The sequence below is a fragment of the Micrococcus terreus genome, assembly GCF_900116905.1.
Taxonomy (GTDB): domain Bacteria; phylum Actinomycetota; class Actinomycetes; order Actinomycetales; family Micrococcaceae; genus Citricoccus; species Citricoccus terreus.
Map to the genome: position 1 here is coordinate 338,574 of NZ_FPCG01000001.1, position 57,037 is coordinate 395,610.

Annotated in this window: 52 protein-coding genes (2 of these 52 only partly in view); 32 read left to right on the top strand and 20 right to left on the bottom strand. The window is 69.5% G+C overall.

The genetic code is table 11. The annotated features are described in order from the left end of the window. On the top strand, positions 1–396 hold the final stretch of the coding sequence (locus tag BM355_RS01585) for a S1C family serine protease (RefSeq protein WP_245760518.1). The gene continues 714 nt to the left of window position 1, outside the view; 396 of the gene's 1,110 nt are visible here — the last part of the coding sequence; its start codon lies beyond the left edge, outside the window; it ends in the stop codon at positions 394–396. Here the strand turns inward: BM355_RS01585 and BM355_RS01590 are convergent. Both BM355_RS01590 and zupT read right to left on the bottom strand, forming a co-directional pair. Then, positions 389–1,639: an MFS transporter gene (locus tag BM355_RS01590; RefSeq protein ID WP_245760519.1), complete on the bottom strand. Its 1,251-nt coding sequence runs from the start codon at positions 1,637–1,639 to the stop codon at positions 389–391. The genes BM355_RS01585 and BM355_RS01590 overlap by 8 nt on opposite strands. A gap of 44 nt (positions 1,640–1,683) precedes the next feature. Next, positions 1,684–2,487 (bottom strand): zinc transporter ZupT, encoded by an 804-nt coding sequence (gene zupT, locus BM355_RS01595; RefSeq protein ID WP_091693910.1) that lies wholly within the window; start codon positions 2,485–2,487, stop codon positions 1,684–1,686. A 79-nt stretch (positions 2,488–2,566) separates the two neighbouring features. Here zupT and BM355_RS01600 point away from each other — a divergent pair, with 79 nt between their 5' ends. The 20 genes from BM355_RS01600 (at position 2,567) to BM355_RS01695 (ending at position 27,319) form a co-directional block, all read left to right on the top strand. Then, positions 2,567–3,676 (top strand): serine hydrolase domain-containing protein, encoded by a 1,110-nt coding sequence (locus BM355_RS01600; RefSeq protein WP_091693266.1) that lies wholly within the window; start codon positions 2,567–2,569, stop codon positions 3,674–3,676. Positions 3,677–3,806: 130 nt separating this feature from the next. Continuing rightward, on the top strand, positions 3,807–6,854 hold the full coding sequence (locus tag BM355_RS01605; RefSeq protein ID WP_091693268.1) for a DUF4040 family protein: 3,048 nt from the start codon (positions 3,807–3,809) through the stop codon (positions 6,852–6,854). Then, complete coding sequence (locus BM355_RS01610; RefSeq protein ID WP_091693912.1) at positions 6,854–7,186, top strand: sodium:proton antiporter; 333 nt, start codon at positions 6,854–6,856, stop codon at positions 7,184–7,186. Before BM355_RS01605 ends, BM355_RS01610 begins: the two co-directional genes overlap by 1 nt. Then, the gene (locus BM355_RS01615; protein WP_091693272.1) at positions 7,183–8,796 is read left to right on the top strand and encodes a proton-conducting transporter transmembrane domain-containing protein; all 1,614 of its coding nucleotides are present in this window, start codon (positions 7,183–7,185) and stop codon (positions 8,794–8,796) included. Before BM355_RS01610 ends, BM355_RS01615 begins: the two co-directional genes overlap by 4 nt. Further along, positions 8,793–9,209, top strand: coding sequence for a Na+/H+ antiporter subunit E (locus BM355_RS01620; RefSeq protein ID WP_091693275.1), 417 nt, complete (start codon positions 8,793–8,795; stop codon positions 9,207–9,209). Before BM355_RS01615 ends, BM355_RS01620 begins: the two co-directional genes overlap by 4 nt. Beyond that, a complete protein-coding gene (locus tag BM355_RS01625; protein WP_091693278.1) occupies positions 9,206–9,484 on the top strand; it encodes a monovalent cation/H+ antiporter complex subunit F in 279 nt (92 codons plus the stop codon). Before BM355_RS01620 ends, BM355_RS01625 begins: the two co-directional genes overlap by 4 nt. A gap of 5 nt (positions 9,485–9,489) precedes the next feature. Then, the gene (locus tag BM355_RS01630; RefSeq protein WP_091693914.1) at positions 9,490–9,825 is read left to right on the top strand and encodes a cation:proton antiporter; all 336 of its coding nucleotides are present in this window, start codon (positions 9,490–9,492) and stop codon (positions 9,823–9,825) included. Between the two features lie 125 nt (positions 9,826–9,950). Then, positions 9,951–11,441 (top strand): phytoene desaturase family protein, encoded by a 1,491-nt coding sequence (locus BM355_RS01635; RefSeq protein WP_091693917.1) that lies wholly within the window; start codon positions 9,951–9,953, stop codon positions 11,439–11,441. Positions 11,442–11,542: 101 nt separating this feature from the next. Continuing rightward, positions 11,543–12,142 carry a hypothetical protein gene (locus BM355_RS01640; protein ID WP_091693281.1) on the top strand — a complete coding sequence of 200 codons (600 nt, stop codon included), beginning with the start codon at positions 11,543–11,545 and terminating at the stop codon, positions 12,140–12,142. After that, positions 12,139–13,056: a hypothetical protein gene (locus BM355_RS01645; protein WP_245760520.1), complete on the top strand. Its 918-nt coding sequence runs from the start codon at positions 12,139–12,141 to the stop codon at positions 13,054–13,056. Before BM355_RS01640 ends, BM355_RS01645 begins: the two co-directional genes overlap by 4 nt. A 409-nt stretch (positions 13,057–13,465) precedes the next feature. After that, positions 13,466–15,346 carry an ABC transporter family substrate-binding protein gene (locus BM355_RS01650; RefSeq protein WP_091693284.1) on the top strand — a complete coding sequence of 627 codons (1,881 nt, stop codon included), beginning with the start codon at positions 13,466–13,468 and terminating at the stop codon, positions 15,344–15,346. A 230-nt stretch (positions 15,347–15,576) separates the two neighbouring features. Next, positions 15,577–17,094, top strand: coding sequence for an ABC transporter permease (locus BM355_RS01655; RefSeq protein ID WP_091693287.1), 1,518 nt, complete (start codon positions 15,577–15,579; stop codon positions 17,092–17,094). 227 nt (positions 17,095–17,321) lie between these two features. Beyond that, positions 17,322–18,443, top strand: coding sequence for an ABC transporter permease (locus BM355_RS01660; protein ID WP_091693923.1), 1,122 nt, complete (start codon positions 17,322–17,324; stop codon positions 18,441–18,443). A gap of 25 nt (positions 18,444–18,468) precedes the next feature. Then, positions 18,469–20,301, top strand: a complete 1,833-nt coding sequence (locus tag BM355_RS01665; protein WP_091693290.1) for an ABC transporter ATP-binding protein — start codon at positions 18,469–18,471, stop codon at positions 20,299–20,301. Positions 20,302–20,482: 181 nt separating this feature from the next. After that, positions 20,483–22,390 (top strand): translational GTPase TypA, encoded by a 1,908-nt coding sequence (typA, locus tag BM355_RS01670; RefSeq protein WP_091693293.1) that lies wholly within the window; start codon positions 20,483–20,485, stop codon positions 22,388–22,390. Beyond that, entirely contained in the window at positions 22,371–22,868 is a 498-nt protein-coding gene (locus BM355_RS01675) for a hypothetical protein (RefSeq protein WP_091693296.1), read from the top strand. The genes typA and BM355_RS01675 overlap by 20 nt, the downstream gene beginning before the upstream one ends. A 53-nt stretch (positions 22,869–22,921) precedes the next feature. Next, on the top strand, positions 22,922–23,248 hold the full coding sequence (fdxA, locus tag BM355_RS01680; RefSeq protein ID WP_091693298.1) for a ferredoxin: 327 nt from the start codon (positions 22,922–22,924) through the stop codon (positions 23,246–23,248). 13 nt (positions 23,249–23,261) lie between these two features. Continuing rightward, the gene (gene dapC, locus BM355_RS01685) at positions 23,262–24,407 is read left to right on the top strand and encodes a succinyldiaminopimelate transaminase (protein ID WP_091693301.1); all 1,146 of its coding nucleotides are present in this window, start codon (positions 23,262–23,264) and stop codon (positions 24,405–24,407) included. A gap of 54 nt (positions 24,408–24,461) precedes the next feature. Next, positions 24,462–25,904, top strand: coding sequence for an APC family permease (locus BM355_RS01690; protein WP_091693304.1), 1,443 nt, complete (start codon positions 24,462–24,464; stop codon positions 25,902–25,904). A gap of 128 nt (positions 25,905–26,032) precedes the next feature. Beyond that, a complete protein-coding gene (locus BM355_RS01695; RefSeq protein ID WP_091693307.1) occupies positions 26,033–27,319 on the top strand; it encodes a citrate synthase in 1,287 nt (428 codons plus the stop codon). 114 nt (positions 27,320–27,433) lie between these two features. On the opposite strand, the gene BM355_RS01700 is transcribed toward BM355_RS01695, so the two are convergent. Further along, positions 27,434–28,312, bottom strand: coding sequence for a hypothetical protein (locus tag BM355_RS01700; protein WP_091693310.1), 879 nt, complete (start codon positions 28,310–28,312; stop codon positions 27,434–27,436). A gap of 33 nt (positions 28,313–28,345) precedes the next feature. Then, positions 28,346–29,338 carry a 2,3,4,5-tetrahydropyridine-2,6-dicarboxylate N-succinyltransferase gene (gene dapD, locus BM355_RS01705; RefSeq protein ID WP_091693313.1) on the bottom strand — a complete coding sequence of 331 codons (993 nt, stop codon included), beginning with the start codon at positions 29,336–29,338 and terminating at the stop codon, positions 28,346–28,348. Between the two features lie 23 nt (positions 29,339–29,361). On the opposite strand from dapD, the gene dapE reads away from it, so the two are divergent. After that, positions 29,362–30,573, top strand: coding sequence for a succinyl-diaminopimelate desuccinylase (dapE, locus tag BM355_RS01710; RefSeq protein ID WP_091693315.1), 1,212 nt, complete (start codon positions 29,362–29,364; stop codon positions 30,571–30,573). Between the two features lie 25 nt (positions 30,574–30,598). On the opposite strand, the gene BM355_RS01715 is transcribed toward dapE, so the two are convergent. The 4 genes from BM355_RS01715 to BM355_RS01730 all read right to left on the bottom strand — a co-directional run bounded on the left by BM355_RS01715 (position 30,599) and on the right by BM355_RS01730 (position 33,987). Further along, positions 30,599–31,483, bottom strand: a complete 885-nt coding sequence (locus tag BM355_RS01715) for an amino acid ABC transporter permease (protein WP_091693318.1) — start codon at positions 31,481–31,483, stop codon at positions 30,599–30,601. Then, on the bottom strand, positions 31,480–32,154 hold the full coding sequence (locus BM355_RS01720; RefSeq protein ID WP_091693321.1) for an amino acid ABC transporter permease: 675 nt from the start codon (positions 32,152–32,154) through the stop codon (positions 31,480–31,482). The genes BM355_RS01715 and BM355_RS01720 overlap by 4 nt, the downstream gene beginning before the upstream one ends. Before the next feature lie 116 nt (positions 32,155–32,270). Beyond that, the gene (locus tag BM355_RS01725) at positions 32,271–33,134 is read right to left on the bottom strand and encodes a glutamate ABC transporter substrate-binding protein (protein ID WP_091693324.1); all 864 of its coding nucleotides are present in this window, start codon (positions 33,132–33,134) and stop codon (positions 32,271–32,273) included. 55 nt (positions 33,135–33,189) lie between these two features. Continuing rightward, complete coding sequence (locus BM355_RS01730) at positions 33,190–33,987, bottom strand: amino acid ABC transporter ATP-binding protein (RefSeq protein WP_091693327.1); 798 nt, start codon at positions 33,985–33,987, stop codon at positions 33,190–33,192. A 146-nt stretch (positions 33,988–34,133) separates the two neighbouring features. Between BM355_RS01730 and BM355_RS01735 the strand changes: the two genes are divergently transcribed. From BM355_RS01735 to BM355_RS01745, 3 genes are all read left to right on the top strand, one after another. After that, positions 34,134–34,979 (top strand): LOG family protein, encoded by an 846-nt coding sequence (locus BM355_RS01735; protein ID WP_091693331.1) that lies wholly within the window; start codon positions 34,134–34,136, stop codon positions 34,977–34,979. Beyond that, positions 34,976–35,299 carry a DivIVA domain-containing protein gene (locus tag BM355_RS01740; protein ID WP_091693336.1) on the top strand — a complete coding sequence of 108 codons (324 nt, stop codon included), beginning with the start codon at positions 34,976–34,978 and terminating at the stop codon, positions 35,297–35,299. The genes BM355_RS01735 and BM355_RS01740 overlap by 4 nt, the downstream gene beginning before the upstream one ends. Positions 35,300–35,409: 110 nt before the next feature. After that, the gene (locus tag BM355_RS01745) at positions 35,410–35,580 is read left to right on the top strand and encodes a DUF3117 domain-containing protein (RefSeq protein ID WP_091693339.1); all 171 of its coding nucleotides are present in this window, start codon (positions 35,410–35,412) and stop codon (positions 35,578–35,580) included. Between the two features lie 87 nt (positions 35,581–35,667). Here the strand turns inward: BM355_RS01745 and BM355_RS01750 are convergent, their stop codons facing one another. After that, positions 35,668–36,318 carry an O-methyltransferase gene (locus BM355_RS01750; protein ID WP_091693344.1) on the bottom strand — a complete coding sequence of 217 codons (651 nt, stop codon included), beginning with the start codon at positions 36,316–36,318 and terminating at the stop codon, positions 35,668–35,670. 242 nt (positions 36,319–36,560) lie between these two features. On the opposite strand from BM355_RS01750, the gene BM355_RS01755 reads away from it, so the two are divergent. After that, positions 36,561–37,586, top strand: a complete 1,026-nt coding sequence (locus tag BM355_RS01755) for a hypothetical protein (RefSeq protein ID WP_091693348.1) — start codon at positions 36,561–36,563, stop codon at positions 37,584–37,586. Positions 37,587–37,649: 63 nt separating this feature from the next. Then, positions 37,650–38,210: a Sec-independent protein translocase protein TatB gene (tatB, locus tag BM355_RS01760; RefSeq protein ID WP_091693353.1), complete on the top strand. Its 561-nt coding sequence runs from the start codon at positions 37,650–37,652 to the stop codon at positions 38,208–38,210. Positions 38,211–38,245: 35 nt separating this feature from the next. Here the strand turns inward: tatB and BM355_RS01765 are convergent, their stop codons facing one another. The 4 genes from BM355_RS01765 to BM355_RS01780 all read right to left on the bottom strand — a co-directional run bounded on the left by BM355_RS01765 (position 38,246) and on the right by BM355_RS01780 (position 43,371). Continuing rightward, the gene (locus BM355_RS01765; RefSeq protein ID WP_091693357.1) at positions 38,246–39,388 is read right to left on the bottom strand and encodes an Mrp/NBP35 family ATP-binding protein; all 1,143 of its coding nucleotides are present in this window, start codon (positions 39,386–39,388) and stop codon (positions 38,246–38,248) included. Then, a complete protein-coding gene (locus BM355_RS01770; protein WP_091693362.1) occupies positions 39,385–40,179 on the bottom strand; it encodes a DUF1003 domain-containing protein in 795 nt (264 codons plus the stop codon). The genes BM355_RS01765 and BM355_RS01770 overlap by 4 nt, the downstream gene beginning before the upstream one ends. Beyond that, a complete protein-coding gene (locus BM355_RS01775) occupies positions 40,176–41,462 on the bottom strand; it encodes a magnesium transporter MgtE N-terminal domain-containing protein (protein ID WP_091693366.1) in 1,287 nt (428 codons plus the stop codon). Before BM355_RS01775 ends, BM355_RS01770 begins: the two co-directional genes overlap by 4 nt. 64 nt (positions 41,463–41,526) lie before the next feature. Next, on the bottom strand, positions 41,527–43,371 hold the full coding sequence (locus BM355_RS01780; RefSeq protein WP_091693369.1) for a pyruvate kinase: 1,845 nt from the start codon (positions 43,369–43,371) through the stop codon (positions 41,527–41,529). Positions 43,372–43,523: 152 nt separating this feature from the next. On the opposite strand from BM355_RS01780, the gene BM355_RS01785 reads away from it, so the two are divergent. Next, positions 43,524–44,711, top strand: coding sequence for a YflT domain-containing protein (locus tag BM355_RS01785; RefSeq protein WP_091693374.1), 1,188 nt, complete (start codon positions 43,524–43,526; stop codon positions 44,709–44,711). 92 nt (positions 44,712–44,803) lie between these two features. Here the strand turns inward: BM355_RS01785 and BM355_RS01790 are convergent, their stop codons facing one another. Next, entirely contained in the window at positions 44,804–46,369 is a 1,566-nt protein-coding gene (locus BM355_RS01790) for an aminopeptidase P family protein (RefSeq protein ID WP_245760521.1), read from the bottom strand. Positions 46,370–46,455: 86 nt separating this feature from the next. On the opposite strand from BM355_RS01790, the gene BM355_RS01795 reads away from it, so the two are divergent. Further along, positions 46,456–47,304: a PHP domain-containing protein gene (locus tag BM355_RS01795; protein WP_091693384.1), complete on the top strand. Its 849-nt coding sequence runs from the start codon at positions 46,456–46,458 to the stop codon at positions 47,302–47,304. A 12-nt stretch (positions 47,305–47,316) separates the two neighbouring features. Here the strand turns inward: BM355_RS01795 and BM355_RS01800 are convergent, their stop codons facing one another. The 3 genes from BM355_RS01800 to BM355_RS01810 form a co-directional block, all read right to left on the bottom strand. After that, on the bottom strand, positions 47,317–48,174 hold the full coding sequence (locus BM355_RS01800) for a DNA-methyltransferase (protein ID WP_091693389.1): 858 nt from the start codon (positions 48,172–48,174) through the stop codon (positions 47,317–47,319). 19 nt (positions 48,175–48,193) lie between these two features. Further along, complete coding sequence (locus BM355_RS01805) at positions 48,194–50,011, bottom strand: DEAD/DEAH box helicase (protein ID WP_091693392.1); 1,818 nt, start codon at positions 50,009–50,011, stop codon at positions 48,194–48,196. A 379-nt stretch (positions 50,012–50,390) separates the two neighbouring features. Then, positions 50,391–51,914: an RNB domain-containing ribonuclease gene (locus tag BM355_RS01810; RefSeq protein WP_091693395.1), complete on the bottom strand. Its 1,524-nt coding sequence runs from the start codon at positions 51,912–51,914 to the stop codon at positions 50,391–50,393. 57 nt (positions 51,915–51,971) lie between these two features. On the opposite strand from BM355_RS01810, the gene BM355_RS01815 reads away from it, so the two are divergent. Next, a complete protein-coding gene (locus tag BM355_RS01815) occupies positions 51,972–52,700 on the top strand; it encodes a 4a-hydroxytetrahydrobiopterin dehydratase (RefSeq protein ID WP_177227794.1) in 729 nt (242 codons plus the stop codon). A gap of 37 nt (positions 52,701–52,737) precedes the next feature. Here the strand turns inward: BM355_RS01815 and BM355_RS01820 are convergent, their stop codons facing one another. From BM355_RS01820 to BM355_RS01830, 3 genes are all read right to left on the bottom strand, one after another. Continuing rightward, the gene (locus BM355_RS01820; RefSeq protein ID WP_091693401.1) at positions 52,738–52,965 is read right to left on the bottom strand and encodes a DUF3107 domain-containing protein; all 228 of its coding nucleotides are present in this window, start codon (positions 52,963–52,965) and stop codon (positions 52,738–52,740) included. A 136-nt stretch (positions 52,966–53,101) separates the two neighbouring features. Then, a complete protein-coding gene (locus BM355_RS01825; RefSeq protein ID WP_245760522.1) occupies positions 53,102–53,731 on the bottom strand; it encodes a TetR/AcrR family transcriptional regulator in 630 nt (209 codons plus the stop codon). A 131-nt stretch (positions 53,732–53,862) separates the two neighbouring features. Beyond that, a complete protein-coding gene (locus BM355_RS01830) occupies positions 53,863–55,230 on the bottom strand; it encodes a glutamyl-tRNA reductase (protein WP_091693409.1) in 1,368 nt (455 codons plus the stop codon). A 164-nt stretch (positions 55,231–55,394) separates the two neighbouring features. Here BM355_RS01830 and hemE point away from each other — a divergent pair, with 164 nt between their 5' ends. Both hemE and BM355_RS01840 read left to right on the top strand, forming a co-directional pair. Beyond that, positions 55,395–56,573 carry a uroporphyrinogen decarboxylase gene (gene hemE, locus BM355_RS01835; protein WP_091693411.1) on the top strand — a complete coding sequence of 393 codons (1,179 nt, stop codon included), beginning with the start codon at positions 55,395–55,397 and terminating at the stop codon, positions 56,571–56,573. Then, on the top strand, positions 56,570–57,037 hold the 5' end (the start) of the coding sequence (locus tag BM355_RS01840; RefSeq protein WP_245760523.1) for a protoporphyrinogen/coproporphyrinogen oxidase. 1,131 nt of this gene lie beyond the right edge of the window; only the first 468 of its 1,599 coding nucleotides appear in the window; the start codon lies at positions 56,570–56,572; the stop codon falls past the right edge of the window. The genes hemE and BM355_RS01840 overlap by 4 nt, the downstream gene beginning before the upstream one ends.

The window sequence follows — 57,037 nt, forward strand, 5'->3', positions numbered from 1 at the left end:
ACCACGGCCGCTTCGCGTGGGGAGACCGCGCGCGAGGTGGACGGCTACGCCATTCCGATCACCGTGGCGCTCGGGGTGGTGGACCAGGTGCTCTCCGGGGAGGAGACCGAGACCGTGAGCATCGGGGTGGATGGCGCCCTGGGGATCATGGTCTCCACCGTGGACGGCGCCGCCCGGATCGAAGAGGTCACCGAGGGCTCAGCGGCCGAGAAGCTGGGCCTGCGCGCTGGGGACACCGTGCTGCGCGTGGACGGTGAAGAGGTGGTCAGCTCCAAGGAGCTGGCCGACCTGGTCAATGACCGCAACGCCGGGGACACCGTCACCGTGGAGTGGCGGACCTCAGACGGGGAGCCTCGTCAGGGCCAGGCCGTGCTGCAGGAGGCCGTGGTCAACTGACGGTCAGCTCGTCGTCCACCACCACTCGACCGGCCACGCGCAGCCCGGCGGCAGTCATCACCACGCCGGAGCAGGCCATCATGATCAGCACAGCGGTCCAGGTCCCGGTGGCCGCGTGGATCAGACCCACCACGAACGGGCCGATCGCCGCCAGGATGTAACCCACCGGCTGGACGAACCCGGAGAGCCGAGCAGTGACGTGCGGGTCCCGACTGCGGGCCGGGATCAGAGCGATCGCGGTGGGGAAGGCGAAGCTGCCCAGCCCCAGGATGATCGCCCAGAGCAGCGCCAGGGAGACCGGCGCCAGCAGCAGTCCCACGTAGCCGATCAGTGTCAGGGTTCCGAAGCCCACCATCCACGGGGCCAGGGTGCGGGAGCGGTCGATCACCGTGGGCATGATCAGCCCACCGATGACCCCCAGCCCGGCGATCACGGCCAACAGCGTCCCTGCATGACCTGCAGAGAGGCCGGCGTCGCGGTAGATCTGCGGGATCCAGCCGAACTGGACGTAGGCGTTCATGGACTGCACGCCGAACAGCACCGTCAGCGCCACCGCGGCAGGTGAGTGAGTCAGGAGAGTGGCGGGTCCGTCGCCCGGAGGGGTCGGTGGGAAGTCATGGCCGGTGCGGCGGGCCACCACCAGCCACAGTCCCAACGGAATCACCGCGACCAGTCCCCACAGGGCCAAGGACCAGCGCCACCCGTCCGTCTGTCCCAGGGCATCGGCGACACCGGAGGCCAGCGGGGCAGACAGCAGGGCGCCCGCAGATCCGCCCACGGTGAGGAACGCGCTGTAGAGCGTCATCAGCAGCACGGTGCGGGGGCCGCCATGACGCTTGATCCAGGCCGGGGCCAGGACGTTGCCGATCCCCATGCCCGCCAGTGCCACCGCCGTCAGGCCCAGGAACAGCCAGGGGTTCGGCATCCACACCCGGGTGAGCAGACCCAGCACCGTCAGCCCCATGCCGAGGGCGATCGCCACCGACAGGCCGGCGCGCTGGCCCAGCCTGACCGAGACGAACCCGACCACGCCGAAGCACAGTCCGGGCAGCGCGGTCAGCATGCCGGCGCCGCTGCCATCCAGTCCCAGGGCAGCGGAGACCTCCTGCAGGACCGGACCCAGGGACGTGGCCCCGGGGCGGAGATTGACGGAGATCAGCAGGACCGCTGCCATGGCCAGCCCCAGCGGGACGGCAAGACCAGGACGGCGCGAGGGAGACGGGGACGGGGTCGAAGCGAGCACCCCACAGTTCTACACGGAGGCGACGCCCTGCAGGGACACCCGGATCAGACGGAGGCGAACAGCAGCAGGGAGACCGCCATGACCGCCATGCCCGCCACCAGCCCATAGATCGCCAGATGGTGCTTGCCGTACTCGTGGGCGGTGGGCAGCAGCTCATCCAGCGAGATGAACACCATGATCCCGGCGACCATCCCGAACGTCACCCCCAGGGTCATGCCGTTCAGGAAGGGCATCAGCAGCAGGAAGCCGACCAGGGCGCCGATCGGCTCGGCCAGTCCGGAGAGGAAGGACCAGCGCACGGCCTTGCGGCGTGATCCGGTGGCCTGCCGGATGGGCACCGCCACGGCCACGCCCTCGGGGATGTTGTGGATGGCGATGGCCAGGGCCACCGGGATGGCCACCGAGGGGTCCTTCAGGCCGGCGATGAACGTGGCGAAGCCCTCCGGGAAGTTGTGGATGGCGATCGCCGCGGCGGTCATGGTCCCGGCGCGCATCAGCCGGCGCCGGTCCAGTGAGGCCTCGGGGTCCAGCACGGAATGGGGCTCGTGCGGGTTGATGGCGCTGGGCACCAGCCGGTCGATCACCCCGATCACCAGCATTCCGCCGAAGAACGCCGCCACGGCCCACCAGCCCGCCGGTCCGGCCCCGACCTCCTCGCCGATCGACTCGACGGCCTTGGGCAGGATCTCCACCAGGGAGACGTAGAGCATCACGCCCGCGGAGAAGCCCAGTGAGACGGAGAGGAAGGTGGCGCTGGTGCGCCGGGAGACCACGGAGGCCAGTCCGCCGATCCCGGTGGCCAGTCCGGCGAAGACGGTCAGGCCGAAGGCGAACCAGAAGTTCTCCATCATCGCTCTGCGCCCCTGCCTGCCGGTGCCTGTGTGCGCAGCACCTGCGCGGATCCGCGCACCAGTCTAGGGTCGAGCCATGAGCTCCTCCCGCTCGGACTGGTCCGCTGCCCTCGACCTGGCCGCCAGCCGCGGTGCCGCCGTGCAGCTGACCGTCATCCATCGAGGCCACACGGTCCTGGACGACTCCGTGCGCTGCACTCCTGATGCCCTGGGCTGGCTGTTCTCGGCGGGCAAGCCCTTCACATCGTTGCTGATCCACCGTCTGGCGGCCACCGGTGCGCTGGACCTGGACGAGCCGATCGCCCACCACTGGCCCGCGTTCGGCACGGGTGGAGCCGGCACCAAGGCGGCGACCACGGTGCGTGATGTGCTCTGCCACCGCACCGGCGTCCCCACGGCCGGTCCGTACTTTCGTGCCGTGCTGAGCATGCAGGACCCTGCGGCCTCGGCACGGCGGGTCGCCTCGGCGCGGCGCCGCACCCGCCGCTACAGACACGCTGTGAACCACCTTCCCGACGACGCCCCCTCCTTCTCCGCGGTGGCCGCCTACCAGCCCCTGGACTTCGGGATCATCCTGGCTCAGGTCGTCCGGTCGGTCACCGGACGCCCGTGGGAGCAGGCCCTGCGTGAGCTGGTGCTGGAGCCCATGGGCCTGACGGATGTCCACCCTGGGGTCCCGGACGAGCATCTGCACCGGTGCCTGCCGGTGGACGGCTCGCTGTGTGCCCTGCCCGGGGGTCCGGTGGTGGCGCGGATCGTGAACCGCCGCTCGGTCCGTCAAGCCGTGATCCCGGCGGCGGGCATCTCCACCACGGCATCCGAGCTGGCCCGGTTCTACGCCCAGCTGCTGCACGCCCCGGAGCTGGCGGCGCTCAGTGAGCCCAGCTCACAGGGTGAACGGGATGCGTGGACCCGGTTGGAGACCCGGTGGGGGACCGGGGTCCAGCTCGGGGGGACCGGCCAGTGGTGTCCCTTCGGAGTCACCAGCACCGCTCGTACGTTCGGCCACAACGGTTCGGATGTGTGCCTGGGCTGGGCGGATCCGGACCTGGACCTGGCCGTCGGGCTGATCACGGACCGGGCCAGTGGGAGCGCGCAGGACAAACGACTGCTGGTCGAGCTCTCCGACCTGATCCGTTCGCTGGCGGCGAACATCCCCGGTGAGACGGCAGCGTCGAGTGAGTGACGTCGTCGGGAGTTCCTGACTGCTTTCTTAAGGCACGTGGAGGGCCGGCGGTCTGGACCCTCCAGATCAGCCCGTCATGGACCCACGGCGAGACCGGATTCGGGGCCTGCTGATTGCTAGGGTGGAGCGCATGTCCACCGCTCTCACCCTGACCCTGCTTGCGGTGGGCCTCGTCCTGACTCCGGTGCTCTGCCGGCTGCTCGGACGCAACGCCGGCTGGCCGCTGGCCGTGGTCTACCTCGGAGCCGCCGCGCTCTACTGGCCGGCCCTGTCCGCCGGCCCCGGCACCGATGCCGCCGACGTCTCCGTCCCCTGGGTCACCTTGGGCGAGCTGACCGTCCATGCCTCCTTCTCGGCGGACCCGATCGCCAGTGTCTTCACCCTGATCGCGCTGCTGATCGGGGCCGTGGTGCTGATCTACTCCACGCGCTACCTGGAGCCGGGGCCGAACCTGAGCTTCTATCTGGGCATGGCCCTGTTCACCCTGGCCATGGTGGGACTGGTCACCGCGGACGATCTGATCGTGCTGTTCCTGTGCTGGGAGCTGACCTCGCTGGCCAGCTTCCTGCTGATCGCCCGGTCCGGTCAGGGCGCGTTCGCCCCGTCCATGCGCACGCTGCTGATCACCTTCGTGGGCGGGCTGGCCCTGTTGGCCGCGGTGGCGCTGATCGCGGTCCGCACCGGCACCACCTCCATCCGGGAGGCTCTGGCATCCGAGGTCTGGACCCAGGACCCGGGCCTACTGACCCTGGTGGGAGTGCTGGTGGCCGTGGCCGCCATGACCAAGTCCGCCCAGTTCCCGTTCCACTCCTGGCTGCCGGACGCCATGGCCGCCGCCACCCCGGTCTCGGCCTATCTGCATGCCGCCGCCGTGGTGAAGGCCGGCATCTTCCTGCTGCTGCGCTTCTCCCCGGTCTTCCACGGGGACACCGCCTGGCAGGTCCTGCTGGTCACCGCGGGTCTGGTCACCTCGGCGGTCGGGGGCTGGCGCGCCCTGCAACAGACCGATCTGAAGAAGCTGATGGCCTACTCCACGGTCAGCCAGCTGGGCCTGATCGTCGCGGCGATCGGCACCGGGACCGAGGCTGGCATCGCCGCCGCCCTGATCCACACCATCGCCCACGCGATGTTCAAGTCCGGGCTGTTCATGATGGTCGGCGTGGTGGACCACGCCACCGGCACGCGCGACCTGCGCCGCATGCCCGCCCTGGCCCGCGCCCTGCCGTTCACCTTTGCCGTGACCGTGCTGGGTGCCGGAGCCATGGCCGGGATCCCGCCGCTGCTGGGCTTCGTCTCCAAGGAGTCGATCTTCACCGCGCTGAACCAGTGGGGCGGTACCCTGCCGCTGCTCGGTGCGGGCCTGGGCTCGGTGCTGACCTTCGCCTACTGCGCCAAGATCGTGGTGGGCGGCTTCCTGGACCCGGCCCGCCGCACGCCGGAGGACCAGAAGACCAGCCTTCCCGACGACGCCACGCACCTGCACGCCCCCGGCCCGGTCCTGGTGGGCATGGCAGGTCTGCCGATCCTGGTCTCGGTCGCCGCCGTCTTCGTGCTGCCGCTGTTCGACACCGTGGTCGGCACGGCCACCGGTGCGGCGCTGCCCGCCACGGATCCACACCCGCACTTCGTGCTCTGGCACGGGATCACCCCTGAGCTGCTGACCACCCTGGCGGTGTTCGCCCTCGGCGCGGTCACCATCGCGACCCGCCGTCGCCTGTGGCCGGCCCTGGAGCAGCGCACCCTGCCGTTCAGCGGTGCCTCGATCCTGGAGTCCATCACCACCGGCGCCGAGCGTGCCGGCCGGGGCGTGGCCCGCCTGACCGCCTCTGACGCGGCCGGACCCCACGCGGGGATGATGGTCGGGTCCCTGACCGTCGTCGTGTTGGCCGGTGTCTCCACCCTGGTGGCCACCGACGCCCTGGCACCCCAGACCCCGGATCTGACCCAGCCGATCGACGTGGTGCTGCTGGTGCTGATCGCCGCCTCGGTGATCGGTGTCTGCGTGGCACGATCCCGCCTGGGCGCCACGGTGGCGCTGTCCGCCGTGGGCATCTTGATGACCGTGCAGATCCTCTCCCTGGGCGCACCGGATGTGGCGCTGACCCAGCTGCTGGTCGAGTCGCTCACGGTGATCGTGATCATGCTGGTGCTGCAGCGCCTCCCCCGGACCTTCGAGCGCGTGAAGGTGCGCAAGGCCGCACCCGCCATCGCCATCTCCCTGGCCGCCGGTCTGGCCATGGGGCTGGCCACCTGGGCACTGACCTCCCGCCGCGGCAAGTCCGAGGTGGGGCAGTACCTGGTGGACAACGGACAGGACATCACCGGGGGAGACAACATCGTCAACGTGATCCTGGTGGAGTTCCGTGCCCTGGACACCCTGGGCGAGCTGGCCGTGCTCGGCATGACCGGCGTGGCGATCGCCGCGGTGCTCTCCACCGTCCGCTCCAGCCAGCTCGAGCCCACCCGGGTGGCCAACGCCCGAAGCACCGCCCAGACCCGCACGGACATGGAGTCCGTGCCGCAGCTGGGTTCGGCCACCGCCCGTCGAGCCATTCTGAGCTCGTGGGGCAACGCCGCGCAGCTGCAGCTGATGCTCAAGGTGCTCATGCCGATCCTGGCCGTCATCTCCGCCCTGCTGTTCTGGCGTGGTCACAATGAGCCGGGTGGCGGGTTCATCGCCGCCCTGGTCGGTTCGGCGATCGTCGGCCTGCTGTACCTGTCCACCTCGCAGGACCGTCAGATCGGCCCGCCGCGCGCCCCGATCTACCTGATCGGCGGCGGCGTGATCGTCGCCGTGGCCACCGGACTGGTGAACATGGTCTTCACCGGGACGTACATGGAGCCCCAGCACGGCTACATCCTGGGCGTGCATCTCAGCAGCTCCCTGGTGTTCGACCTCGGCGTCTACCTGGCGGTGATCGGGCTGCTGCTGCTGACCTTCAATGTGCTGGGCACCTCGCTGCCCCGCGAGCACGATCAAGACGCCGACCCCACGGCCCACCCGGAGCATCCCCGCCCCACCGCCTATGAGGGCATGCGCGAGCGCGTGGACGAGTCGGTGCACGGTGAGGTCGACGGCCCGTTGGACACGGTCAGAGGCGAGGACCCTCGTCCCGTCCGTGCCGGCACCCGGTACATCGAGTCCGGGCGCCAGCCCTCTGAGTGGGGGAGGTCCTGATGTTCGTCCTGCCGATCACCGTGGGCATCCTGACCGCTGGAGGCGTGTGGCTGCTGCTGCAGCGCAGCATGGTCCGCTCCATCTTCGGTCTGACCCTGATCTCCCATGCGGCCAACCTGCTGCTGCTGGCCACCGGTGTGGCGGCCTGGCGCACGGAGCCGCTGATGAACACGGCCACCTCGGAGAACGCCGCGGACCCGCTGCCCATGGCCTTCGTGCTCACCGCGATCGTCATCTCCATGGCCTCGACCATCCTGATGCTGAGCATGGCCGCCATCGGACGCAATGACGATCAGGACCGCGCACCGGACACCGGGGAGGAGCACGCATGACCGCCGACCTCGCGAGCACCGCAGCCTCCCTGCTGCCCCTGTTCGTCGCCGTCCCCCTGCTGCTGGCCGGCGTCTCCGCCGTGACCCGCACCACGGCACTGGACCGCATCCTGTCCATCGGCGTCCCGGTGGCCTCCTTGGCCGGGGCGATCTGGCTGCTGACGCTGCACCAGAGCACACCGGTCATCGCCACGGCCGTCGGCTCCTACGAGGCCGGGATCGCCATCCCGTTCGTCTCGGACAGCCTCTCGGCGCTGATGCTGGCGGTGACCGGTCTGGCCACCGCCGCGGCCACCTGGTTCCTGTCCCTGACCGGGGAGGACCGCTACCGCTTCGTCCCGGCGCTGGCCCTGATGCTGATGTCCGGCGTGAACGGCGCACTGTTGACCGGCGACCTGTTCAACCTCTTCGTCTTCGTGGAGGTCATGCTGCTGCCCTCCTATGCGCTGATCGCGGTCACCGGCTCCTGGCGACGCCTGGGCATCGGACGCATGTTCGTGATCATCAACCTGGTCACCTCCATCACCCTGCTGATGGGCGTCGGCCTGGTCTACGGCGCCGCGGGCAGCGTGAACCTGGCCGTGCTGGCCGGTGCCGCCGCGGAGGACCCGCAGGTCGCCGTGGCCGCCACCGTGGTCCTGGTCGCCCTGGCCATCAAGGCCGGCGTGGTCCCGGTGCACGGCTGGCTCCCGCGGGCCTACCCGGCCACCTCCGCCGGCATCATGGCCCTGTTCTCAGCGCTGCACACCAAGGTCGCCGTCTACGCCCTGTTCCGCGTCTGGTTCACCCTCTTCGCCCCCGCTGACTCCGGCACAGCGGAGGGCCCGACGACGGCCGGCGCGTTCCCTGCCCCGGACTCACCTGCCGCGGTGGTCGCGGTGGTGATGGGCGTCGTCGTGCTGGTCACCATGCTGGTGGGAGCCTTCGGCTCCCTGGGGGAGAAGCGGCTGCGCGGCGTGCTGGCCTTCCAGATGACCGCCGGTATGGGGCACATCCTGATCGGTGCCGTGCTGGGCAGTCCGGCCGCCGTGGCCGCGGGCCTGTTCTACCTGGTGCACCACGTGATCACCATGGCCTCCCTGCTGACCACGGCCGGCGCCGTGGAGCACACCTATGGCACGGGCACTCTGGGCCGGCTGACCGGGCTGATGCACCGCGAACGCCTCGCTGCCGTGCTGATCGCACTGGGCCTGCTGTCCCTGGCGGGTCTGCCGCCCACCTCCGGGCTGTGGGGCAAGCTGGGCCTGATGACCGCCAGTGCGGAGGCCGCCGGGAGCGCGGAGTCCGGCTCCTGGGGCGTGTTGCTGATCGTGGGCGTGCTGGCCTCGTCGGTGGTGACCCTGATCGCCCTGCAGCGACTGTGGGGCCGGAGCATGGCCGGCGCGCCGATGACCACCTACCGTGACCTGGCCCCCGCCGGCGGGCGCGGGGAGCTGAAGGAGATGACCGAGTCCGTGCGGATCCCCGGGCGGCTGCTGGCCCCCGGCGTGGTGATGATGACCGTGAGCGTGGCACTGTTCCTCGGGGCCGGCGCACTGATGCCCGTGGTGCAGGACGCCGCCCACGGACTGCTGGACACCACTGACTACGTGGAGGCGGTGCTGCGATGAGCTCGACCCCCCAGACCGGACGTGTGGAGTCGGCTGCCCCGCGTCGATCCCGCTTCAGCGTGGTCGGGATGATCCGCTATCTGCTCTGGCTCTCCGGGCAGATCATCTCCGGCTCCTTCACCGTGGCCCGCAACGCCGTGCGTCCGGGGGAGTTCGCTCAGCCGGCCATCGTGGCGTTCCCGCTGCGGTGCGTGACCGACCTGGAGGTGACCTGGATGGCCTCCTCCATCACCATCACCCCGGGCACCCTGGTCCTGGGCACCGCCCACGGGACGGACACCGAGCCGGTGACCGTGTTCGTGCACTGTGTGTTCGATCAGGACCGGGCCGAGATCGAAGAGGGTCTGCGCGCCATGGAGGACCGTCTGCTCTCCATGCTGCGCAGCGAGCCCTGGCCGGGAGGTGGAGCATGAGCGTGGACCCGTTGACCGCCGCCCTGCTGTGGATCCCCATCGGCATCCTGGCCGTGTCCATCCTGTTGGGCCTGGTGCGGATCTACACGGCCACCACCCCCGCCCAGCGGGCCGTGGTGGGTGATCTGGTGTACTTCGCCGCGATCGGCATCCTGATGATGGTGGGCATCCAGAGCGGATCCGCCGTGGTGCAGGACGCCGCCATGCTCGCCGCGTTCCTGGGCATCCTGGCCACGGTGGCCCTGGGCCGCATCCTGACCCGAGGGGAACGGTGATCTCCATGCCCTGGTTTGACGTGCTGGCCGTGGTGCTGGCCACCGGCGGAGCCCTGCTCGTGCTGCTCTCCTCGGTGGCGATGCTGCGGGCCCGGGACGGGCTGCAGATGATGAACGTGTTCTCCCCGGCCACGGGCATGGGACTGCCGCTGATCGCGGTGGCGGTGTTCGTCCATCTGACCGGTGCCCGTGGCTTCTCCTGGTGGACCCTGCTGATCACCGGGGTGTCCGTCGCGGCACTGGTGATCGTCTCCTCGTTGGCCTCCAACACGCTGGCCCGCGCCATCTACCAGTCCGGCGCCGCCGTGGACCCACGGACAGAACCCCAGGACCTGGCCTGAGCGGTCCGCCGCATCAGGTCCTCATCTGCGCCTCACCTCCGTCTCATCCCGGTCTCATCCGGACCTGAGAGGCTGTGCTCAGCAGCCGGTCAGGACCCCTGACCCGAGTCGTGGAGGATGAGGGCATGAGCACGCCGCACACCCAGTCAGCCCCTCTCTCGCCGAGCCCTCAGGGGCGGACCGGCCGGGCCGTCGTCGTGGGATCAGGCCCCAACGGCCTCACTGCCGCCGCCCTGCTGGCCCGGCGCGGCTGGGACGTGGAGGTCTTCGAGCGCAACGCCATGATCGGCGGGGCCGCGGCGTCCTCCGACCTGCTGGGCCCGGGCACCACCGTGGACCTGGGCGCCGCCGGACATCCGTTCGGCGTGGTGAGCCCGGCCTTCCGCGAACTCGAGCTGACCGAACACGGACTGGAGTGGCTGCACCCGGAGCTGCCCATGGCCCACCCGCTGGAGGGCCGCCCGGCAGCTGTCCTGCACCGGTCCCTGGAGCAGACCGCCCGGGAGCTGCACGGGGACGGACACGCCTGGACCGCCCTGCACCGCCCGATCGTGGAGCACCTGGACCGGCATGTGGAGAACATCCTGGGGCCGTTGCTGCGGGTGCCGCCGCACCTGACGGACATGGTCCGGTTCGGACTACGGGCCCCCTGGCCGGCCAGCGCTCTGGGCCGGGTCCTGTTCCGGGACGAGCCGGCGCGGGCCCTGTTCGCCGGATCCGCCGTCCACGCTGTGGTCCCGCCCGGCAGCCCGCTGACCTCGGCGTTCGGGACCGTGTTCGGTGCCATCGGCATGACGCACGGCTGGCCCGTGGCTGCCGGCGGCACGGGGTCCATTCCGGCCGCGCTGGCCTCGATCATCACCGCCCACGGTGGGCGGATCCACGTGGGCCAGGAGATCACCGACCTCGCCCAGCTGCCCCCGGCGGACGCCGTGCTGCTGGATCTGACACCGCGCCAGGTGCTTGCCCTGGAGGGCGTGGACCTGGCGCCGGGTTTCGCCCGGCGGATGCGGAACTGGCGGTACGGCACCGGTTCGTCCAAAGTGGACTATCTGCTGGACGGACCCATCCCGTGGACGGACCCGCGGGTGGCCGGGGCGGGGACCGTGCATGTGGCCGGCACCGTGGCCGAGCTCCAGCACGCTGAGGCCGAGGCCCGCGCCGGACGGCTGCCGGACAGGCCGTTCGTGATGGTCTGCCAACAGCAGGCCGCCGATCCCACTCGTGCCCGGGGCGTGGTAGCCGACTCCACCGTGGTCTGGACCTACGCCCACGTGCCGGCCGGCTGTGACACCCCGGTGGACGGGCTGATCGAGGCCCAGATCGAACGGTTCGCGCCGGGATTCCGGGACCGCATCCTGCGCCGGGTGGCCAGCACCCCCTCGATCCTGGAGGCATGGAACCCGAACCTGATCGGGGGCGATGTCGCCGGCGGTTCGATGGGCGGCCTGCAGCAGGTGCTGCGGCCCGGGCTGACCTTCTCCCCGCACCGCACCGGCACGCCCGGGCTCTACCTGTGCTCCTCCTCCACTCCGCCCGGCGGGGGAGTGCACGGCATGGCCGGCTACTGGGCCGCCCGCGCGGCCATCCAGGACCTGCACGACGACGGCCGGTGACCACACTCGGGCACCTCACCTCGCGCGGCCATCACCGGTCGCACCGCCCGCTGTGCACTGCACCGCATCGCATCGCACCCACACCTGATGAGAGGACCATCGTGAAGCAGACCCCGAGCCCACCGCCCACCGGTCGGGATGCCCTCGCCCTGGCCGGAGGTGTGGCCTTCGCCGCCGTCCTGCTGGCCCCGCTGCGCCACTACTGGAGTGCGGACCGCAACGCCAAGAACACCCGGGACTCCTTCCCCCTGTCCACCTATCCCATGTTCTCCGAGGACCGGAAGGACCGTGCCTGGGTGCCGCATGTCGTCGGGTACACCGCAGGGGGTGAGCGTGTGCTCCCGCACCACCAGCACTTCGGCGCCGGGGGACTGAACCAGGTCCGCAAGCAGATCGCCCGAATGGTGCGGAAGGGCCGAGCGGTGGAGGTCGCCCAGCGCTACGCCGATGCCCTGCCTGCCCAGCGTGACCGGTCCGCCCGGGGGAGCGGCCCGGGTGCCGTGCGTCGCCGCAAGGCGGCGGCGATCGTCCGTGTGGAGGTGGTCCGCTCTCGATTCCACTTCGACACCTACTACGCCGGCACCACTGAACCGCAGACCGAGACCGTGCATGCCCGGTGCACCGTGGGGGGCACCGCCGAAGCCGTCCAGCCCACTGGCCCCGTCTCCGCACGCACCGCACCGATCGAGGAGCTGTCATGAACCGCCCCCTGGACCTGCCTGCCGCCGAGGGACGCTGGATGCACCGCGCCCTGGACCTGTTCCGTCCGGCCGCCCAGCCCCTTCGGCCCGCCGTGCTGCGCCTGGCCACCGGTGCCTTCTCCGCGGTGCACCACCTCCGCCGCCGCGGCATGTTCCAGAAGCTGCACCGCCAGGACGCCTCGCAGTTCACCCCGGTCGGTGTGGTCAAGGTGCTGAAGCGGCCCCTGCCTCCGGTGGTGGCCGACCGCCTGTTCGATGCCGCCCAGGTGGTCAACGCCGCCGCCACGCTGGGCATCGGGCACCGCGTCACCGGGCCGCTGAACGCCGCACTGCAGCTGTGGACCATCAGCTACCGCAACTCCTGGACCATGCTCCTGCACAACGACAACATGCTCGTGCTGCACCAGATGGTCCTGGGCACCACGCGCTCGGCGGACGCGCTGAGCGTGGACTCCCTCCTGCGCGATCGCACGCTGGCGCCGGAGCGCTTCGATCGCGCGTATGGCGGCATCCCCACCGCCATGAACATCGCGACGACGGCCGTCTACTTCATCTCCGGCGTCGCCAAGGTGCGGGGCCCCTTGGGTCTGCGGTGGGCGAAGGGTGATGTCCTGCGTGGCCAGATCGCCATCGACGGACTGCGGAAGGACCTGTTCGGCTCGGCCAAACCGGAGGCCGGGACGGTGTTGTACCAGCAGAAGGAGCTGTTCACGGCGTTGGCCGTCACCGCTCTGGTCGTGGAGCTGGGAGCCCCGTTGTCACTGCTCCACCGGCGTCTGGGACAGCTCTTCGCGGTCGGAGCGTGGGGGATGCACGTGGGCATCCGGATCGTGATGGGGATCCGCTTCAAGTACAACGTCTCGGGCCTGTCCTACCTGCCCTACTTCCCGCTGGGCGGGCAGTTGCCGCGGTGATCGGCCCGGAGCGGTCCTGAGGTCACGGACCGGTGAGGAGGCAGACGCCCATCGGGTGTGGTGGACACGCCCGGTCGGCGTCGTCGTTCGATGAGAGTTTTCCGACGGCCGAGCCGACGGCCGCCCCGTGGTGACGGCCGTCACGGGGACCCAGGGGCCCGACATCTCGCGGAAACACGGCCGTGACGTCGCGGATCCGGCACGTTACGGGATGGTAACGATTGACACGCCCGGCGCATATTCAATGTTGCTTTCGCATGTGGGACGACTATTCTCAACTCACCTTGTGGTGCTCCTCACGTTGATGAGGCGGTCGGCCCATGTCGGTCACCTCGTGAAGGCCCCACAGCCCCTGAATGGGTCTGGAGCACTCCGAACCCTCGCACCCTGTATTGAATGGAGCGCTTTGATGAAGTTCACAAAGCTTTCTGCCGCTGCCGCGCTCGTCGCCGGCTCGGCACTGGTCCTGTCCGCCTGCGCCCCCGCGGGTCCCGGCGACAACAATGACAACGGCAACGGCGGAGGCGGCAGCAGCCAGTCCGCCGGAGGCGGTGCGGCAGACCTCCCCAAGGGTGACGCCGGCAACCTGCTGACCGTCGAGCCGGAGGACGAGACCGCGCTGGCCGACCTCGGTGACATCCAGCCCAAGGAAGGCAGCGTCGCCTACTCCGTCGGCGAGGATGAGTTCTCCTCCTACAACGGTATGACCCCGGCTTCCTACTCCACCTACAACTCTGCTGTGGTGGACCGCATGCTGCTGGGCTTCACCTACTTCGGCACCGATGGCACCATCCACCCGAACGAGGACATGGGCTCCTACGAGAAGATCTCGGACGAGCCGCTGCAGGTCAAGTACACCATCCACGAGGATGCTGTCTGGTCTGACGGCACCCCGGTGACCGCTGCTGACTTCATCGTCAAGTGGGGCTGGTCCAACCCGCGGATCACCTCCGGCTCTGGCGAGGACGAGGCCCCGATCTTCCAGGCGATCAGCCACTCCTTCGGCGAGTACGTGGAGGAGGCTCCTGAGGGCGACCCCGCCGGCAAGGAGTTCACCATCACCTACAAGGAGTCCTACGCCGACTGGGAGATCATGATGGACGCCGCACTGCCGGCGCACGTCATGGCCAAGCAGGCCGACATGTCCCTGGAGGAGCTCGTCGAGGCCGTCAAGGCCGAGGACGCCGAGGCGCTGGCCCCGGTCGCCGAGTTCTTCAACACGGGCTGGAACGCCTCCCCGGGCGAGGTCCCCTCCGAGGAGATCGCCCCGTCCATGGGCCCCTACGTGTTCAAGAGCTGGGAGCCCGGTCAGTCGATCACCCTCACCGCCAACGAGAAGTGGTGGGGCACCCCTCCGGCCACCCAGGACCTGGTCATCCGCTTCGCTGAGGCCAGCACCCACGTGCAGGCTCTGGACAACGGCGACCTGAACGTCATCGAGCCCCAGGCCACCGTGGACACCCTGAAGCAGCTCGAGGCTCTGGGCGACAAGATCATCATCCAGAAGGGCTCCGGCCTGACCTGGGAGCACCTGGACTTCAACTTCCGTGACAGCTCGCCGTTCGGCGACTCGCTGGAGCTGCGCCAGGCCTTCGCCATGTGCGTCCCGCGTCAGGACATCGTGGACAACCTGATCAAGCCGCTGGACCCCGAGGCTGTGGTCATGAACGCTCGCGAGGTGTTCCCGTTCCAGGAGAACTACCAGGAGGTCGTGGATGCCGCCTATGGCGGTGAGTACGACGAGGTGAACATCGAGGAGGCCAAGAAGCTGGTTGAGGCTTCCGGCGTCTCCAACCCGACCGTCCGCATCGGCTACAACGCGCCGAACCCGCGTCGTGCCGAGACCGTCTCGCTGATCAAGTCCTCCTGTGACCAGGCCGGCTTCACCATCGAGGACGCGGGCAACGAGGCGTTCTTCACCGAGACCGTGGTGCAGGGTGACTACGATGTCGCACTGTTCGCCTGGGCCGGTTCCGGTCAGATCGCCTCCGGCCGCAACATCTACTCCTCGCTGCCGGTCGGTCAGCAGAACTACGGCGAGTACTCCAACGAGGAGCTCGACAAGGAGTGGACCACCCTGGCCAGCTCCGTGGACCCGGCCGTCCACGCCGAGCAGGTGAAGAAGATCGAGAAGATCCTCTGGGATGACCTGTTCGGCATCCCGCTGTACGCCCACCCGGGTGTGGTGGCCCACGACGCCGACCTGGCCAACGTGCGCGACACCGCCACCCAGAGCGGCGCGCTGTGGAACGTGGAGCAGTGGGTCTTCGCAGAGGACACCGCCGAGTGATCTGCTGATCAGTCGAACCGCTGACACCTGACTCAGCTCAGAGTGGGGCCCGGTCGCCATGGTGGCCGGGCCTCACTCGTCTGTCAGACTGATCCCACCGCATCACCTCCCGCTCCGGCGACGAATCGGCGACCGCGCCCACCGGCGTCATCGCCCAGGTGGTCTCGCTCCACCGGGCGGGCCCCACAGTCCCTGACCTCACATCCCTGGTACGGAAGGCACTTCTCGTTGTGCTGAAATTTATTCTTCGACGACTCGGCAGCTCCCTCCTGGTGCTCTTCGGCGCCTCAGTGCTGCTCTACGTCCTCGTCATCAACTCCGGCGACCCGCTGAAGGACCTGCGCGAATCCAATGCGGACAATCGCGAATACCTCATGCAGCAGCGGGCCGAGAACATGAACCTGGACATGCCCTGGTTCGAGCGCTACTGGACCTGGCTCAAGGGAGTCGGCGGCTGCTTCGTCGGAGACTGTGATCTCGGCACCAATCGATCCGGCCAGCAGGTGGTCGATCTGCTCGCCCTGGCGGCCTCCTCCACGCTGCGCCTGGTGGTCCTGGCCACCCTGATCGCCATCGTGGTGGGTGTGGCCATCGGCATCCTGACCGCCATCCGGCAGTACTCCGGCATGGACTACGTGGTCACCTTCTTCACCTTCCTCTTCTTCTCCCTGCCGGTCTTCTGGGCCGCTGTGCTCCTGAAGGAGTACATGGCCATCGGCTACAACAACTGGATCGCCGATCCCTCGTTCTCCTGGTCGGCCATCATCGCTGTCGCCCTGGTGCTGGGCATCACCCTTCAGGCTGTCCTCGGCGGCACCTGGAAGCGGCGGCTGCTCACCTTCGCAGCCAGCGTCGCGTTCGTCTGCGTGGTCATGCCGTACCTGGACTGGCTGAACTTCGCCCGCTACCCGCAGCTGGGCCCCATCGCCATCGCCCTGGTCGGGGCCGCCACCGCAGTGGGCGCCACCGCCCTGGGCGCTGGTCTGCGCAACCGCCGCGTGCTCTACGCGGGCCTGATCACCGTCGCGGTCGGGGTGATCGCCTACTACGCCACCTACGGCATCCTGTGGGAGCCGACCTGGTGGATCCTGGCCGGCCTGTTCGTGCTCTCCATCGCGGTGGCCATCGGCATCGGACACGCAGTGGGCGGCTTCTCCAAGGGAGCAGCCTCCTGGGTCTCAGTCATCACCGCCCTGGTCATGGGCGCACTGATGGTGGTGGAGCAGCTCTTCCGCAGCTGGCCCGGATTCCTGGAGCTCAAGAACCGTCCGATCTCCACCATCGGTTCGCAGACGCCGAACTTCGTGGGCACCTTCTGGGAGGACTTCCTGGACAAGGGCGCACAGCTGCTGCTGCCGACCATCCTGCTGACGCTGATCTCGCTGGCCAGCTACTCGCGGTACACCCGCGCCTCCATGCTCGAGGTCAATCAGCAGGACTACATCCGCACCGCTCGGGCCAAGGGCCTGGGGGAGCGCCAGGTCATCCTCAAGCACGCCTTCCGCAACTCCCTGATCCCGATCACCACGATCATGGCCTTCGACTTCGCAGGGCTGATCGGCGGCGCGGTGATCACCGAGCGCGTGTTCGGCTGGAAGGGCATGGGTGAGCTGTTCGCCACCGGCCTGGACCAGGTGGACCCTGCACCCGTGATGGCGTTCTTCCTGGTGACCGGCACCGCAGCCGTGCTGTTCAACCTGCTCGCCGACATCCTGTACGCCGTCCTCGACCCCCGGATCCGAGTGTGATGTCCATGAGCAACGAGAACACCAACCGACCCGGCGCAGAGAACAGCGACATGGACAACAACACTCCCTCACGTCACCCGGCTGACCAGCCGATGGGTGGCGACCCCGATCGTCACAGCGGCATGGACCACACGCCGCTGGACGAATCGATCGGCGGCCTCGGCAATCCCGATGCCCCGGCTCCCCTCGGCGGGACCGGACCATCCAGCTCCCAGCAGGCCGTCGACATGGCTGATCTGGCTGAGGTCGAGGACGCCAAGCTGCGTCAGAAGACCGGCAAGTCCTACAGCCAGGGCCAGCTGGTGCGGCGCCGCTTCCGCAATCACAAGGCCGCGATGATCGCGATGGTCTTCCTGATCCTCGTGTTCCTGCTGGCCTTCACCTCCATCGGCTTCGCGGGCATCCCCGGATGGTGGGACAAGGACTACACGCGTGCCGGCACCGTCATCAACGGCGGCAATCCGACCCTGTCCGTGGTGCCGCAGTGGCTCGGCGGATCCGGGATCACCTGGGGTGAGCACCCCTTCGGTCAGGACTCCACCGGCAAGGACTACTTCGCCCTGGTGATGCGCGGAACCCAGCAGTCGCTGATCATCGCGCTGGTGGTGGGCATGGTCTCCACCGCCCTGGGTGCGCTCATCGGCGCCGTCTCCGGTTACTTCCGCGGCTGGGTGGATGCCATCCTGATGCGGATGACGGACCTGATCATCGTGGTCCCGCTGCTGGTGCTGGCCGCTGTGCTCGGACAGATGTCCAGTGGGCTGGGCGGCGGCATCCTGCCGCTGGCCCTGGTGCTGGGGCTGGTCACCTGGACCTCCCTGGCTCGTCTGGTCCGTGGTGAGGTGCTCTCACTGCGCGAGAAGGAGTTCGTGGCCGCAGCCATCGCCATGGGTGCCAAGCCCGGACGAGTGATCCTCAAGCACCTGCTGCCCAACACGATCGGCGTGATCGTGGTGAACGCGACCTTCGCGATCGCCGCAGCCATCCTGCTCGAGACCTCGCTGTCCTACCTGGGCTTCGGTGTCAAGGCTCCGGACTCCTCGCTGGGGCTGCTGATCAGCCAGTACCAGAACGCCGGCTCCACCCGGCCCTGGCTGTTCTGGTGGCCCGGCCTGATGATCCTGGGCATCGCCCTGTCCATCAACTTCCTCGGTGACGGGCTGCGCGACGCCTTCGATCCGCGTCAGGGGTCGCGGCGCAAGCGCCGGTCCTTCCTCGGCTTCGCTGGCCGTGACCGGTCGCTGAAGGCGTCGGCCTCGAACGCTGGCGCTCCTGCGGGCGGCGCCACCGGGGCTGGCACTGGGCAGCCGAACAACGGCAGCACCACCATCGCACACCCCGGTTCTTGACGAGCACCGGCGAGGAGAGACAACCATGAACCTTTTCGGACGCAAGAACAAGGCCGATGACGCCACCACCCCGGCGACCTCGGCGGGCTCCCATGCCGCAGGATCTCAGGACGCGGCCTCGGCAGAGACGACGTCGAATCCCTCCACCGGATCCTTCGGCGTGGTCAAGCGCCACCCGGACCGTGGCGGGGCGCCGATCCTGTCCTTCGACAACGTGGCGGTGACCTTCGACACCGAGTTCGGTGATGTGGAGGCCGTCAAGGGCGTCACCTTCGACATCAAGCCCGGTGAGGTGGTGGCCCTGGTCGGCGAGTCCGGCTCGGGCAAGTCCGTCACATCGTCCACCGCCATGGGCCTGTTGCCGGGCAACGCCAACATCACCGGAACGGTGATGCTGGGCGACCGCAACGTGACGGCCCTGGACGCGAACGGCCTGCGCAAGATCCGTGGCCGGCACGCGGCCATGGTGTTCCAGGAGCCGATGACCGCGCTGAACCCGGTGCTCACGGTGGGAGACCAGCTCACGGAGGCGCTGAACCTGCACGGCATCGCCTACGGCACCGAGGCAGACCAGCGCGCCATCGAGCTGCTCACCATGGTGGGCATCCAGGACGCCAAGAACCGGCTGAAGCAGTACCCGCACCAGTTCTCCGGCGGCCAGCGTCAGCGCATCGTGATCGCCATGGCCATCAGCTGCTCGCCCGAGGTGATCATCGCCGACGAGCCCACCACGGCGCTGGACGTGACCGTCCAGGCCGAGATCCTGGAGCTGCTGCGCGAGCTGAAGGACAAGCTCAACACCGGCATCCTGCTGATCACCCACAACATGGGCGTGGTGGCAGACATGGCCGACCGCGTCTGCGTGATGCTGCGCGGTGAGATGGTCGAGTCCGGACCGGTCCACCAGGTGATGCAGAACCCTCAGCACCCCTACACCCAGCGCCTGCTGGCCTCGGTGCCCCGCCTGGGCGCCACCCTGGAGGTTGCCGAGCCGGAGCCGGTGACCACCACTCAGTCCACGGTGAAGTACGCCGTGGAGGCCCAGGGCCTGTGCATCGAGTACGACCACCGCGGCAAGAAGAACCGTGTGGTGCACGACGTCGACTTCACCGTGGCCCCCGGAGAGATCATGGGGCTGGTCGGTGAGTCCGGATCCGGCAAGTCCACGATCGCCAAGGCTGTGCTGGGACTGCTGCCCGTGGCGGCCGGCTCGCTGAAGATCCAGGGCCATGACCTGGCCACCATGGCGTCGGCGGAGCAGCGCAGCCTGCGCAAGAACATCGGCGTGGTCTTCCAGGACCCGGCGGCTTCACTGGATCCGAGATTCCCGATCGGCGATGTCATCACCGAGCCGATGATCATCCACAAGGTGGGAGACCGCAAGAGTCGGCTGGAGCGGGCCTACGAACTGCTGGACGCGGTCAAACTGCCGCGCTCGGTGGTCAACCGCTTCCCGCACGAGCTCTCCGGTGGTCAGCGCCAGCGCATCTCGATCGCGCGCGCCCTGACCCTGGACCCCTCGGTGCTGATCGCCGATGAGCCCACCTCCGCCCTGGACGTCTCCGTGCAGGCGGCAGTGCTGGACATGTTCGCCGAACTGCAGTCCCGCTACGAGTTCGCCTGCCTGTTCGTCTCCCATGACCTGGCCGTGGTGGACATGCTGGCCCACAAGGTGCTGGTGCTCAAGGACGGCCGTGAAGTGGAGAAGGGGCGCACGGACACGGTCCTGCACCACCCCCAGCAGGACTACACCAAGCGCCTGCTGGCCGCCGCGCCGATCCCGGACCCGGACGAGCAGTATCAGCGCCGCATGGAGCGCAAGGCCCTGCTGGAGTCCCTCGGCGAAAAGGTCTACTGAGACCGCCGAGCACGCTGAGGGAGTTCGTCTCCAGCGCGACCACACGGCCGCCTTCCGCCACCTGCGGAAGGCGGCCGTTCCGTCGTCGTGGGGGAGGTGGTATTGGCGAGGTGGACTGTGCCCGTACAATCGTTCGGGGCCACCGTGCCCGAAACCTCCCTAAGATTAAGGTTCTCCCCGCATGACAGATTCCCGTATCCAGCGCTCCGATCTGCGCAACGTGGCCATCGTGGCCCACGTGGACCATGGCAAGACCACCATGGTCGACGCCATGCTGCGCCAGACCGGTGCCTTCAACACCCACGGCGACGTCGCCGAACGCGTGATGGACTCCGGGGACCTGGAACGGGAGAAGGGCATCACCATCCTGGCCAAGAACACCACCGTGTTCTACTCCGGTCCCTCCGCGAACGGTGAGACCGTCACCTTCAATGTGATCGACACCCCCGGACACGCCGACTTCGGCGGCGAGGTCGAACGCGGCCTGTCCATGGTGGACGGTGTGGTCCTGCTGGTGGACGCCTCCGAGGGCCCGCTGCCCCAGACCCGCTTCGTGCTGCGCAAGGCGCTGGCCGCCAAGCTGCCGGTGATCCTGGTGGTCAACAAGACCGACCGTCCGGACGCCCGGATCGACGGCGTGGTCTCGGACTCTATGGACCTGCTGCTGGGTCTGGCCTCCGACCTGGCCGATGAGGTCGAGGATCTGGACCTGGACTCCGTGCTGAACCTGCCCGTGGTGTACGCCTCCGGCAAGGCCGGCCGTGCCTCCATGGAGCAGCCCGCCGACGGCTCCCTGCCGGACAACGAGGACCTGGAGCCGCTGTTCGCCACCATCATGGAGCACATCCCGGCCCCGTCCTACACCGAGGGCGAGGTCCTGCAGGCACACGTCACCAACCTGGACGCCTCCCCGTTCCTGGGCCGCCTGGCGCTGCTGCGCATCTTCAACGGCACCCTGAAGAAGGGGCAGCAGGTGGCCTGGGCCCGCCAGGACGGCGCCCTGAAGACCGTGAAGATCACCGAGCTGCTGGGCACCAAGGGCCTGACCCGCGAGCCGATCGAGCAGGCCGGTCCGGGCGAGATCGTGGCCGTGGCCGGCATCGAGGACATCATGATCGGTGAGACCCTCACCGATGTGGACAACCCCAAGCCGCTGCCGCTGATCACCGTGGACGACCCGGCGATCTCGATGACCATCGGCATCAACACCTCCCCGCTGGCCGGCCGCGTCAAGGGCGCCAAGGTCACCGCACGTCAGGTCAAGGACCGTCTGGATGCCGAGCTGATCGGCAACGTGTCCCTGAAGGTGCTGCCCACCGAACGTCCCGACGCCTGGGAGGTCCAGGGCCGTGGCGAGCTGGCGCTGGCCATCCTGGTGGAGCAGATGCGCCGCGAGGGCTTCGAGCTGACCGTGGGCAAGCCCCAGGTGGTCACCCGGACCATCGACGGCAAGATCCATGAGCCCATGGAGCGCATGACCATCGACACCCCCGAGGAGTACATGGGGGCGATCACCCAGCTGATGGCCGCTCGCAAGGGCCGCATGCTGGAGATGTCCAACCACGGCACCGGGTGGATCCGCATGGACTTCAACGTCCCCGCACGCGGCCTGATCGGCTTCCGCACCCAGTTCCTGACCGACACCCGCGGTGCCGGCATCGCCTCCTCGATCGCCAATGGTTACGAGCCCTGGGCCGGACCCATCGAGTACCGCAACAACGGATCTCTGGTGGCCGACCGGGCCGGCACCGCCACGCCGTTCGCCATGATCAACCTGCAGGAACGCGGCAGCTTCTTCATCCAGCCCGGCTCCGAGGTGTACGAGGGCATGATCGTCGGCGAGAACTCGCGTGCGGACGACATGGATGTGAACATCACCAAGGAGAAGAAGCTCACCAACATGCGTGCGGCCTCCTCGGATTCGTTCGAGGGCTTGACTCCGCCGCGCACGCTGACCCTGGAGGAGTCTCTGGAGTTCGCCCGCGAGGACGAGTGCGTGGAGATCACCCCGGAGTCCATCCGCATCCGCAAGGTCGTGCTGGACGCCAACGAGCGGCTCAAGGCAGCCCGTGCCCGCGCCCGCGCCTGAGCAGACGCTGTCTGAGACCGCTGCACCGACCAGCGGGACCCATCCGCGGTCCCGCTGGTCAGCGGCCGCGTTGGCGGTCGTCCTCGGGATCCTTGCCGGGCTGTTCGGCACTGTCCTGCACCTGCAGCTGAGCTGGCTCGGGGGGATCCTGCTGCCCTGGGGTGCGCTGCTCGCCCTGATCCTGGTGGCGGCCGTCCAGCTGTGGGCCGCCCTGTCCACGCGGGAGCTGTGGGTCGGGGGGATCGTGGCTGTGGCCGCCTTCACCACTGTGCTGCTGATGCGCTACTGGCCCGGCTCGGACTCCTTCTCCGTGGGACTGGACCAGTACACCCTCCAGATGCTCCCCGGTCCGGCGGTGGCCGGCGCTCTGTGGCAGTGGGGAGTGCCGGCGGTCGGCGTGGCCTTGATGCTGGTGTCCCAGCGGCTGCTGCGTGGCGTGGGCCACCCGGTCCGAGGCGCAGGGACGCACACGGTCTAAGCTGGTGGGCAGACCCGCTCCCGTGACGACCGCAGAAAGGCGGTTCACCCCACATGACCTACGTCATCGCCCTGCCGTGTGTGGACCTGAAGGACAAGGCCTGCATCGAGGAATGCCCGGTGGACTGCATCTACGAGGGGGAGCGCTCCCTCTACATCCACCCGGATGAGTGCGTGGACTGCGGCGCCTGCGAGCCGGTCTGCCCTGTGGAGGCCATCTACTACGAGGACGACGTCCCGGAGGAGTGGGCCGACTACTACAAGGCCAACGTCGAGTTCTTCGACGACCTCGGCTCGCCCGGCGGCGCCGCCAAGATGGGTCTGATCCCCAAGGACCACGAGATCATCGCCGCGCTGCCCCCGCAGCAGCACGACCTCTGATCCCCGCTCCGGCATGCTGACCCTGCCCGAATACCCCTGGGAGTCCCTGGCCCCGTACCGCCGCACGTCGCAGGCCCACCCGGGTGGGATCTCCGATCTGTCCATCGGCACGCCCGTGGACCCCACTCCGCAGCTGATCCAGGACGCGCTGACCGCGGGGGCCGACGCCCACGGGTACCCCACCACGCACGGCACGCCGGCCCTGCGCGAGGCGATCTCCGGCTGGTTCGCCCGCCGCCGCAGCGTGCCGGGGCTGGACCCGGAGGCGATCATCCCCACAGTGGGCTCCAAGGAGTTCATCGCCTGGCTTCCGCTGCTGCTGGGGATCGGTCCCGGAGACGTGGTGGTGCGCCCGTCGGTGGCCTACCCCACCTATGACATCGGCGCCCAGCTGGTCGGCGCCACCCCCGTGGCCGCTGACTCCCTGGATGAGCTGGACCCGGACGTCCGGTCCCGGGTGAAGCTGATCTGGACCAATTCCCCCGGCAACCCCACCGGCAAGGTGGCCTCCGTGGAGGAGCTGCGGGCCGTCGTCGGGCAGGGCCGTGAGCTGGGCGCCGTGGTGGCCGGGGACGAATGCTATGCCGAGCTGGGCTGGGACCGGTGGGACGGCACCGCCAGCACACCGTGCATCCTGGACCCGGAGGTCTCCGGCGGGGACCACACCGGTCTGCTCAGCGTCTACTCCCTGTCCAAGCAGTCCAATCTGGCCGGGTACCGTGCCGCGTTCGCCGCGGGGGACCGGGACCTGGTGCTGAACCTGGTGAACTCGCGCAAGCATGCCGGGATGATCGTGCCCGCGCCGGTGCAGAGCGCCATGACCGTGGCCCTGCAGGACGACACCCACGTCCAGGAGCAGAAGGACCGCTACCGCCGCCGCCGCACGCTGCTCAAGGACGCCCTGCAGGCCCGTGGTCTGGGGGTGGAGCATTCGGAGGCCGGGCTGTACCTGTGGACCCGGGACGGCAGGCTTCCCGACGACGTCCAGTCCGCTCCCAACCCCCAGTCCAGTTGGGACCTGGTGGGGGAGTTCGCGGACCTGGGCATCCTGGTGGGACCGGGCACGTTCTACGGCGAGCACGGCAACGGATACGTGCGCGTGGCGATCACCGCCACCGACGAGGCCGTGGAACAGGCCGCCCAGCGGCTGCGGGGCTGACGCACAGCGACCAGCTGCGCAGGTGAGGCGCCCCGAGGGCGTGCCCTACCTCACATGAGCACTGCACCTGGGGGCACCGGTCACGCGCCGGAGCTGAAGAAGACACTGAACGAGCTGGACGGCTACGCCATCGGCTTCGGCGCCATGATCGGCTTCGGCTGGGTGGTGCTGACCGGCGGCTGGCTGGAGGGCGCCGGAACCCTGGGCGCCGTGATCGCGCTGGCCACCGGTGGACTGATCATGATGGTGGTCAGCTTCGTCTACGCCGAGCTGACCTCGGCCATCCCCAAGGTGGGCGGGGAGCACCAGTACCTGATGCGCAGCATGGGTGCCCGCTGGGCGTTCATCGGCTCCTGGGGCATCACCGGCGGATACATCACCATCGTGGCGTTCGAGGCCGTGGCCCTGCCGCGCACGGTGGAGTACGTGTTCCCCCAGATCAGCGAACAGAAGATGTACACGATCTTCGGTTCGGACGTGGCCCTGTGGTGGGCCCTGATCGGGGCCGCCGCCGCCGTCATCGTCACCGTCATCAACTACGTGGGCGTGAAGGTCGCCGGGATCGTGCAGACCTTCGTGGTGATCTTCCTGGTGCTCGTGGGCCTGATGCTGGTCTTCGGCTCCTTCAGCAACGGCTCCGTGGAGAACATGGAGCCCTTCTTCACCAACGCCACCGGCCTGTTCACGGTGCTGATCGTGGTCCCGTTCCTGTTCGTCGGGTTCGACGTGATCCCGCAGAGCGCCGAGGAGCTGCGGATGGAGCCGCGCAGGATCGGCCGACTGATCGTGATCTCCGTGGCCATGGCCACCGTCTGGTACATCATGACCGCCCTGACCACCGCCTCCTCCATGCCGCTCAACGAGCTGCTGGCCTCGAACCTGGCCACGGCCGATGCCATGGGTGCCCTGTACAACAGCACCTTCATGGCCAACCTGCTGATCGCCGGCGGTGCCGCGGGCATCATCACCTCCTGGATCGCCATGCTGATCGGCGCCTCCCGCCTGATGTACGCCCTGGCCCAGTCCGGGATGCTGCCGCGCTGGTTCGCCCAGCTGCACCCGAAGTACCGCACCCCCTCCAACGCGGTGCTGTTCATCGGCGGGCTCTCCGTGCTGGCCCCGTTCCTGGGGGAGGACGCCCTGGGCTGGCTGGTGGACTCCGGCTCCCCGAGCATCGTGCTGACCTACATGCTGGTGTGTGTGGTGTTCCTGATCCTGCGCCGGCGCGAACCGGAGATGGCCCGGCCGTTCCGCAGCGGCGGCCCCACCCTGGGCAAGGTCATCGGGATCGCCGGCGTGGTGCTGACCCTGGGCCTGCTCTCGCTGTACATCCCGGGCATGCCGGCCTCCATCCACCCGGTCTCCTACCTGCTGTGCGGGCTGTGGTGGCTGCTGGGCATCGTGTTCCTGTTCCGCATCCCCCGGGGGATCGAGCCGGGAGAGGACGCGGAGGAACGCCTGCATGCGGCACTGGCGGGCCGTCGTCGGGAATCCTGAAACGGGCCGTGAGCGACGTCACGGATTCCGCCCCGTGGAGAACTGCTTGGTAGCGTAGGGGGTGACTGCACATGCTGTGCGCCCATCGGCGCCCGGTGCCATCACGAGCTACTCATGAGGGAGAACCCATGACCGAGAACACGTCAGCCCAGCTGTCGGTGGACGGCAAGACCGTCGAGCTGGCGCGGGAGAATTCCGTTGTCGGCAACGACGGACTGAACATCGGCCCGCTGCTGAAGGACACCGGTCTGGTCACCTACGACCCGGGGTTCATGAACACCGCCAACACCAAGTCGGCGATCACCTACATCGACGGCGATGAGGGGATCCTGCGCTACCGCGGCTACCCCATCGAGCAGCTGGCCGAGCACTCCTCGTTCCTCGAGGTCGCCTACCTGCTGATCTACGGCGAGCTGCCCACCGGCGATCAGCTGGAGGACTGGGACCAGAACGTCCGCATGCACACCATGCTGCATGAGGACCTGAAGGGCTTCTTCTCCGGCTTCCCGCGGGACGCGCACCCCATGCCGGTGCTCTCCTCGGCGGTCTCGGCGCTGTCCACCTTCTACGCCGACTCCCTGGACCCCTTCGATGAGGAGCAGGTCCACATCTCCACCATCCGCCTGCTGGCCAAGCTGCCGGTGATCGCCTCCTACGCGTTCAAGAAGTCCCTGGGCCAGCCCATGCTCTACCCGGACAACTCCCTGAACCTGGTCGAGAACTTCCTGCGCCTGTCCTTCGGCGTCCCGGCCGAGCCGTACGAGCTGGACCCGGACGTGGTCAAGGCCCTGGATCTGCTGCTGATGCTGCACGCGGACCACGAGCAGAACTGCTCCACCTCCACCGTGCGCCTGGTCGGCTCCTCCCAGGCCAACATGTTCGCCTCCATCTCCGCGGGCATCAACGCCCTCTACGGCCCGCTGCACGGCGGTGCCAACGAGGCTGTGCTGAACATGCTGCGCAAGATCCAGGCTGAGGGCATCAAGCCCGAGGAGTTCATGGAGAAGGTGAAGAACAAGGAGGACGGGGTCAAGCTCATGGGCTTCGGCCACCGCGTCTACAAGAACTACGATCCCCGGGCCAAGATCATCAAGTCCACTGCGGAGGACATCCTCAACAAGCTCGGCGGCAATGACGAGCTGCTGGACATCGCCCGCCGCCTGGAGGAGAAGGCCCTGGCGGACGACTACTTCGTGGAGCGTCGTCTGTACCCGAACGTGGACTTCTACACCGGCGTGATCTACAAGGCCATGGGCTTCCCGGAGAAGATGTTCACCGTGCTCTTCGCCCTGGGCCGCCTGCCCGGCTGGATCGCCCAGTGGCGCGAGCTGATGGAGGACAAGACCACCAAGATCGGCCGTCCGCGGCAGATCTACACGGGTGTGCAGAGCCGGGACTACCCGGCCGGTCGCTGAGGCGTCCTGCACCACGAGCACTCCTGAGGGGGTCGGCTTCGGCCGGCCCCCTCTGCTGTGCCCGGGGCCGCACCGGCACACCGGACAGGCATGCCCGACGGCGGCTCCCTCGCCTCAGCGGTGGAAGGTCACCGTCACGGTGCCCTCAGCGGCCTGGGGTCCCGTGGCGGAGACCCAGCCGTGTTCGGAGCGGACCCACTGCAGCCCGCCGAAGGAGGCGGAGGTGACGCCGAACTGCTGGGCGTGGGCCACCGCCCACTGCACCAGGGCCCAGCCGCGTGTGCCGCTGGCAGAGAGGGTCACGGTGCTGCCGTCGGCGGCGGCCACGGGATCGGCTGAGGAGAGCTGTTCGGTCAGGGCCGTGGCGAACCCGGCGGCGTCCCCCGGGGCCTGGGGGGACTTGAGCACACAGTTCAGCCCGGCGGGGGAGTTGCCGGTCAGGGCAGAGGCGTAGGCCCGGCCCTCGGGCTCATGGTCGGCGTAGGCGTCCGGGAATGCCGAACGCTGGACCTTCTGGGCGGCCACGGTGATGTCCATGTCCTCGAAGTCCGGGGCCACCAGTTCCAGCTCCTGGAAGAAGCGGTTCGCGGCGTACACCGGGTCCATCACCTGCTCCTCGGAGCCCCAGCCCTGGGACGGGCGCTGCTGGAACAGGCCGCGTGAGTCCGGGCCGGCGCGGTCACCGTAGTCGATGTTGCGCAGCTTGGACTCCTGGAACCCGGTGGCGATCCCGATCGAGGCCGCCCGGGCGGGCAGTCCCCGGTCCATGGAGACTGCGCTGATCAGGGCGGCGTTGGCGGCCTGATCCGGCGCCAGCTCGAACGAGTCCGGTCCCACCACTGCGGTGCAGCGCTCGCGCACCAGCACCTCGGAGTCGTCCACGAACCTCCAGGCCGCCCAGGCACCGCCCACCACCAGGGCAGTGCAGAGCACCAGCACTACGGTGGTGCGGCGGCGCCGTTGGGCGCGGCGGCGTGCAGCGGAGCTGCTCACGGCCGGGCCGTCCCGGAGGGTTCGTCCATCAGATCAGTTGGCGTGCAGGGCGGAGTTCAGCTCCACGGTCTGGCCGGCGCGGGGCAGGGCCTGGACCTGGCCGGTGGCCGAATCGCGCCGGAACAGCAGGTTGGAGACGCCGGAGAGCTCCACGGCCTTCACGGTGGTCTCTTCGGCCTCGGTCCCGGACCCCTGCCGGACGGCCACGCGGGTGCCGGCGGTGACGTAGAGTCCTGCCTCCACCACACAGTCGTCCCCGATCGAGATGCCCACACCGGAGTTGGCGCCGAGCAGCACCCGCTCGCCGATCCGGATCCTCTGGGTGCCGCCGCCGGAGAGGGTGCCCATGATCGAGGCGCCGCCGCCCACATCGGAGCCGTCGGCCACCACCACGCCGGCGGAGATGCGGCCCTCCACCATGGAGGTGCCCAGGGTGCCGGCGTTGAAGTTCACGAAGCCCTCGTGCATCACGGTGGTGCCCTCAGCCAGGTGGGCGCCCAGGCGGACCCGGTCGGCGTCGCCGATCCGCACGCCGGTGGGCACCACGTAATCGGTCATCCGGGGGAACTTGTCCACCCCAAACACGGCCACCGGTCCGCGCGAGCGCAGCTTCAGGCGGGTCAGCTCGAAGTCCTGCACGGCGCAGGGGCCGTAGTTGGTCCACACCACGTTGGTGAGCAGCCCGAACACGCCGTCCAGGTTCAGGGTGTTCGGGGCGGCCAGGCGGTGGGAGAGCAGGTGCAGGCGCAGCCAGGCATCGGCGGTGTCGGCCGGGGCGGCGTCCAGGTCGATCTGGACCTCCACCACGGACTGGGTGGTGCCGCGCTCGGCGTCGTCCTGCGCGGCTGCAGCCAACTGCTCCTTGACCGAAGTCTCCTGCGCGGAGAGCTCGCCGAGAGCGGGAACGGGGAACCAGACGTCCAGCACGGACCCGTTGGCGGCGGTGGTGGCCAGACCGTATCCGGAGGCGGTGCGGGAGGTGGTCTCGGGCAGGGCAGTCTGGTGCTTATCAGGCGTGGTGGTCATGGCCCCAGTCTAGAGTGAACGGCATGCTTCCCGACGACGTTGCGCCCCGTTCCGAGACCTCCCACCACAGTGCCCCTCAAGTCACGCTTCCGCCCCTGGACACCGACGTGGCCGTGCTGACGGCGGCCCTGGTGGACATCCATTCGGTCTCTGACCAGGAGACGCCGCTGGCCGATGCCGTGGAGTCCGCGCTGCGTGCTCTGCCGCGCCTGGAGGTGACCCGGATCGGGGACACCGTGGTGGCCCGGACACAGTTCGGCCTGGACTCCCGCGTGGTGCTGGCCGGTCACCTGGACACCGTCCCGTTGCCGACCGTGGAGGGGGCGAAGGGGACGGTGCCCTCGCGCTGGGAGCCGTCGGCCGACGTCGGGAACCTGCCTGCCGATGAGGCCGTGCTGTACGGGCGTGGCACCACGGACATGAAGGGCGGCGTGGCCGTGCAGCTGGCCCTGGCCGGGCTGATCGGGGCTGAGGGCGGGCCGCAGACCGAGCGGGACGTCACCTGGGTGTTCTACGACCACGAAGAGGTGGATGCCGAGCGATCCGGTCTGCTGCGGGTGGCCCGGGAGGCCCGGGACCTGCTCGAGGGCGACTTCGCGGTGCTGCTCGAACCCACCGACGGCGTGGTGGAAGGGGGCTGCAACGGCACCTCGCGCTACGTGGTGACCGTGCCGGGAGTCGCCGCCCATTCGGGCCGGGCCTGGCGCGGGGTCAACGCCATCCACGGCGCGGCACCGCTGCTGACCGCACTGGCCGCGTACCAGCCGGCCACCGTCACCGTGGAGGGCCTGGACTACCGGGAGGGACTGAACGCGGTGCGCATCCACGGAGGGACCGCCGGCAACGTCATCCCGGACACCACGGCCGTGGAGATCAACTACCGCTTCGCCCCGGACAAGACCCTGGATCAGGCCCACGCGCATGTGCTGGGCGTGCTGGCCGAGGCTGGCTTCTCCGGGGACGCGGTGCAGATCGTGGACGGATCCCCGGCCGCTCGGCCCGGACTGGACCGGCCCGCCGCGGCGGCGTTCGTGCAGGCCGTGGGCGGGGAGCCCATGCCCAAGTTCGGCTGGACGGATGTGGCCCGCTTCTCCGAGCTGGGCGTGCCTGCCGTGAACTTCGGGCCCGGCGATGCCCTGCTGGCCCATACCGACGATGAGCACGTCACCGCCGGTGCCGTGCGCACCTGCCTGCGGGCCATGCAGGACTGGCTGCTGCCGGACAGCCCTCGCTGACCCGGCACCAGCCAGCCGACCCTGATCAGGCGGTCTTGACCGCGCCGGTGGTCGCCGGCGCGGCCGGGGCGGTCTCACCGCTGGTCCGAGAGGACAGGCGGCGGGAGAGCCGGGTGGCCACCCAGGTCAGGATGAAGTTGATGACGATGAACACCAGGGCGGCCACGATCAGCGACTGCAGCATGTTGCCGTGGCCGGAGCCCAGCTGGCGGGAGTACTGCAGCAGCTCGTAGAAGCCGATCAGATAGCCCAGGGCCGAGTCCTTGATGATCACCACGAACTGGCTCAGCAGCGAGGGCAGCATGGCGGTCAGGGCCTGTGGGACCTCCACCAGGCGCAGGGACTGGTTCGAGGTCATGCCGATCGCGGCGGCGGCCTCGCGCTGGCCCTTGGGCAGGGACTTCACGCCGGAGCGCACCAGCTCGGCGATCACGGCGCCGTTGTACAGGGTCAGACCCACGATCACGGCGTAGTAGGGGGCGTCCTGCGGGGACATGGCGCCGTTGCCCGCCACCACGCGGGCGAAGAAGAAGTACAGGAAGACCATCATCACCAGCACGGGCACCGCGCGGAAGAACTCCACCACCACACCGGCGAACCAGCGGATCGGTCCGAACGGGGCCAGGCGCAGGAAGCCGAAGAGCAGACCGAAGGCCAGCGAGGTGACGACCGCGATGCCGGAGGCCTGCAGGGTGAACTGGAGGCCGGGCAGGTAGTAGTTGGCCCACGCGTTGCCGTCGATCGCCCGCAGCCACAGGTTGGGCTCGAGCTGGTTCTGCTCGTTGAGCTTCATCAGCACCAGGACCACCAGGACCAGCACAGCGGCCAGAGTGACCAGGTTGGAGATCATGATGTTGCGGCGGGCCTTGGGACCCGGCGCGTCGAAGAGGACTGAGGGCTGAGCCTTCATCGCGCCACCGCCAGCTTGTCGGAGAGCCAGGTGGTGAGCAGGCCCATGGGGATCACGATCAGGCAGAAGCCGATGGCGATGGTCAGAAAGATCTGGATCATCAGGTCAGGTCGGAACTCGATCATGGTCTTCATCAGTCCGGAGCTCTCCGCCACGGAGGCGGCGGCGGCCACGGTGGTGTTCTTGGTCAGGGCGATCAGCGTGTTGCCCAGAGGAGTCACGGCGCCGCGCAGGGCCTGCGGCAGGATCACCAGCCGGGCGGCGGGCAGGAAGCTCAGACCGATCGCGCGGGCGGCCTCGGCCTGGCCCAGCGGAACGGTGTTCACGCCGGAGCGGATCGCCTCGCAGACGAAAGCCGCATGGTAGATGGACAGCGCGATCACCGCGTAGGTGAAGAAGTTCAGGGGGAAGTCGTCGGAGAAGGTGATCTTCAGCTGGCCCCAGACGGCGAGCACGCCGAGCACCATGATGATGGTCAGCGGGGTGTTGCGCAGGATGTTGACGTACCCGGCGCCCACCCGCTGCAGGGAGCCGACGGGGGAGATGCGGAACACGGCCAGGATGATCCCGAGCACGAAGGATCCGATGGCCGCGAAGAACGTCAGCCGGATGTTCATCCAGAAGGCGCCGAGGATGTCGTACTCGGCGAAGAGTTCAGCGAATCCGTTCATGGTCTTCCTGAGTGGGGAGGGAGGGGATCGGTGCACCGGTGGCAGGCGGGATGCTCCCGCCTGCCACCGGTCTCACGGTGAGAGGTGCAGAGAGTGCGTCAGTCTGGCCGCAGCCGTCAGGAGCAGCTCTCCATCTCGGTGTCGGTGTTCAGCTCCTCGTTGGCGGTGTAGCCGGTGCCCTCGGTGGCGGTGGTCAGAGCCTCTTCCCAGGCGCCGTCCTCCTTCATCTTGCCGATGGCGTCGTTGATGGCCTGGCACTGGTCCGAGTCCTTGGAGATGCCCACGCCGTAGCGCTCCTCGGTGAAGGGGCTGCCCACGACCTTGAACTTGCCCTGGTTGGTGGAGGTGGCGGCCAGGCCGGCCAGGATGATGTCGTCGGTGGTGACGGCGTCGACCTGTCCGGACTCCAGGTAGTTCACGCACTCGGCGTAGCCGCCCTGCTCCACCAGGTTCACACCCTCGGCGTACTCGTCCTTGATCTTCTGGGCGGAGGTCGAGCCGGTGACGGAGCACAGGTTCTTGCCGTCCAGGGCGTCCGGGCCGGTGATCTCGGTGTCGTCCGCGCGGACCAGCAGGTCCTGGCCGGCCACGAAGTACGGTCCGGCGAAGCCCACGCGCTCCTTGCGGGCGTCGGTGATGGAGTAGGTGGCGAAGATCATGTCGACCTCGCCGTTCTCCAGGGCGTTCTCACGGTTGGCCGAGGGGGTCTGGATCCACTCGATGTTCTCCTCGGTGTAGCCCAGCTCGCCGGCCACGAACTTGGCGACCTCGACGTCGAAGCCGGTGGGGGCGTTGGAGCCCTCGCGGAAGCCCAGGCCCGGCTGGTCGAACTTGATGCCGATGCGGACCTTCTCGCCGGAGCCTCCCTCGCCGTCGCCGTTGGTGGCGTCGCCGCCACCGGACTCAGACGGGGAGCAGGCCGAGAGGGCGAGCAGGGCCGAGGCGGCCAGGGCGGTGGTGGTCAGGAACTTCTTGCGCATGGTGTCCTCCAGGTGCGGTGATGCGGTGATTGAGATGGTGATCGGGGATGGGTGGTCAGTGGGCCAGGATCTTGCCCAGGAAGTCCTTGGCTCGTTCGTGCTGCGGGGCGGTGAAGAAGCTCTCCGGGTCGGTGTCCTCCAGGATGGCGCCGTCGGCCATGAAGATCACCCGGTCACCGGCCTTTCGGGCGAAGCCCATCTCGTGGGTGACCACGACCATGGTCATGCCCTCCTTGGCCAGCTGGACCATCACGTCCAGGACCTCCTGGACCATCTCGGGGTCCAGGGCGGAGGTGGGCTCGTCGAAGAGCAGGACCTTGGGACGCATGGCCAGGGCGCGGGCGATCGCCACACGCTGCTGCTGGCCGCCGGAGAGCTGAGCCGGCAGCTTCTTGGCCTGCTGTCCCACGCCGACGCGCTCGAGCAGCTCCATGGCCTCCTTCTCGGCCCGGGCCTTCTTCAGTCCCTTGACCTTCATCGGGCCCAGGGTGACGTTCTCCAGGATCGACTTGTGCGCGAAGAGGTTGAAGGACTGGAACACCATGCCCACCTCGGCCCGGAGTCTGGCCAGCTCCTTGCCCTCCTGAGGGAGTGGCTGGCCGTCGATCAGGATCCGGCCGCCGTCGTCGTCGATGGTCTCGAGCCGGTTGATGGTGCGGCACAGGGTCGACTTGCCCGAACCCGAGGGACCCACCACGATCGCGACCTGGCGTTCGGGGATGGAGAGGTTGATGTCCGTCAGGGCCTGGAACGGCCCGAAGTGCTTGTTGACGTTCTCCAGCTGGACCAGAGGTCGAGCGGAGTCCGCGGCGGGCCCGGCTGCACCCGCGGGCTCAGAGGTGGTGTGCGTCATAGGGAGAGAGTAGCGGAACCGGGCGCGTCGCCGTGCGACCTGGGCGCCCGTCGCGTCGAGAACGCGTAGCCGGACACGGAATCGTCGTGGATCTGAAACATCATCGTGACGCGGACCCTGCCCCGGAGCCTGGATAGGCTGAGTCCATGCCCCACACTCCTGAACCTCCGGCACATCCGGTCCGCCGTGGCCCCCAGACGCTGCGGGGCCGTCATGCGGCCGAACCGACCTTCGACCAGCTGCTGCTGGACTCCCGGCACGGTCTGTCCGAGCTGCCGGCCGAGGGGGAGGTGGGCTTCACCTCCTCGGACCCCTGGCGGGTGCTGCGCATCCAGGGCGAGTTCGTGGAGGGCATCGGCACCCTGGCGGGACTGGGCCGAACCATCTCGGTCTTCGGCTCGGCGCGCACTCGCGAGGGCTCGCAGGAGTACGACGACGCCCGGCGCCTGGGTGCGCTGCTCGCCCAGGCGGGATACTCGGTGATGACCGGCGGTGGGCCAGGGTCCATGGAGGGCGCCAACCGCGGGGCCAAGGACGTGGACGGGCATTCGGTGGGACTGGGCATCGAACTGCCTCATGAGCAGGGCCTGAACGCCTGGGTCGACCTGGGGGTGGACTTCCGGTACTTCTTCGTCCGCAAGGTCATGTTCCTGAAGTACTCCCAGGGCTTCGTGGTGCTGCCCGGCGGCCTGGGCACCCTGGATGAGCTGTTCGAGGCGCTGACCCTGGTCCAGACCGGCAAGGTCACCTCCTTCCCCATCGTCCTGATGGGACGGCAGTTCTGGACGCCCCTGGTCGACTGGCTGCGGGACACCCTGGCCGCGCGGGGCATGATCAATCCGGAGGACCTGGGACTGCTGGAGGTGGTGGACACCCCGGAGGAGGCCGTCGAGGCCGTGCTGCTCAACGATCTGCGCGGTCCCGAGGTGGCAGACGCCGACGCCGAGACCACCCGGGCGCCGGCCACCGGTGACGGCGGTGACCCGCAGTGAACGTCTTCGTCACGCTCGTGCTGATCCTGGCCGTGGTGGTGGCCGGTGGCATCGTCGGGGTGCTCTCCGGGCGAGTGCGCTGGGCGCAGCCGCTGCAGGATCCGGTCTCCACGGTTCCTCCCGTCCTGCTGCCCCAGCATCCCCGGGCGCAGGACCTCGCTCAGCTGCGCTTCGCCACCGGCCTGCGCGGATACCGGATGGACCAGGTGGATCACACCCTGCGTCGATTGGCTCTGGCCCTGGAGGAGCGGGATCGGCGCATCGCCGAACTCGAGGCCGAACGGGCCACGATTAGCGGCACCGCCCACTCTTCGGAATAATGGGAATTGTTGTACGTCACACTGCGGCACCACCCAGGGCCTGAAACCGGGGTCGCAGGCAGAAACGAGCGGCTCCGCCTGGAGGGGTCCGCTGTGAGAAGGGAACGCAGATGGCAGCCATGAAGCCCCGCACCGGGGACGGTCCCATGGAAGTGACCAAGGAGGGACGCAGCCTCATCATGCGCGTGCCGATCGACGGCGGCGGTCGGCTCGTGCTCGAGCTGAACAACGAGGAGGCCGCAGCCCTGAAGGAGTGCCTGGTGGGTGTGACCGGCGGCTGAGCCGGAGCCTTCCAGAGAGAACAGGCAGAGCCCCCGTCCTGTGGCCGCATCGGTCCAGGACGGGGGCTCTGCTGTGTCAGCGTGGTGTCAGCGGCGCACGGCCAACAGCACGCCCGTGCCGGTGGGGGTCAGTGCGGAGAGCCACTGCTCGTCCTCGCGCACCGCACGTCCGAGCTGACGGGCGGCCAGGGTGGAGGACTCTCGCACCGCTGGGCGGGGGACCCGGTCCTGGTCCAGAGCGTCGTTGACGATCAGCAGCCCGCCGGGGCGCAGCAGCCGGGCGGCCTGCTCCAGGTGGAACATCAGCGAGGCGTGGTCGGCATCGATCAGCACCATGTCATAGGACCGGGAGGACAGGCGTGGCAGCACGGTGCGGGAGCGGCCGGTGATCATCCGGGTCCGGTTGGCCGGGTGGCCGGCTTCAGTGAAGGCCTCGCGGGCGGCCCGGAGGGCCTCGGCGTCGGTGTCGATGGTGGTCAGGACCGAGGAGGCGGGCAGGCCGCGCATCAGAGCGGTGCCCGACACACCGGCGCCGGTGCCGATCTCCACCACGGTGGCGGGGGAGGAGGTGGCGGCCAGGACGGTCAGCAGGGCGGCGGTGCCTTCGCTGACCGGTTCGATGCCCAGTTCTGCCGAGCGCTCGCGGGCCCGCAGCAGCACCTCGTCCTCCTCCGGTCGCGACTCAGCGAACGCCCAACTGGCGTGCTTGTCGGTCTGGTACGGGCTCAGGGCCTTCATGAAGGGGTGCTCACTTCTCTCGTGGTCGACTCGGCAGTCCAGTCTACGACTGACCGGGCCCGGGCCAGTCCGGAGTGCCTCCAGTGACCTCTCAGCTTCACCGGCCACACTGGAAGGGACCGGAAGGAGACCGCAGCCATGACCGTGACGCCCCTGACCTCGTCCGCCCCCGCACTGAGGTGGGCCCCGCGTCCACAGTCCACGCCGTCTCCGTCCGCCCTGTGGAGGGAGGGACGCCACTGATGGCGGTCTTCCACCCCCGGACCCGGTTCGACTCCTTTCTCGAGGGGGCGTTGGACCAGACCACCCATCGCCGCGTGGCCGAGCACCTGGACCGGTGCCCCATGTGCCAGGACGAGGTCGACCAGCGGCATCGGATCCTGCGAGCCGCCGAGCAGGGCGCCGAGGCGCGGTCGATTCCCCCACAGCTCCTCCCTCCTCCCTCCTCATCCACTGTGCTGGGAGAGCGCCCCGGAGTTCCGGGGTGGAAGGTGGTGCTGAGCCTGGGCGCGGCCGGGGTGGCCGCTGGAGCCGTGGTGCTGGCAGCCTGGGTGGCCGGGGAACCCCAGCAGAGCGCCGCACCCACCGAGCCCCCCGCCATCCAGCCGGTCCCGGAGGTGCAGGTCGAGACGTCGCGCTCATCTGCCGCTGATGCGGCACAGGAGGAGGAGACCCGGACGGACGGGGCCTCTGCCGGACCGTTCAGTGCCATCGCGGCCACCTCCATGGACACCGCCGCGTCCCCGACCGCCCGGTCAGAGACGGCCGCGCTGCTGGATCAGCTGCGTCGGCAGGGCTGGAACGTCCCCTCACTGACGGTGGCCGGCCTGATGCCGGAATCGGTGGGGCTGCGCGAGCATGAGGACGCCACCGAACTGGTGCTGAGCCTGGACGGGTCCGTGGGGTCGGCCGTGCTGCATGAATGCCGTTCCGAGGATCAGAGCCTGGACGACTCGGCCTGCCTGAGCGATCCGGCCCTGATTCCCCCGGAGGGTGCTGAGGAGTCGGCCCTGCCCATGGGGTTGACCTCCAGGACGCAGACCCACGAGGACGGTTCCTGGACGGCGTGGGTGCAGACGGCCCAGGCCGCCTATGCGCTGAGTTCGGATCTGCCCGTGGAGCGCGCTGACCGCGTGATGACGCTGGTGGTCCTCTCCGAACGGGCCCGGGTGCAGTCCGCCCAGCTGCCCGACTCTGCCACGGAGCGCCTCGTGCGCGGCTTCGAACGGCTGATGCCCTGGACCGATGATGCCGACGTCCCCCGCTGAGACCAGGGGCGCCTGCCGTCCCACGCCTCGTGACTCCCTCGCCCTCCGGTAGGCTCAGGGACTGTGACATTCGGAATCAATGGCGCCGAGCTGATCATCCTGATCGTGCTCGCACTGCTCATCCTGGGCCCTGAGAAGCTGCCGGACTATGCCCGGAAGATGACTCAGTGGATCCGGCAGATGCGCCAGATGGCCGAAGGTGCCAAGAACCAGTTCAAAGAGGAGACCGGCACCGACTTCGACGAGATCGACTGGCGTCGCTACGATCCCCGCCAGTATGACCCGCGCCGGATCATCAAGGAGGCCCTGGCCGAACCGGTCCAGGACATGCGCTCCACCGCCCAAGAGGTCTGGGACCACGAGGCTGTGCGGGAGGACCTCAAGACCATGGACCCCCGGGATCTGGTGCGTGGCAAGACCGGGCGAACCTCCGCGACCTCAGCGCAGGGGACCGGGTCCACCGCCCTGGGCGCGGCTGCCGTCGCAGCCGGAACGGCAGCGATGAGCCACCACGCGGAAGGGGAGCCCGACCCCGCGGAACAGGCGGACGGGGCCGATGCGCCTCACGGTGCGTCTGAGCCCGCAGAGATCCTCCCGGCTCCGTTCGACACCGAGGCCACCTGAGCCCGCTCTGAGGAGCCTGCCGATCAGCCCCCGAATCAGTCCTTCGGGGTGACCGGCAGCTTCATCCCGGACAGTCCCCGCGGACGCACCGCCAAAGATGCGGCGATCCTCCGCAGCTCCGCCCCCGCCGGCGACTCCGGATGCTGCAGCACCACCGGCGTGCCCTCGTCCCCGTCCTGACGCAGGGCCATGTCCAGTGGGACCGAGCCCAGCAGATCCACGGGATGACCCAGGGCCTCGGTGAGTCGCTGCGTCACCGACGCGCCACCGCCGGAGCCGAACAGGTCCAGCACGGTGCCGTCCGGCAGGGTCATGGCGGCCATGTTCTCGATCACCCCGGCCACCTGCTGACCGGTCTGCTCCGAGAGCTGTCCGGCACGGGCGGCCACCTGCGCGGCGGCCTGCTGCGGAGTGGTCACCACCAGCAGCTCCGAGCCGGGCAGCAGCTGGGCGGCGGAGATCGCGATGTCCCCGGTGCCCGGGGGCAGATCAACGAGCAGCACGTCCAGATCACCCCAGTAGACGTCAGTGACGAACTGCTCCAGCGCACGGTGCAGCATGGGGCCACGCCAGGCCACGGGCTGATCGGTGTCCAGGAACATGCCGATGGAGATGACCTTCACGGTGTGTGCCACCGGCGGCAGGATCATCTCATCCACCCGGGTGGGCCGGGCGGAGGTGCCCAGCAGCCCCGGGATGGAGAAGCCGTGGATGTCCGCGTCCACCAGTCCCACGCTCAGCCCCCGGGCGGCCAGCGCGCAGGCCAGGTTGGCGGTCACGGTGGACTTGCCCACGCCGCCCTTGCCGGAGGCCACCGCGAACACGCGCGTCAGCGAGCCTGTCCCGAACGGGTTGGCTGGGCGCCCGGCGGTGAGCTGCTCCTTGAGCGCGGCCCGCTGCTGCGGGGTCATCACGTCCAGGGTGACCGATACGCCAGTGCAGTCCTCCAGGGGCAGCAGGGCCTGCCGCACGTCCGCGGTGATGGTCTCGCGCATCGGGCAGCCCGCCACGGTCAGACGCACGACGACGGCCAGGTCACCGGGCGCGGTCTCCGTCACCGAGGCGACCATGCCCAGTTCGGTGACGGGCCGGCGCAGCTCCGGGTCCAGGACGGACTCGAGACGACGCCAGGCGGCTTGCTCGAGTGCGGTGCCGGTGGGGGTGGGGGAGTCGGTCATCGGGAGGTGGGGTCCTCAGGGGTCTGGGCGGCCTCAGCCGCGCGGCGAGCCTCAGCGGCCTCCTCAGCCGCGATGATCGCCAGGGTGGTGGTCTGCGGTGTCTCCTGGCCGTCGTCGTGCCGGGTGTGGCGAGGCGCGCCCTCACGGGAGTCCCGGTCCCGGACGTCCCGGCCGGAGCGGTCCTTCTTCTTCTTGGGCTTGCGGGGTTCTGACGGGGCGTGGCCGAGCTCCTCGAGCAGTTCGGCGCGGATCTCCTCGCGCAGCTCACGTTCGATCTCCTGGCGCAGGTCCGCGGTGATGTCCTCCACGGCGCTGCGCATCTCACCGCGCACGTAGTCGCGGGTGGCCACGTCCTGCAGGGCGATGCGCAGTCCGGCCAGCTCACGGGTGAGGTACTCGGTGTCGGCCAGGTTGCGCTCGGCGCGGTTGCGGTCCTCGCGCAGGGAGACCCTGTCCCGGTCGTCCTGACGGTTCTGAGCCAGCAGCAGCAGGGGCGCGGCGTAGGAGGCCTGCAGGGAGAGCATCAGGGTCAGCGCGGTGAAGCCCAGGGCGGCGGAATCGAAGCGCCAGGGCTCCGGGGCCAGGGTGTTCCAGGAGACCCAGAAGACGCAGAACAGCGTCATCCAGAGGATGAACTGCGGGGTGCCCATGAACCGGGCCATGCCTTCGGTGGCCTCGCCGAAGGCATCCGGATTCGGCCGGAGCTGCGGCAGGAACCGGGACCGGGCCCGCATGGGGGTGTCCAGTCCGGGGCGGCGGACGCCGGAGTTCTCCTGGGGGTTCTCGCTCATCGGGAGGCCTCCTTCCGGTGGACCCGGGAGGTCTCATCGCCGACCTCGGGGACGTCGGTGATGCGCCAGTCCTCGGGCAGGATGTGGTCCAGCACATCGTCCACGGTCACGGCGCCCACCACGCGGTGGTTCTCGTTGACCACGGGGATGCAGGTGAGGTTGTAGGTGGCCAGCTCGCGGGTGACCACGCCCAGGGGCATCTGGTCCGAGACCGGTTCCAGGTCCTTGTCCAGCAGGTTGCCCAACGGCTCCGGGGGCGGGTAGCGCAGCAGCTTCTGGAAGTGCACCACGCCCAGGTACCGCCCGGTGGGGGTCTCCAGGGGCGGGCGGGCCACGATCACCAGGGAGGCCATGGCCGGGGTGAACTCCTGCTGGCGGATGTTGGCCAGCGCCTCGGCCACGGTGGCCTCAGGCGGCATGATCACCGGCACCGGGGTCATCACCGAGCCGGCGGTGTTCTCGTCATACTCCATCAGGCGCCGCACGTCCTGGGCGTCCTCGGGCTCCATCAGCTCCAACAGCAGCTCCTGCTGGCTGTCCGGCAGCTCGTGCAGCAGGTCGGCGGCGTCGTCCGGGTCCATCTCCTCGAGCACATCAGCCGCGCGCTCGATGTCCAGGTGGGAGAGGATCTCCACCTGGTCGTCCTCCGGAAGCTCCTGGAGCACGTCCGCCAGGCGCTCGTCCTGCAGCTCCTCGGCGATCTCGATCCGGCGCTTGGGCGTCATCTCGTGGATGACGTCGGCCAGGTCCGCCGGCTTCATGTCCTCGTGGGCGGCCACGAAGCTGGTGGCGCCCTGGGGCTCCTGGTGTCCGGCCCAGCGGGCGGCGTCCCAGTCGATCAGCAGGTGCTCGCCACGGGTGCGTCCGAACGCGGTGCGCCCGGCATTGCGGCGCACGTAGAGCTCGGTGACCAGCCAGTCCCCGTTGCGCTGCTGCTCGAAGCCGATGTCCTCGACGATCGCCTCGCCAGAGCCGTCCTTGAGCAGCACCCGCCGGTCGAACACGTCACCGGCCACCATCAGCTCGGCGCCGCGGCGCTCGAACCGGCGCAGGTTGATCAGCCCGGTGGTGATGATCTGGTGCGGGTCCATGCTGGTCACCCGCGTCATCGGCACGAACACGCGTTTCTTGCCGGGCACCTCGATCACGATCCCGACGGCCATCGGCGGCAGCAGCGGTCCGCGGTCCACCACCACGGCATCGCGCATCCGCCCCAGGCGGTCACCCTGAGGGTCGAACACGTCCAGGCCCAGCAGGCGGGCGACGAAGATCTTGGCACTCACCGTTCCAGCCTAGTGGCTGGGAGGTGAGCGGGCTCTGTGAGCCGAGTGACGTCGTCGGGAATGCTCAGAGCTGCCAGGAGCGCAGCTGGCGCAGCATGTCCCGCTTCTTCTGGGTGTGGCCGCCCATCCGGGTGAGGATGTCCGACAGGGCGCTGATGGCCTCGGTGATGAACGGTCCCTTGTTGAGCATCACGCACTCGGCGCGCTGGGCCATGGCGGCGTCGGTGATCTCCGCGCGGGAGGGCAGGCCGGACTTGGCCAGGGACTCCAGGACCTGCGTGGCCCAGATGACCGGGACGTGGGCGGCCTCGCAGAGCCAGAGGATCTCCTCCTGCAGCTCGGCCATGCGCTGGAACCCGGCCTCCACCGCCAGGTCCCCGCGCGCGATCATCACGCCGACGTCCCGCCAGCGCATGGCCTCCAGCAGCATCCGCGGCAGGGACTCGAACGCGGAGACGGTCTCGATCTTCAGGGCGATGTCCACCTGCTCGGCGCCCTCAGCCTGCAGCAGGTCGATCAGCTGGGCCACGTCCTGCTCCGAGCGGACGAAGGAGAGGTTGACCATGTCCGCGTGGGCGGCCACGAACGGGATGTGGGCGAGATCGTCCTCGGTCAGGGCGGGGATGGACAGCTCGGTGTCCGGGACGTTGATGCCCTTCTCCGCCTTGAGCTTGGCCCCGTTCGGTCCGGCCGAGGTGATGCACAGCCGGATCTCGTCCTGTGTGGCGGACTCCACCACGGTCCCGATCTTGCCGTCGTCGATCCACACCCGGTGCCCGGGCTCGATGTCCTCGAACACCTGCGGCAGCGTACAGCCGATCACATACGGCGGCTCGGTGACCGCCGGGCGCGGCTCCAGCGAGCGGGTCAGCACGATCTGCTCACCCTCCCGCACCCGCATGGACTGCTCCTGAGCGGGCAGCTCGCCGACCGTGAGCGTGCCCGCGGGGGAGCTGAGCTCGGTTCCGGTGGCCCAGTAGACGGTCTGGGCGGCGGTGAGCTGCACGGCCTCCGGGGTCAGCGCCTCCACGGTGAGGGTGCGCTTCGAGCCGCGGGCGTCTGTCAGGGTCAGCTCGTCGCCGAGGGTGAGCTCAGTCAGGACAGCGCGGGCCTGTGCGGGGTCCTGGAGAGGCAGGTTCCCGACGACGGCGCTCGGCTCCGGGCCTTCGCTCGGCTCCTGCGGGGGCTGGCCGAGCCAGACGCGGGAGGGGGCGGTGACGGTGCCGGAGGAGTCGCGCTGGGGCTTGACCTTGAGCACCTGGGGCCCGGGGGCGATGGGCCCGGTGCGCAGCTTGGGGCCGGCCAGGTCCATGGCGATCAGCGGGGCCGGGCGGTCACCGTCGGAGGTCCCGGGTGAGCGCAGGGACTCGATCATCGAGGTCCACGCGGACTCATCATCATGCGCGCAGTTGATCCGGGCCAGGTCCATTCCGGCCGTCACGGTCCCTGCCACCAGATCCGGGTCCGTGGCGGCTTCGCTGGGCATGGTCACCATGATCCGGGTCTGCCTGTCTGCGCGGGACGGGCCGAGCAGGTGCTCGGTGTTGGTCTGAAGGATCTGGCGGCCCTGCGCCGGGGTGAGCGGGTCACCTGTGGTGACCGGGCCGTCGTCGGGACTCTGGTCTGTGGTGGAGAGGGCACACAGGGCGGTCAGGACCGTGTCCAGGTGGCCAAGCACGCCTGCCTCCATCCGGCCCAGGGAGGAGAGCCCGGCGTCGCTGAGCCGGTCCTGCAGATCGCGCAGGTCCGTGCCGCGCAGGGCCACATAGTGCACGAGGTTGCGGGCGGAGGCACGGTGGCGCTCGCGGACCCGGTCGATCAGCTCGGCGTGCTCGGACTCGGCGTGAAGCAGCCGTTCGCGCAGGGAGTGGAGGTCGGAGATCAGGCGGTCATCGGGCAGCTCAGCCATGACTCCACCCTAGGGCTGACCGGCGGGCGTGTCAGGACTGTGGCGCGGCGTGCGTGCGGAGAAGGGAGGTCTGGACGGGTGGGGCTTACGCCGGTGGCAGAGTCCGCCGTGATCCCCAGGGTTCGTGCAGTGCGGCACGGCAGAATGGGGCCATGGCTCTCTTCGCTGCATCACCGTCTGACCCCCACGCCCAGGGGCTGCCCCGGGGCGAGGTGCTGGGCACCTATTCGAGCTACGAGCAGGCGCGTGAGGTGGTGGACCGGCTGGCCACGGGCGAGTTCGACGTCAAACAGGTCTCGATCGTCGGGACGGATCTGCGGATGGTGGAGCGGGTGCGCGGGAAGCTGACCTACGCCTCGGTGGCGCTGCGCTCGGCGATCCAGGGTGCGCTGTTCGGTGCGATGCTCGGACTGCTGCTCTCCCTGGTGGATCCGGCCCGGGCCGGCCTGCAGATCCTGGCCACGGCGGCGATCGGTGCCGCGATCTGGATCATCATGGGCGTGATCGGGATGTCCCTGCGCAAGAGCCGGGGCGGCGGGTTCGACTCCGTTCAGCAGCTGGTGCCCACGAGTTTCGATGTGGTGTGCGCCTTCGAGTCCGCCGCGCAGGCCAAGGGCATCCTGCGGGGTGGTGCGGGGCAGGGTGGTGCGGGGCAGGGCAGTGTGCCTGCGCAGACGCCGGTCCAGCAGCAGGCCCCGGTTCCGCAGCAGCAGCCCAGTCAGCCTCAGCCGCCCGCACCGCCGCAGCAGACTGCCCCGACTCCCGTGCAGGACCCTGCCTCCGGTCAGGGCGCGACCGCGTCCGGGTCCACCGGTTCGGGATCGCATGCCGCCCCGGAGCAGGGCCAGCAGGCAGAGACCGTCCAGCAGCAGGCCCAGGCGCCGGCCGCTCCGGTGGCCGAGCATCAGGGGCCCACGGCGGCGATGCCGGGCCAGCAGGCACCCGCAGGCAGTGCTCCCACGGGGGAGGCACCCGAGCGTGACTGGTCCTACCCTGATCTGCCGGACGGGCGTCCCCAGTACGGTGTGCGCCTGCCGGAGGCGGAGGCACTGGAGCTGCGGACCCGGATCCTGCGCGAGCAGGGCCTGAGCGAGAACGCCACCGGCGGCACGGAGCAGTACCAGGAGCCCGCTTACGCCAAGAAGGGCCGCCGCGCGAAGCAGGCCGACGAGGCCGCCGCGCCGGCCCCGGAGCAGTCGCAGCAGCCGGTGGAGCCTCAGGCCGATGCCGGGCAGGCCGAGCCGGACCAGGACCAGCAGTACCGCCGTCCCCGGTACGGCCGCGGCGAGCGGCCGAAGGACGAGGCTCCCGAGCAGAAGCCGGCTGACTCAGACCGCTGAGCTGTCACCAGAGAAGAAGGGCGGGGCCGTGGTGATCCACGGCCCCGCCCATTCTTCTCTGACTTCTCTGTCTCGCCTGCTGGCGCCCAGCGTCAGCCGAGCAGTCGTGCCATCCAGGACTCGACGTCGTCGGGAGTGCGCGGCAGCGCTGCCGAGAGGTTCTCGGCGCCCTCGTCGGTCACGTAGATGTCGTCCTCGATGCGCACGCCGATCCCGCGGTACTCCTCCGGGACGGCCAGGTCCTCGGCCTTGAAGTACAGCCCGGGCTCGATGGTGAACACCATGCCCGGCTCCAGGACGCCGTCCAGGTAGAGCTCGCGCTTGGCCTGGGCGCAGTCGTGCACATCCAGTCCCAAGTGGTGGCTGGTGCCGTGCGGCATCCAGCGGCGGTGGTGCTGGCCCTGCTCGGACAGGGCCTCCTCCACCGAGACGGGCAGCAGGCCCCAGGCGTCCAGGTTCTCGGCCAGCACACGGGTGGCCTCGGCATGGATCTCGCGGAACTTGATGCCGGGCCTGACGATGGCGAACGCGGCGTCGGCGGCATCCAGCACGGCCTGGTAGATCTTGCGCTGCACGGGGGAGAAGGTCCCGTTGACCGGCAGGGTGCGGGTGATGTCCGCGGTGTAGAGGGAGTCGGCCTCCACGCCGGCGTCCACCAGGATCAGGTCGCCGTCCTTCACCTCGCCGGTGTTGCGGATCCAGTGCAGCACGGTGGCGTTGTTGCCGGAGGCGGCGATGGTGTCATACCCGAGGTCGTTGCCCTCCTGGCGGGCGCGGGCGAAGAAGGCACCCTCCACCACGCGCTCGCCGCGGCGGTGGGCCTTGGCGGCAGGCAGGGCCCGGACCACGTCCTCGAAGCCGGCGATGGTGGCGTTGACGGACCCGCGCAGCTCCGCGATCTCCCAGCCGTCCTTGACCAGGCGCAGCTCGGAGAGGAACTCGGTGATCTCGTTGTCCAGGGAGTCCGCGGCCTCCAGGTCCACCCCGGTGTTGATCCGGGAGGTGTCCACCAGGGCCTCCATGTTCAGGTCCGCTCCGCGCAGCAGGCGGATCTGCACTCCACCCAGGGCGGTGTGGCCGGCGTTCTTGGTCACCGCGGTCTCCAGCTCACCCAGGTCAGCGCAGCGCATGCCGGTGCGGGCCTGCATCTCGCCCAGGGTGGGGCGCGGGCCGATCCAGAACTCGCCGGTGCGGGCGTTGGAGTAGAACTCCTCGGTGTCCCGCCCGGCCAGGGGACGGAAGTACAGAGTGGACTCGTGGTTCGAGCCGTGGTCGCCGGCACCCTCGTCCACCGGCTCCATCACCAGCACGGCGTCCGGCTCATGGTCCACGCCGAGTCCGGTCAGGTGTGCGAAGGCGGAGTGGGCGCGGAAGCGGTAGTCGGTGTCATTGGAACGGACCTTGAGCTCACCGGCGGGGATGACCAGGCGTTCCCCGGCGTACTTCTCCGAGAAGGCCTTGCGGCGCTGGGCCGCGAACGGGGCGGAGGCATCCGGCAGGGTCACGGAGGACTCGGAGGGGGCCCACTGGGACCCCATGAACTTCTTGAATGCGTCCGAGGAGGGGCGCTGCGAGCGGTTGTTCACGCGGTCCTCGAGGGCCTGGGGGTCCTGGGCTTCCGGGGTCTCCGGCATCTCAGTGGGAGTCTGTTCAGTCATGCCCTCCATCATGTCATCGAGCCGAGGTCCACCACACGCGGTCACTGCGCCTGGAGCGAACTGCCCGGCCGGATACCCTGGAGATCATGCCGTTCGATCTCCATACCCACTCGTTCGTCTCGGATGGCACCGAGGCGCCGGCCGCCGTCGTGCGTGCCGCCGCGAGCGTGGGACTGACCGGCCTGGCGCTCACCGACCATGACACCACCGCAGGGTGGGATGAGGCCGCCGCTGAGGCCCGACGCGTGGGAGTGAGCCTGGTGCCCGGCATGGAGGTCTCCTGCGTCTCTGCCACCGGGATCAGTGTCCACCTGCTCTCCTACCTGCAGGATCCTGCTGCGCCCGGGCTGTTGGAGGAGATCGAGCGCTCGCGCCAGTCCCGGGTCACGCGGGCCCAGCGGATGGTGGAGCGGCTGACCGAGGACTTCCCGATCACCTGGGACACGGTCATGGAGCACTCCTCACCGGAGGCGACGATCGGGCGGCCGCACATCGCCGACGCCCTGGTCAGTGTGGGCGCGGTGGCCACGCGCTCGGACGCCTTCGCGCACATCCTCACGGCGCGCTCCAAGTACTACGTCTCCCACTACGCCCCGGACCCGGTGCACGCGGTCCGGCTGGTGCGTGAGGCCGGGGGAGTGCCCGTGTTCGCCCACCCGGTGGCCCAGATGCGCGGCCGAGTGGTGGGCCCGGAGGTCTTCGAGGAGATGATCGAGGCCGGGCTGGCCGGGGTGGAGGTCTACCACCGGGACAATCCCGACGACGGCCGGCGCTGGCTTCTGGACCTGGCGGATCGGCATGGGCTTCTGGTCACGGGGTCGTCGGACTACCACGGCACGGGGAAGCCCAATGCGATGGGGGAGAACACCACGCCCGACGAGGTCGTGGAGCGGCTCGCCGAGATGGCCACCGGCGCGGAGATCATCCGGCCGTAGGAGGACCTCCGCTCAGCGGAACTGTGCGTTCGGCAGGCGCTTCCTCATGACCTCCAGCGCCTCGGGGTTCTGATCCACCAGGACGTACTTCCGCCCCAGCTGCTCGGCGGCAGCCCCCAGGGTGCCGGAGCCGGCGAAGAAGTCCAGCACCCAGTCGCCCGGGCGTGAGCTGGCGGCCACCATCCGGCGCAGCAGACCGAGAGGCTTCTGCGTGGGGTACCCAGTCTTCTCCTTGCCCGTGGGGGAGACGATGGTGTGCCACCACACGTCCGTGGGCAGCTTGCCGCGCGCCACCTTCTCCGGGGTCACCAGTCCGGGTGCCATGTACGGCTCCCGGTCCACCTCCTCGGAGTCGAACCAGTAGCCCTGCGGATCCTTGACGTAGACCAGGATGGTGTCGTGCTTGGTGGGCCAGCGCTTCTTGGTCCGGCCACCGAAGTCATAGGCCCAGATGATCTCGTTCAGGAAGCACTCGCGCCCGAACAGCACGTCCAGCATCACCTTGGCGTAGTGCACCTCTCGGTAGTCCAGGTGCAGGTACAGCGTCCCGTCCTCGGCCAGCAGCCGCCAGGCCTCGCGCAGCCGCGGTTCCAGGAACTCCCAGTAGTCACTGAACGCATCGTCATACCGGGAGAGCACACCCTTGACGGTGGTGTAGCTGCGCCCGCCGAACCCGATCCGGTCGCCCGGATCCGACTCATCGCCCTGGGCGCGCACGGACCGCGTGGTGGCCCGCACCTGGGCTCGCCCGGTGTTGAACGGCGGGTCCAGGTAGATCATGGTGAAGGCCCCGTCCGGCAGGGAGGGCAGGAACTCCAGGTTCTCCGCCCCCACCACCAGACCGGGGCCCTCAGGATCGAGATCGTTCACGGCTGTTCAGCTGCGCGGGTCACTCGGCGGAGCGCTGCTCCTGCACCACTTCGCCGTCACGGCGGCGGGTGCGGGAACGGCTCCGAGAACGACGACGGCGCTCACCCGTGCCGCCGCCCTCACCGTTGCGTTCAGGCTGGGTGCCGCCATCGCGGCCTGTGCCCCGGCCACCGCGCGAGGCGCGCTCACCCTGCTCAGGTGCGCGGCCGTCGTCGTGCTGGGTCTGCTTCTGGTCCTGGACCTGATCCTGGGACTGGCCCTCACCGGGACCGCCGGAGCGGCGGCGGGAACGGCTGCGGCCACCCTCGCGACCGCCGGACTCGCCGTCACGGGAGCGACCACGGCCACCGTCGCGTCCACCGCGTCCACCGCGGCCACCCTCACGGTCGTCATCACGGCCACCGCGTCCACCACGGCTGTCCCTGCGGTTCTTGGACTCCGGCCCGCCCAGGTCCTCGAGCTTCTCCGCGTCCAGTCCGGCGTGGGTGCGCTGGGACTTGGGCAGACGGCCCTTGGTGCCCTTGGGGATGTTCAGGTCCTCGAACAGGCTGGGCGAGGAGGAGTAGGTCTCCGGGGGCTCGGGGACGTTGAGGCCCAGGGCCTTGTTGATCAGGGACCAGCGGGGCATGTCCTCCCAGTCCACCAGGGTGACGGCGGTGCCCTTGTTGCCGGCGCGGCCGGTGCGGCCCACGCGGTGCAGGTAGGTCTTCTCGTCCTCGGGGCACTGGAAGTTGAACACGTGGGTGACATCGTCCACGTCGATGCCGCGGGCGGCGACGTCGGTGGCCACCAGCACATCGATCTTGTCCGAGCGGAAGGCACGCAGGGCCTGCTCACGGGCACCCTGGCCGAGATCGCCGTGGATGGCGCCGGCGGCGAAACCGCGCGAGGCCAGCTCGTCGGACAGGCGTGCGGCGGTGCGCTTGGTGCGGGTGAAGATGATGGTCTTGCCGCGGCCCTCGGCCTGCAGGGACCGGGCGATCAGCTCGTCCTTGTCCATGTGGTGGGCGCGGTACACCAGCTGACGGATGTCCTTCTTGGTGATGCCTTCGTCCTCCGGGTCAGCCGCCCGGATATGGGTGGGCTGGGTCATGTACCGGCGGGCCATGGCGACCACGGGGCCGGGCATGGTGGCGGAGAAGAGCATGGTCTGGCGGACCTCCGGAACGGCGGAGAGCAGGGTCTCCACGTCCGGCAGGAAGCCCAGGTCCAGCATCTCGTCGGCCTCGTCCAGCACCACGACCTTGACGTTCTTCAGGTTCAGGTGACGCTGACGCATCAGGTCGATCAGGCGGCCAGGGGTGCCGACCACGACCTCCACGCCGCGCTGGAGCTCCTCGATCTGGGGCTCGTAGGCGCGGCCGCCGTAGATGGTGGCGATGCGCACGGAGCGCTTGGCGGCGGCGGCGCTGATGTCCGCGGCGACCTGGTTGGCCAGCTCACGGGTGGGGGCCACCACCAGGGCCTGCGGGGCACCGGGGACCTCGAGCTTCTCGAACCCGGGCTCATCCGGTCCGGCCACCCGCTGCAGCAGCGGCAGGCCAAAGCCCAGGGTCTTGCCGGTGCCGGTCTTGGCCTGGCCGATGATGTCGTGCCCGCCCAGGGCGACCGGAAGGGTCATCGCCTGAATGGGGAAGGGGTGGGTGATGCCCTTCTCGGCCAGGGCCTCGACCATGGCGGGGTGGACCTTGAAGTCGGCGAAGGACTTCTCCGGTTGCGGTGCGGGGGCCTCGGCGACCTCCACGGAGTCGGCGACCTCGAGGGTCTCGATCTCGGTGGTGTTCAGGTCCTCGGTGTCGACGTCGTTGTCTGCGACGATCTTCTGCTCTGGAGTCATGGGGTTGCTGTCCGATCAGTATCAGGCACGGCGGTCCGGTCGGCCCTCAGGGGCGCCCTGCGGGGCAGGGGTGCGGCAGGCAGGTGCATCCGTCCAGGGGACGGGCGGGCCAGCGCGGCTCGGCCGGACGCCGTGCGTCCGTTCGTGGAGCCGATCGCGTCAGGGCAGTGCAGGTGGCGGCGGTGAAGCCTCCACCGGGGACCCGGGCTGCGTGGCGCGTGCCGGATCCGGTGAGTCGGTCTGTGGTCAGACAGGTCAGAACCTCAGTGGACACAGGTGATCAGTGCGACCGGTCATCCGTGATGTGCCCACTGTACCGCGCGGGGCCGAGAGAAGGCTGGAAGCCGCTGTCCGGGCGGGACGGGCGACCGTGGTGGCCCTACTCGGCAGCCTGCTCCACGATTCGGAACAGCACCGTGCGCGACTCCAGGTCGGCCGAGACCAGCTCCACGGTGACGGCCTGGCCGGCTTCGGCATGACCTTCGTAGCGACCCAGCACGGGCGGGTCCTCCAGCTGGACCTCGCCGTAGGGCAGACGGTCCTCGGCCTGGGCCTTCTCCACCTGTTCGGGCGTGGGTGCCGAGACCACCACGGCGGAGAAGTGCTCACCCTCGTGGCCGGCCAGCTCGGCGGTCTGGATCAGGTCCAGGGCGGCGTTCTCCACCCGGGAGGCCGCCGAACCGGAGGACTTCATGGCCTCGGGCAGCTCGGACAGCCGCTCTCGCAGCTCCTGCGGCACCTCACGTCCCTCCACCAGGGCCAGGCAGACCTGCAGGACGAACCGGTCCACCAGTCGGCGCAGGGGAGCGGTGGTGTGAGCATACGGTGCGGCGATCGCGGCCTGGGTGGTGACCTCCGGCAGCTCGCCGTCGAACGCGGTGTACCCGGCGCCGCGGAACAGGGAGGTGGCGGCGTGCATGATCGCCAGGTGCTGCGGGTCGGTGGTGTCCAGCCCCCGCAGATACTGCCCGTACGGGGTGCCCTTCTCCCACGGGTGGCCCAGCGCCACGGTCCGGGCCCGGAAGCGTGCCTCGGAGGACGCGTCGGCGTCCGGCATGGTCCGCAGGATCCCGACCTTTCCCTCGAGCATGATCTGGGCGGCGGCCATCCCCGTCATCAGCGAGATCTGTGCGTTCCATCCCTCCACCGGCAGCGGCGGGGCCGAGACCAGGTCATACCCGTCCTCGGTGGCCACGATCTCCTGCTCCGGCAGGTTCAGGCTCGCCCCGCCCCGGGCCGACTCCTGCTCGATCCGCAGCAGCCCCACCTGCTTGAGCAGTCGCAGCGTGGTGACCTCCTCCTGGGTGAGCCGAGGCACTTCGGTGACCGAGCCGTCGTCGATCATCTGCTGGGCCTGCTCATAGGTCAGCTGCGTGCGCGAGCGCACCGTGGCCCGCTCCAGCCCGGTGTCCACCACGGCGCCGGCGGCGTCCAGGGCGAAGGTCCACAGGTAGGCGCCCCGGTCCTGCCCGGGCAGCAGGGACCCGGCGTCCTCGCTGATCACCTCCGGGTGCAGGGGCACACGCCCGTCCGGCAGGTACACGGTCTGGCCGCGGCGCATGGTCTCCGCGTCCAACGCGCCACCCGGGGTGATGAACGCGGGGACATCGGCGATCGCATAGTGGACGGTGAACCCGTCAGGGTGCCCCTCGGCCCCAGCCTGGATGTGCACGGCCTGGTCCAGGTCGGTGGAGCCTGGCGGATCGATGGTCAGGAAGGGGAGATCGGTGCGGTCGGTCTGGGGAAGATCCTTCCCGACGGCGGCCGCGGCCTGCTCAGCCTCCCTCGCCACGTCAGGGGGGAAGGCGGCGGGCAGCTCGAACTCGGTGCGCAGGGCGGACAGGCGCTCGGCCAGGTCCGACTGGGCCGCTGAACTGGTCAGATCCAGGTGATGGTAAGGCACGGGGACACCCTACCGGGCGGGGTTGACCGTGGCCCGGGTGCGGGGGAGGGTGAATCCATGAACGACACCCCGGCGCATCAGAACCCCGAGTCCACCGTCCCTGGCTGGAGGCGACCGATCCCGGCCGAGGAGGTCCAGGAGCGGCTCGGTCAGCAGGCTGAGCTGGCCGACTGGCGGCACCGGCTGTTCGGGATCTACACCGCCTACCAGTGCCCCTCGAGCGCGGTGGCCGTGGAGCTGCTGGGGCGGATCGCCGAGGTGGCCGAGGAGCTGGACCACCACCCGGACGTGGACTGGCGGTACGAGCACGTGTTCATCACCAGCTGCAGCCACGACGCCCAGGGTGCTGTCACCACGCGGGACCTGCGGCTGGCCGGACGGATCAGCCAGATCGCACAGGAGCTGGGTGTCACCGCGGTGCCGGAGCAGAACACGGTGTACGACATCGCGGTGAACACCCGGGACGACTCAGCCCTGGAGCCGTTCTGGACGGCAGCGATGGGCTATGAGAAGGACGAGCGCACCGGAGACCTGCGCGATCCGCACCGCCGAGGTCCCGGATTCTGGTTCCAGACCACTGACACCCCTCAGGAACGTGCCCTGCACGTGGACGTGACCGGGCCGTCGTCGGGAATCCAGGACATGCGGGGCGCTCTGGCGCCGCTGGCCGCAGGAAACGGGGAGGACGGGACCTTCGCCCCGCGGTGGTGGATCTACACGGACGCGGACGGCAACCGGGTGTGCCTGTGCACCGGGGAGATCACACGCACAGACCCCGACGCCTGAGGCATCGGGGTCTGCGCAGAGTGTGGGTGCGGGCTGGTCAGTGGCCGGCGGCGAAGCCCACCGGGCGGGAGGTCTCCTTGCCCAGCTCCACGTAGCCGATGATCTCGGCCGGGATCAGCACGGTCTCGCCCTTGGCACCGGTCAGGCGCAACAGGGACTTGTTCTGCAGGGCCTCGGTGACCTGTGCGGTGACCTCGTCGGCGCTGGCGTCGGTCTCCAGGGCCACTTCGCGGGCCACGTTCTGCACTCCGATGCGGATGTCCATGCTGATGCTCCTTGCGTGGGCGGTGCCGGACCTCAGGCTGAGCCCGGGTCGCGGTGGTGTCTGGTGCCAGACTAGGCGATGCGCGGGGGCCGGTGGAGGTGTGCGTCCGGGCTTCGGCTGGTGGCGTAACGGGGGCTCAGCCGGCGGGCTGCTCCTTGGGGAAGCGGCTGATGCCACGCCAGGTCAGCCGGAACGCCAGTTCGGTGGCCTCGTCCAGGTCCGGGCGGGCTGGACCCTCGGGCTGAGTGGCCCAGTAGCGGGCGGCGGACTGCACCAGCCCGGCCAGGCCGTGGCCCAGCAGCAGGGCGTGCTCGCGGGGCAGACGCGTGTCCACGGCGATGATGTTCGCGATCTCGGAGGCGAACTCGTAGGTGAGCGATTCCAGGTGGGTGGCTACGGCGGGATCGTTGTTCAGCCCGGAGTCGAAGAGCAGCCGGTAGGCCCGGTCCGTGCGGTCCATGAACTGGAAGTAGGCGCGGATGGTGGCCCGGACGCGCTCGCGGTTGTCATCGGTGGAGCCCAGCGCCTCGGTCAGGGCGGTGGAGAGGACCTGGACCTGGGTCTCGAGCAGGTCCATGAACAGCTCGTGCTTGCCGGGGAAGTGCTGGTAGAGCACCGGCTTGGAGACCTGGGCGGCCACGGCGATGTCATCCATGGACGCGCCGTGGTAGCCGTGCTCCACGAAGACCTGCATTGCGGCATCGAGCAGCTGGCGGCGACGCTCCTCACGGGGCATCCGGGGCTGACGCGATGGCGCAGGGCTCATGGCGGTCCTTTCAGGACGGGCGGCACGGTCCGCGGTGCGGAAGCGGCCGAAGGGGCGCGGCAAGTCGTCCATCAGGACGGTGCCAGAAGTCTACCGTTCAGTACACGGGGTGGACATGCGCCAGGGGCGGGTCAGGCGGACTGGGCGTCCTTCTGATTCTGGTGCGCGGGGCAGACGGCGTCCTGCGCGGACGGGGCCGGCTCGGCCGCGGCCGGTGCGGCGGACTGACCGACCTCCAGGCCGAACAGGGTGTTCAGGGCGTCCTCGTACTCGGAGAGCCGGCCTTCGGCGGCCAGCTCGCGGGCGCGCACGGTAGGGGTGTGGAGCATCTGGCGCACCATCCGGCGCAGGGCGAACTCGACCTCTTCGGCGGCGGCGGTGCAGCCGTGGCGGGCCCGGACCTTCTCCATCTCGGACTCGAGCACCTCGTGGGTGTGGCGGCGCAGGGCCACGATCGCCTCGTCCGCACTGCGGGCCTTGCGCTCGGTGAGGTAGTCGGTGACGGCGGTGTCCACCAGGCGGGCGGCGGCGGTGACGGCGGCCTGCTGCTCCTCCGGGGCGGCCATCTTGACCGACTCCAGGGTGATCAGGTCCACGCCGGGCAGATCGGCGATGGCCGGATCGAAGTCGTGGGTCAGGGCCAGGTCCAGCACGGTCAGCCGGGAGGTCACGCCCTCACGCAGCTCGGCCAGGCGCTCGGCGGTCAGGGTGCGTCCGCCGCCGGAGCAGCCGATCAGCACGTCTGCCTCAGCGATCGCCCCGTGGATCTTCTCCCCGCCCAAGGCCATGGCCCAGCCGCCGCGGTCCTCCACGAACGCCTCGGCGCGGCCGGAAGCCGAGTGCACGGCCACGTTCTGCGCGCCGCGGTCGGCCAATTGGGACAGGGTGGTGCCGGCGTAGGCTCCGGTGCCGACCAGCAGCACATTGGCGTGCTGCCAGAACATCTGGGCACCCACCACGGAGGTGCCGGCACGCATCTCGGTGGCCAGGTCCAGGGCCACGGAGACGATCGAACGGCCCGCTGAGCCCAGAGCGGTGTAGGTGCCCACGTCCTTGGCCGTGCGTGTGGCGGACTCGAAGAGCTTGACCAGGGGGCTGGATGCGGTGCCGGTCTGACGTGCGGTGTTCAGCGCGCGGCGGACCTGTCCGGCGATCTCGCGTTCGCCCACCACGGCGGAGTCCAGGCCCGCACCGACCTCGAACAGGTGGCGGATGGCGGAGTCGCCGTGCATGGTGCGGAAGGAAGACTCGACGGTCTCAGGTGTCAGGCCGGCTCCCCGGGCCACGGCGTCGATCAGCTCGCGGCGGGCGGTCTCCACGGAGGCCTCGTTGGCTGCCTCGGCGTAGATCTCCACACGGTTGCAGGTGGCGAGCACAACGGCCCCCCGTGCCGCAGACGACTGCAGGACGGCGGGGACCTCTCCGGTGCCGTTGCTCAGCTGCGCCACCGTTTCGAGGTCAAGGTCGGTGTGCGCGGCAACGAGTGAGAACACAGCCACAATGACCTCCATCCTACCGCCGTTCGGATCTGACGTGGGGAGGGTGTCGCCGGCGTCACCTTCCCGGTCCGCGGCACCTCCCGCACCGTTGGATTCCCGACGACGGCCGGTCGCCTCCCAGCGCACAGGCCTCCGGTTGCCCACAGTGATGGGACAATGGGGGCATGTCCGCTGATTCCCTTGACGCCCCGCGCCCTGACTCCTCCAGCACCGCCTCGCAGACCACTGCTCTGCCGGCCGACCACCCGCTGGTCACCACTGACGTCTCCCGCTCCACGGCGGACTCTCCGCTGATCACCGCCTACCGCGGCGGCACCCCCTCGCGGAAGCCGGTGTGGTTCATGCGGCAGGCTGGCCGCTCGCTGCCGGAGTACAAGAAGGTGCGCGAGGGCATCGGGATGCTCGAGTCCTGCCTCAAGCCCGAGCTGGCCTCGGAGATCACCCTGCAGCCGGTCCGCCGACATGATGTGGACGCCGGCATCTTCTTCTCGGACATTGTCATCCCGCTCAAGGTCGCGGGCGTGGACGTGGACATCGTCCCGGGGGTGGGCCCCGTGCTGGGCTCCCCGGTCCGCACTGCCGCAGATGTGGCCGCCCTGCCCACGCTGACCGACGAGGCCCTGGAGCCCATCCGCGAGGCCGTCCGCCTGACCGTGGCCGAGCTGGGCACCACCCCGCTGATCGGCTTCGCAGGAGCACCGTTCACCCTGGCGGCCTACATGGTGGAGGGAAAGCCCTCGCGCGACCACCTGGGCCCGCGCACCATGATGCACGCCGACCCGGACACCTGGGACGCCCTGGCCAGCTGGGCCGCCGAGGCCTCCGGGACGTTCCTGCGCGCCCAGATCGAGGCCGGAGCCTCTGCTGGGCAGCTCTTCGACTCCTGGGCCGGTTCGCTCTCCCTGACCGACTACCAGCAGCACGTGCAGAAGCACTCCGCCCGCGCCTACTCCTTCGTCAAGGATCTGGCCGGCCCCGTGGAGGACCCCACCGTCCCGCTGGTGCACTTCGGCACCGGCACCTCGGAGATCCTCCCGGCCATGCGCGACGCCGGCGCCTCCGTGGTGGGCGTGGACTACCGCCTGCCCCTGGATGAGGCGCACCGCCGCCTCTCCACCACCACCGGACCGGACGGCCGCGGCGCGGTCCCCGTCCAGGGCAACATCGACCCCGCTCTGCTCAACGCCCCGTGGGAGGTGCTCGAGGCCCACGTCCGCCAGGTGGTGGAGGCCGGCCGCGCCGCACCGGGCCACGTGGTCAACCTCGGCCACGGCGTCCCCCCGGAGACCGACGCCACGGTGCTGACCCGTGTGGTGGAGCTGATCCACTCCATCCAGCCGTGACCCACGCACCGCAGGACCCCGGAGCCAACGTGACCACCCAGCTCGCGGATCCGGTGAGCGGAACGGGCCGGGCCGTTGTCGTGGGCGGAGGCATCGCCGGCCTGGTGGCCACGCGCGAACTGCTGCGGGCAGGCTGGTCGGTGACCCTGATGGAGGCGAGCGGCCACCTGGGCGGCTGCGTGTCCACCCAGCACCTGACCGTGCCCGCCCGCCGCGATGCCCCCGAGCAGCACCTGGAGCTGGACGCCGGGGCGGAGTCGTTCGCGGTGCGGGTCCCTGCGGTTCCGGACCTGGTGGCTGAGCTCGGGCTGGCTGAGCAGGTGCAGGCACCGAATCCGGCCGGGTCCTGGCTCTACCTGCCCCAGGGTGCCGTCCCCGCCCCGCGGGTGGGCATCCTGGGCATCCCCGGTGACCTGGACGCCCCGGAGGTCGAGCAGGCGATCGGCGCTGAGGCTCTGAAGCGG

Excerpts from the sequence above, each read along its gene's own strand:
- BM355_RS01805 (WP_091693392.1), bottom strand. The coding sequence starts at position 50,011 with ATGACTCCAGAGCAGAAGATCGTCGCAGACAACGACGTCGACACCGAG.
- BM355_RS01790 (WP_245760521.1), bottom strand. The coding sequence starts at position 46,369 with ATGACTGAACAGACTCCCACTGAGATGCCGGAGACCCCGGAAGCCCAG.
- BM355_RS01615 (WP_091693272.1), top strand. The coding sequence starts at position 7,183 with ATGACCGCCGACCTCGCGAGCACCGCAGCCTCCCTGCTGCCCCTGTTC.
- BM355_RS01660 (WP_091693923.1), top strand. The coding sequence starts at position 17,322 with ATGGCTGATCTGGCTGAGGTCGAGGACGCCAAGCTGCGTCAGAAGACC.
- typA (WP_091693293.1), top strand. The coding sequence starts at position 20,483 with ATGACAGATTCCCGTATCCAGCGCTCCGATCTGCGCAACGTGGCCATC.
- BM355_RS01725 (WP_091693324.1), bottom strand. The coding sequence starts at position 33,134 with ATGCGCAAGAAGTTCCTGACCACCACCGCCCTGGCCGCCTCGGCCCTG.
- BM355_RS01605 (WP_091693268.1), top strand. The coding sequence starts at position 3,807 with ATGTCCACCGCTCTCACCCTGACCCTGCTTGCGGTGGGCCTCGTCCTG.
- BM355_RS01745 (WP_091693339.1), top strand. The coding sequence starts at position 35,410 with ATGGCAGCCATGAAGCCCCGCACCGGGGACGGTCCCATGGAAGTGACC.
- BM355_RS01645 (WP_245760520.1), top strand. The coding sequence starts at position 12,139 with ATGAACCGCCCCCTGGACCTGCCTGCCGCCGAGGGACGCTGGATGCAC.
- BM355_RS01690 (WP_091693304.1), top strand. The coding sequence starts at position 24,462 with ATGAGCACTGCACCTGGGGGCACCGGTCACGCGCCGGAGCTGAAGAAG.
- BM355_RS01610 (WP_091693912.1), top strand. The coding sequence starts at position 6,854 with ATGTTCGTCCTGCCGATCACCGTGGGCATCCTGACCGCTGGAGGCGTG.
- BM355_RS01730 (WP_091693327.1), bottom strand. The coding sequence starts at position 33,987 with ATGACGCACACCACCTCTGAGCCCGCGGGTGCAGCCGGGCCCGCCGCG.
- BM355_RS01635 (WP_091693917.1), top strand. The coding sequence starts at position 9,951 with ATGAGCACGCCGCACACCCAGTCAGCCCCTCTCTCGCCGAGCCCTCAG.
- BM355_RS01620 (WP_091693275.1), top strand. The coding sequence starts at position 8,793 with ATGAGCTCGACCCCCCAGACCGGACGTGTGGAGTCGGCTGCCCCGCGT.
- BM355_RS01815 (WP_177227794.1), top strand. The coding sequence starts at position 51,972 with ATGAACGACACCCCGGCGCATCAGAACCCCGAGTCCACCGTCCCTGGC.
- zupT (WP_091693910.1), bottom strand. The coding sequence starts at position 2,487 with ATGGAGAACTTCTGGTTCGCCTTCGGCCTGACCGTCTTCGCCGGACTG.
- BM355_RS01755 (WP_091693348.1), top strand. The coding sequence starts at position 36,561 with ATGGCGGTCTTCCACCCCCGGACCCGGTTCGACTCCTTTCTCGAGGGG.
- BM355_RS01720 (WP_091693321.1), bottom strand. The coding sequence starts at position 32,154 with ATGAACGGATTCGCTGAACTCTTCGCCGAGTACGACATCCTCGGCGCC.
- BM355_RS01735 (WP_091693331.1), top strand. The coding sequence starts at position 34,134 with ATGCCCCACACTCCTGAACCTCCGGCACATCCGGTCCGCCGTGGCCCC.
- BM355_RS01825 (WP_245760522.1), bottom strand. The coding sequence starts at position 53,731 with ATGAGCCCTGCGCCATCGCGTCAGCCCCGGATGCCCCGTGAGGAGCGT.
- BM355_RS01650 (WP_091693284.1), top strand. The coding sequence starts at position 13,466 with ATGAAGTTCACAAAGCTTTCTGCCGCTGCCGCGCTCGTCGCCGGCTCG.
- dapC (WP_091693301.1), top strand. The coding sequence starts at position 23,262 with ATGCTGACCCTGCCCGAATACCCCTGGGAGTCCCTGGCCCCGTACCGC.
- BM355_RS01695 (WP_091693307.1), top strand. The coding sequence starts at position 26,033 with ATGACCGAGAACACGTCAGCCCAGCTGTCGGTGGACGGCAAGACCGTC.
- BM355_RS01750 (WP_091693344.1), bottom strand. The coding sequence starts at position 36,318 with ATGAAGGCCCTGAGCCCGTACCAGACCGACAAGCACGCCAGTTGGGCG.
- BM355_RS01770 (WP_091693362.1), bottom strand. The coding sequence starts at position 40,179 with ATGAGCGAGAACCCCCAGGAGAACTCCGGCGTCCGCCGCCCCGGACTG.
- BM355_RS01665 (WP_091693290.1), top strand. The coding sequence starts at position 18,469 with ATGAACCTTTTCGGACGCAAGAACAAGGCCGATGACGCCACCACCCCG.
- BM355_RS01600 (WP_091693266.1), top strand. The coding sequence starts at position 2,567 with ATGAGCTCCTCCCGCTCGGACTGGTCCGCTGCCCTCGACCTGGCCGCC.
- BM355_RS01795 (WP_091693384.1), top strand. The coding sequence starts at position 46,456 with ATGCCGTTCGATCTCCATACCCACTCGTTCGTCTCGGATGGCACCGAG.
- BM355_RS01625 (WP_091693278.1), top strand. The coding sequence starts at position 9,206 with ATGAGCGTGGACCCGTTGACCGCCGCCCTGCTGTGGATCCCCATCGGC.
- hemE (WP_091693411.1), top strand. The coding sequence starts at position 55,395 with ATGTCCGCTGATTCCCTTGACGCCCCGCGCCCTGACTCCTCCAGCACC.
- BM355_RS01765 (WP_091693357.1), bottom strand. The coding sequence starts at position 39,388 with ATGACCGACTCCCCCACCCCCACCGGCACCGCACTCGAGCAAGCCGCC.
- BM355_RS01820 (WP_091693401.1), bottom strand. The coding sequence starts at position 52,965 with ATGGACATCCGCATCGGAGTGCAGAACGTGGCCCGCGAAGTGGCCCTG.
- BM355_RS01785 (WP_091693374.1), top strand. The coding sequence starts at position 43,524 with ATGGCTCTCTTCGCTGCATCACCGTCTGACCCCCACGCCCAGGGGCTG.
- dapD (WP_091693313.1), bottom strand. The coding sequence starts at position 29,338 with ATGACCACCACGCCTGATAAGCACCAGACTGCCCTGCCCGAGACCACC.
- BM355_RS01630 (WP_091693914.1), top strand. The coding sequence starts at position 9,490 with ATGCCCTGGTTTGACGTGCTGGCCGTGGTGCTGGCCACCGGCGGAGCC.
- BM355_RS01780 (WP_091693369.1), bottom strand. The coding sequence starts at position 43,371 with ATGGCTGAGCTGCCCGATGACCGCCTGATCTCCGACCTCCACTCCCTG.
- dapE (WP_091693315.1), top strand. The coding sequence starts at position 29,362 with ATGCTTCCCGACGACGTTGCGCCCCGTTCCGAGACCTCCCACCACAGT.
- fdxA (WP_091693298.1), top strand. The coding sequence starts at position 22,922 with ATGACCTACGTCATCGCCCTGCCGTGTGTGGACCTGAAGGACAAGGCC.
- BM355_RS01715 (WP_091693318.1), bottom strand. The coding sequence starts at position 31,483 with ATGAAGGCTCAGCCCTCAGTCCTCTTCGACGCGCCGGGTCCCAAGGCC.